Source organism: Bacillus sp. 22190 (assembly GCF_052045575.1).
Classification (GTDB): domain Bacteria; phylum Bacillota; class Bacilli; order Bacillales; family Bacillaceae; genus Bacillus; species Bacillus altitudinis.
Genome location: NZ_JBQEPF010000018.1, coordinates 1 through 56,094, shown reverse-complemented (window position 1 = coordinate 56,094; position 56,094 = coordinate 1). Strand labels below are relative to the sequence as shown.

The window sequence follows — 56,094 nt, the reverse complement described above, 5'->3', positions numbered from 1 at the left end:
TAAGTCGAGCAAGTCAATCAAATAATCAGTACAAGCATTCGAACTAAATTGCATCATTCCTTTGGCAACATCTAATAAAGTTGCATGCTCAGAAAAATCGTTGACCTCCAGCCAGTATGTGTGAGCACCGCCATCGGTTCTATCAATATAAAACCGCTCTATATCAGACAATGCCACTTTTTCATCTAGCTTGATGTCACCGCTGGATACAGCTTTAACAAAATGAAACAAAACCATTAATTTCATCGTACTTGCAAGTGGTGTTTTTTGATCACCATTCCAATCTAATACCACATCTTCATTTTCAATAATTGTTACTGATACGTCCTTTTTGTTTTTCGTGACAAATGTCAAAAGATCCTCTTTTGTTTTCTTCAAATGTTTCTCCTTTCCCAACCACTTTAGATTCTCATCTTCAATATAACAAATATTTGAAATAAAGACACAAAAAAGAAGGGATTTGTGAATCCCCTCCGTTTGATGATTTTATTCATGAGGCAGTTGCAGCTTCATCCCATCATGCGTAGCTTCAAATCCTAACTTTTCGTAAAAGCGGCGTGCTTCTGGCCTCTGTTTGTCTGTTGTCAGCTGAATCATATGACAGCCGCGGTCACTTGCGCGTTGAATAGCCCGTTTGATCAACAATGTGCCAATTCCTCTTCCTCTATGAGTCGAGGCTGTACGAACTCCTTCTATTGAAGCTCGCCATCCTCCTTCATACGTTAGAAATGGAGTCATTGTTAATTGGAGAACACCGACTACCTCTTCCCGATCACAAGCGACGATTAATTCAATATTGGGATCCGCTTCGATCGAATGAAAGGCATTGAGGTAGCTTTCTAATAATGGACGAGAGTAGCGTTCTCTCTTTTGGCCTAATTTGTCATCTGAAAGCATCAAAACGATGTTGTCGAGGTCTCCTTGGACGGCTTCTCTAAATGTCAATTGATTCAGATTCAATGAACACCCCTCCTATCACGGAATGGAAGCCTTTATTCATTTGCCAAAATACCAATTGATCGCGTTCTTATATAAAATTTTATCCGCTGCTTCCTCATCAAACATCTGTTGAATCAATTCAATATCACCGTATTCAAATGGACGTTTCGCTCTTGTAGATGGAAGGTCTGTACCAAACATCAGTGCATCAGGATTCGTTTGATAAATTGATGTCAACGCATGTTCCACGTTTAAATCAACGCGTCCAAAACCTGTTGCTTTCACTCGAACCCCTTTTTCAACCAGCTTGAGCAAATGCGGCAAACCTTCTTCAGATAAGCCTAGATGATCAATGGAAACGGCCGGCAGCTGTTCAAGCGTTGATGAGATGTCAGGGAGATACTTAGCGTCTATGTAAATCTCACTATGCCACCCAGCCAGCTCATACACCCTTCTCGCAAAATAATCGAGCTTCGAAATATCCTCCGAACCGCCCCGCTTCACATTAAAACGTAAAGCCTTCACCCCATGTTGATCCAAATGAACAATTTCATCATCAGTTGCTGTAAAAGGTAATTGTGTCACACCGCAAAAAGCCGGTCCCATTTCATCTAGTGCTTTCAACAAATAGCCTTGATCAAAACCCTGAAATGAGCCTGACACAATCGCTCCACCTACAATCCCTAAATCAGCCGTCTCTCTCCTATAATCATTCACCACATAACTCGGCGGTGTATACCCTTGGTTTTCTTGAATGGGAAAATCAAAATCAATGATATGAAAATGTGCATCAAAGATCCTCATGCCCGCGCCCCTCTTCTGCTTATTTGACCTGATTATATCAATAGAGAAAGCCAAGGGATATTTGGAATGACGAATTACTTCATATCATGAAAACTTATCAAGTTTTCCATTCCTCTCGTAAGATGGCATAATAAAACTCATCCCACCACTCATTTCCTTGTGGTATACATTTTTTAAAATATCCCTCTCTTCTCATCCCCATTTTCTCCATCACTCTCCATGACGGCACATTTTCAGGCTGACAAGTGGCAATGATTCGATGTAAATTCATTGTGTGAAAACCATGATGTAGGACAGCAAATGCAGCTTCTGATGCATAGCCTTTGTTTTGATATGCAGAATTGAAGACCCAGCCAATTTCATATGTGTGCTCACCAAAGTAAGGATGAAACACGATATGCCCGATGCATGTATGATCTTCTTTTAATAGAACAGCAAAATTCTTGCCCGTCTCAAGACGATTGTTTTTGACAAATTCCTGCGCCTCTTCTTTAGAAAAAACACCTTCTGGCATATACTTCATCACCGCTAGATCAGATGTATATGCATAGACATCCTGCCAATCATCCTCAATAAACGGTCGAATGAGACATCTTTCTGTTATTAGATTCATAAATGCCATCCCCCTTTAACATCATTTTTTAAACAGAAACCTGACTATGATCCTATTTTATATGTTTCCAGACAGAAAAAAACACAAATAAAAAAGCACCAGCAAGATGCTGATGCTTTTCATATAGGGTTTGCCTGTACAAACCCTTGTAAAACGTCCATACAATATAAAATTGATTAACGTTTTGAGAACTGAGGTGCGCGACGTGCGCCTTTAAGACCGTATTTCTTACGCTCTTTCATACGAGAGTCACGAGTAAGAAGTCCAGCACGTTTAAGTGGTGTACGGTACTCAGGATCTACTTCTAGAAGAGCACGAGAGATACCGTGACGAATTGCTCCAGCTTGACCAGAGAATCCACCACCGTGAACATTTACAAGAACATCGTAGCTGTTAGCTGTTTCTGTGATGTTCAAAGGCTGTTTCACGTCTTCGATTAAAGCAGCGAATGGAATGTATTCAGTAATTTCACGATTATTAACGACGATACGGCCTTCACCTGGAACTAAGCGAACGCGCGCTACAGAACTTTTACGACGACCTGTACCGTAATATTGAACCTGTGCCAAATTGTTAACCTCCCTTATAATTAACCGCGAAGTTCGTAAACTTCAGGTTGTTGTGCTTGATGTGGATGCTCAGAACCACGGTACACATTTAATTTTTTGAACATTTGACGACCTAGTGGACCCTTTGGAAGCATACCTTTGATAGCAAGCTCCAACATTTTTTCAGGGTAGTTTGTACGCATCTCAAGAGCAGTTCTTTGTTTCAAACCACCTGGGTGCATCGTATGACGGTAGTAAATTTTGTCCGTCAATTTCTTACCAGTTAATTCGATTTTCTCAGCATTGATGATGATCACGTGATCACCTGTGTCAACGTGTGGTGTATAAGTTGGTTTGTGCTTACCGCGCAAAAGTGATGCTACTTCAGTAGAAAGACGACCTAGAGTCTTGCCTGCCGCATCAACCACTAGCCATTTGCGCTCAATTGTGCTTGCGTTCGCCATTGGTGTTGTACGCATGAGTTTCCCTCCTAAATAAATCAATGAATTTTCCTGAATCAAATGCTACGTTCTATTTCAAAACACAGATAAGTCTTCCGGGGCTTATTTGTGGGGTTGAAATACATACCATATGATATCTTATAACTTTCTGCTTCCTGTGTCAAGAACATGTTACACCTGGTTTAGTTGTCATAGAAAACTTCCCATAAATACAGTCCGTGACTGGGCGCAGTCTTGCCTGCCGCTTCGCGATTTCGGGCGGCAAGCATGGCTTTTATCTCCTCAGGGTGAAATTTACCAGAACCAATTTCAAGTAACGTGCCGGCTATAATTCGCACCATGTTGTATAAAAAGCCATTCCCTCTCACACGCATTTCAAGCCCGTCTGAGACGTTTTTCCACTCAAGGGCATAAATCTCCCTCACCTTGTCCTGAACCTCTGTATTGGACGCACAAAAGCTTGTGAAATCGTGTGTGCCAATCAGGTGCCCAGCAGCTTCTCTCATTTTGTCTGCATCAAGCCGGTAAGGATAATGACAGGCATACTGTCTCGTGAACACATTTTGGTGCGTTTCCGTTGAGACCTTATAACGGTACTCCTTCGAAACGACACTAAAACGTGCATGAAACGATTCATCCACTTCTTCAGCCTTTAGAACACGAATGTCATCTGGCAGCAAGCTGTTGAGGGCAAAAGGCCATCTTTCCATCGGGATGGCAAGCGGGGTGTCAAAATGGATGACCTGCCCCTTTGCGTGAACGCCACTGTCTGTCCGGCCGGAAGCCACAATCGGAATCAGTTCGTCTTGTTTATGCATTCTAGCAAGGGCAGATTCAATCTCCGTTTGTACAGTACGCTGTCCTGGTTGCACTTGATACCCTTTAAAATGTGTCCCATCGTATGATACGGTACATTTTACTTTCATCTAGGCATCACCTAATTTCTAAGCAGCACAAGGAGTGCTGTTAACAGGCTGAATAGAAGCAGCGTGAACGTGTCTTTCATGCCCCAGACAAGCTGACGGTATTTCGTGCGCCCTTCTCCCCCGCGGTAGCCTCTCGCTTCCATAGCGGTCGCCAATTCCTCCGCACGCTTAAACGCACTGACGAAAAGCGGGACAAGCAATGGAACAATCGCTTTCAAACGATCTTTCACGGGTCCGCTTGTAAAATCAACACCTCTTGCCATTTGGGCTTTCATGATTTTGTCTGTTTCTTCGAGTAAAGTCGGAATAAATCGAAGAGAGATAGACATCATAAGAGCAAGTTCATGAACAGGTAGCTTGATTTTACGGAAAGGATGCAGCAGCTTCTCCATACCGTCTGTCACTTCAATAGGCGTTGTGGTCAACGTCAGAAGTGTTGTCATCATGATGAGATAGACAAAACGGAGTGAAATGAAAATCCCCTGTTTTAGACCTTCTTCATAAATATTCAGAAAACCAAAGTGAAAGAGCAAAGCGCCATCCTTTGTCATGAAGATATGCAGGATAAAGGTAAACAGAACAATCCACAGGATGGGTTTCATTCCTTTGAGAATAAAGTACAGCGGCACCTGAGACACCATCACCACAAGGATCGTAAAGACCCCTAAAAGCCCGTAAGTGATGTAGTTATTCGCAAAAAAGACAATAAAGACAAAAAAGAAAATTGATAACAGCTTTGTCCTTGGATCAAGACGATGGACAAAGGATGTACCTGGCACATATTTGCCGATAATCATACTATCCATCATGATGTCGTGTCCTCCTGATATAAAGCTGTTAAGGCTTCTGCCATTTCATCCATGGTCAGAAGCGGTCTTGGAAACGTCATCCCCAGCTTTTCTTCGACAGCCTGCTGGAATTTGATCGTTTCCGGGAGGTCCAGTCCGAAAGAAGACATGTCGGTACGATTGGCAAATAGCTCCCTCGGCGTACCTGTCGCCTTTACTGTTCCTTTGTGCATCACAATCATTTGATCCGCATAATGAGCGGCATCTTCCATACTGTGTGTCACAAGGATCGTCGTCAGGTTGGCTTTTTGATGAAGCTCATAAAACATGTCCATGATTTCTTTACGTCCGCGTGGATCTAATCCCGCAGTCGGCTCATCAAGCACAAGCACTTCTGGCTCCATTGCTAGAACACCTGCAATCGCCACACGTCTCATTTGACCACCGCTTAATTCAAAGGGTGATCGAGATAACAAGGATTCAGGAAGGCCTACAAGCTTCAGCATTTCTTTAGCCTTAGCTTCTGCCTTTTCTTTTGGAACGCCGAAATTCATCGGACCAAAGCAGATATCCTTCAGAATGGTCTCCTCAAAGAGCTGATGTTCAGGAAATTGAAACACGATACCTACTTTTTTTCGAAGAGATTTCAGTTCCTTCTGCTTTTTATTGGCTTGTAAGACCGTATCTCCAAGCGCAATGCTCCCCTTTGTTGGTTTGAGCAGTCCATTTAAATGTTGCAGCAATGTCGACTTGCCGGAACCCGTATGACCGATGACAGCAACATAGCTGCCTTCTTTGATGGAAGCATTGACATCATACAAAGCGAGACGCTCAAACGGCGTTTTCATTTGATAACGATGCTCTAATTCTTTGATCGTAATGTCCATAGCTCTTTCACCAATCCTTCTTGTGTCAAATGGGCATTTGCAAGCGGCACACCTTGCTGCTTCAATTGCTTACTCAACCGGTAGGAAAATGGCAGATCAAGTCCAATCTGAACCAGCTGTTCATCTAGTTCAAATACTTCCTCTGGTGTTCCCTCGGCAAATTTCTTCCCGCCATTCATCACAATAACGCGGTCTGCCTTCGCAGCTTCGTCTAAATCATGTGTGATGGAAATGACCGTGACCGTTCCTTGTTCCTTCAGCAGTCTGACGGTTTCTAACACTTCTTCACGGCCAATCGGATCAAGCATTGATGTTGCTTCATCCAAGATCATGATGTCAGGGCTTGCGGCAAGTACACCTGCGATTGCTACTCTCTGCTTTTGCCCGCCTGATAGATGGTGCGGCTCTTGATCAAGAAACTCCTGCATATTGACCTGTTTGACAGCCCAATCTACACGCTCTATCATCAATTCCCGCTCAACCCCGTTATTTTCTAAACCAAAAGCCACATCATCACGAACCGTCGAGCCAACAAATTGGTTGTCTGGGTTTTGAAAGACCATGCCGACCTTTTTGCGAATATCCCAAACACTTTCTTCTTTCAGCTCAATCTCACCAACCTTGACCGTTCCTGCATCCGGTAAAATGAGCCCATTCAGTACACGGGCAAGTGTGGATTTACCTGAACCGTTGTGGCCAACAATGGCAAGCCATTCATTTTGATTCACATGCAATGACACTTGGTCTAAAGCGGGCTTGTCCGCATCTTTGTGATAACGAAATACAATGTCTTTTACGTCAATTAATGTCTTCTCCATCTCTACCGGACCTCCTCTCAGCTCAACCTCTACTTTGCCTATTGCTAAAAAGCCGTAGTATCTAAAAAAGGGCATAGATCCAGTTATGAACTGTCCCGCCCTTTCTTAGATACACGATATGTGATTAAACTAATTCAATGACAGCCATTGGTGCGCCATCGCCGCGACGAGGTCCAAGCTTCATGATACGAGTGTATCCACCTTGGCGATCTTCGTAGCGAGTTGCAACGTCAGCGAATAATTTTTGAAGTGCATCTTGGTTTGTTTCAGCGTTAGCTACTTCGTTACGAATGTAAGCTGCAGCTTGACGGCGAGCATGAAGATCTCCGCGTTTGCCAAGAGTGATCATTTTTTCAACTACAGAGCGAAGTTCTTTCGCACGTGTTTCAGTTGTTTCGATGCGTTCGTTGATGATCAAATCAGTCGTTAGGTCACGAAGCATTGCTTTACGTTGTGCACTAGTGCGTCCTAGCTTTCTGTATGCCATGTGATGTCCCCTCCTTAATTAGAGATGCTGTATGAATAAAAAACACACGAAAATCCTAGTTCACAATGAAACTAGTCAATCGTCTTTACGAAGACCCAGTCCAAGTTCTTCTAGTTTCGCTTTCACTTCTTCAAGAGATTTACGTCCAAGGTTACGAACTTTCATCATATCCTCTTCTGTCTTGTTAGCAAGCTCTTGAACAGTGTTAATACCCGCACGCTTCAAACAGTTGTAAGAACGAACAGAAAGATCAAGCTCTTCAATTGTCATTTCAAGCACTTTTTCTTTTTGGTCTTCTTCTTTTTCAACCATGATTTCTGCATGCTGAGCTTCGTCAGTTAACCCAACGAAAATATTTAGGTGTTCAGTTAAAATCTTAGAACCTAGAGCGATCGCTTCTTTCGGTCCTGTGCTTCCATCAGTCCATACATCTAGTGTTAATTTATCATAGTTTGTGATTTGCCCAACACGGGTGTTCTCCACTTGATAAGTTACACGAGATACAGGTGTATAGATTGAGTCGATCGGAATCACGCCGATAGGCTGATCGTCTCTTTTGTTTGCATCAGCAGGATTATACCCGCGACCTCTTTGTGCAGTCAAACGAACACGGAAGCTCGCATTTTTGCCAAGAGTTGCGATGTGAAGATCTGGATTTAAGATTTCAATATCGCTGTCGTGTGTAATATCAGCAGCTGTTACAGTTCCTTCATCTTGTACATCAATTTCAAGCGTCTTCTCTTCTTCAGAGTAGATTTTGAGTGCAAGCTTTTTAATGTTTAAGATAATCGTTGTAACATCTTCAACCACGCCTTCGATCGTTGAGAATTCGTGTAAGACACCATCTATCTGGATCGATGTTACAGCTGCACCAGGAAGTGAGGATAAAAGGATACGACGAAGGGAGTTCCCTAAAGTGGTACCATATCCACGCTCAAGTGGCTCTACGACAAACTTGCCATACTTGGCATCGTCGCTGATTTCAACCGTTTCGATTTTTGGTTTTTCAATTTCGATCATCTAATAAAACCCTCCTTCAAAACGTCGAAACCTCGAATAGAATCATATGAGATTCCATCCGAAATTCCTCATTGTTTAGTCCCGTATGTGCTCAGGCAACGAGTCGTGTATTCGTCTCATAAATAACTGTATCATAACCCATTATTGACAGGGACACAAAATCTATACAAACAAATTACACGCGGCGACGTTTTGGTGGACGGCATCCGTTATGAGGAACTGGAGTTACGTCTCTGATTGCAGTAACTTCAAGACCTGCAGCTTGAAGCGCACGAATTGCAGCTTCACGACCAGAACCAGGACCTTTAACAGTTACTTCAAGTGTTTTAAGACCATGTTCGATAGAACCTTTAGCAGCAGTTTCAGCAGCCATTTGTGCAGCGAAAGGAGTAGATTTACGAGAACCTCTGAATCCTAATGCACCAGCACTTGACCAAGAAATTGCGTTTCCATGAACATCAGTAATCGTTACAATCGTGTTGTTGAAAGTGGAACGGATATGAGCGATTCCAGCTTCAATATTCTTTTTCACGCGACGTTTACGCGTATTTTGTTTACGAGCAGCAGCCATTCTTTAACTACCTCCTTTACTTATTTTTTCTTGTTAGCTACAGTACGACGCGGACCTTTACGAGTGCGCGCGTTGTTTTTTGTGTTTTGTCCACGAACAGGAAGTCCTCTACGATGACGGATTCCGCGGTAGCTTCCGATTTCAATTAGACGCTTAATGTTAAGTGAAACTTCACGACGAAGGTCACCTTCTACTTTAAGTTTGTCAATGATATCACGGATTTTACCTAGTTCGTCTTCAGTTAGATCGCGAACGCGAGTGTCTTCAGAAACACCTGCTTCTTTAAGGACTTGTTGAGCCGTCGTACGACCAATTCCAAAAACATATGTTAAAGAAATGACAACACGCTTATCACGTGGAATATCTACACCAGCAATACGAGCCATGATTTGGGCACCTCCTTGTTATTAGCCTTGTTTTTGTTTATGTTTTGGGTTTTCACAGATCACCATTACTTTTCCTTTTCTGCGAATCACTTTACATTTTTCACAGATAGGTTTAACAGATGGTCTCACTTTCATGTGTTTCCAACCTCCTTCTTCCGGAGTTGCTTTATTTGTAACGGTACGTAATTCTACCACGAGTTAAGTCATATGGAGATAATTCTACCGTAACTTTGTCTCCAGGTAAAATGCGAATGAAGTGCATACGGATTTTTCCTGATACATGAGCCAAAACTGTATGACCATTCTCTAGTTCAACTTTGAACATTGCATTTGGCAAAGTTTCTGCTACAGTACCTTCCACTTCAATTACATCGTCTTTCGCCATTCAAGTGTTCTCCCTTCTTCAAATCAGTAACTTGCTCTCTGATAAATGTCCAAATGAGATGTTCTCAATTGTCCATCTATCACCCGACCTGTTTTGAATATACTGTTCTGAACTTCCGGAGATACGCAATCATAAAAGGTTAAATGATTGATATTTTTTCTTAGGAGAATGAATTTACGCTTTTCTCCGTCTGCGATTAGTACATGGCAGCCATCGAACACGCCGATGACAACTGTATACTGATCTTGTTCTTTCCTTGGACTATACAGACAACCTGCCCGATTTGGGCCTGAAAGGCTTCAGTGAAGACCTAAATCTTAGTCAGTATATCAAAACCTGTATCTGTAATCGCAATCGTATGCTCAAAGTGAGCACACTTTTTCCCATCAACCGTTACAACCGTCCAGTTATCAGCCAGTGTTTTCACATATCGGCTGCCTGCGTTCACCATCGGTTCGATGGCCAACACCATTCCAGGTTTGAGCCGTGGGCCTTTGTTCGGCGGACCATAATGAGGAATTTGAGGGTCCTCATGAAGATCCTGTCCGACCCCATGTCCAACATATTCTCTAACAACTGAGAAATTCTCATCTTCAACATACGTTTGTATGGCATGGGAAATGTTTGACAGACGTTCACCTGGCTTTGCTTCCTGTAAGCCCTTATATAGAGATTCCTCTGTGACTTCCAGTAGTTTGCGGTCCTCATCACTGATTACCCCAACTGGATAAGTCCAAGCAGAGTCACCATGATAGCCATTTAACTTTGCGCCGATATCGATACTAATGATGTCTCCATCACGTAAAACCCGTTTACCAGGAATACCGTGAACGAGTTCTTCATTCACCGAAACGCAAATGCTCCCGCGAAAACCATTATACCCTTTAAAAGATGGGATTGCACCCTGCTTTGTAATAAAACGTTCGGCAATTTGATCCAATTCTTTTGTCGAAATACCTGGTTTTATGTGTTTCTTCAGCTCTTCATGAGTCAGTGCGACAATGCGTCCAGCTTCTCTCATAATCTCAAGCTCGCGAGGAGTTTTACAGATAATCATTTATTTAATCCCCCAAGCAGGTCCTTAATATCAGCGTAAACATCGTTAATGTGCTTCGCACCATCAATGTTTGCAAGATATCCTTTTTCTGAATAGAAATTCAGTAAAGGTTCAGTCTGCTTTAAGTTCACTTCAAGTCTTGTCGAAACGGTTTCTGCATTATCATCTGCACGTTGATAAAGCTCGCCTCCACACTTGTCACAAACATTTTCTTTCGCAGGTGGATTGAATACTAAATGATATGTTGCTCCGCAATCTTTGCAAATTCTTCGGCCAGTCAGACGCTCCATCAAAGCATCTTTATCGACTTTAATATTAATGACATAATCAATCGTTCTGCCAAGGTCCTTTAGAATGTCTTCTAAAGCTTCAGCCTGAGCGACAGTTCGCGGAAATCCGTCCAGAAGAAAACCTTGTTCACAATCATTCTTGCCAAGTCTTTCTCTAACAATACCGATTGTGACCTCATCAGGAACAAGCTCTCCTTTATCGATAAAGGATTTTGCTTCGAGTCCAAGTTGTGTCTCCTCTTTCATAGCAGCACGGAACATATCTCCTGTTGAGATATGAGGGATCCCATAATCATCAACAATTCGTTCTGCCTGAGTGCCTTTACCAGCACCCGGAAGCCCCATTAAGACTAAGTTCATTTCGGATTTCCCCTTCCTTACTTAGAGAGGTTGGGCAGCAGCCCAGCCCTCTGTTTTATTTCATAAATCCACGGTAGTTTCGTTTCACTAATTGGCTTTCAAGCTGTTTCATTGTTTCAAGTGCAACACCTACAACAATGAGAAGACTTGTGCCGCCAATTTGTGCAGCGGAAGGTAATCCAGCGAATTGAATGAAAAAGATAGGAAGTATTGAAATCACGGCTAAGAAAATGGCGCCCACAAACGTGAGTCGGTACAAAATGCTCGTAATTCTATCTTGAGTCATTTTCCCTGGACGAACTCCCGGGATATAGCCACCCTGCTTTTGCAGATTTTCAGCCATTTGTTCAGGGTTTACTTGGACAAAGGCATAAAAATATGTGAAAGCAACAATCAGTGCTACATAAATCGTCATACCGATTGGCTTAGTATAGTCAAAGTTGTTAGTTATCCAGGTTGTCACATTATTTGTTCCGAAGAACGATGCGATCGTCTGCGGAGTAATAATGAACGAAACGGCAAAGATGACTGGAATCACCCCTGCTGGATTCACTTTCAATGGAAGGTGCGTTGCTTGACTAGCAGACATTTGTGCACGGCCAGTTCCTTTTGAATATTGAATCGCAATCTTTCTCACTGCCATTTGAATGTAAATAACACCGATAACAATGACAAGAATAGCAATCACAATAAGGGCAATTTTCAGGATTTGCATGAACAGCTGTCCATCTCCACCTACAAATTGCTGAGCGTACACTTGCTTTAATGTTTGAGGGATACCTGCGATGATACCGGCAAAGATAATAATCGAAATACCGTTACCAACACCGTGAGCAGTAATCTGCTCTCCCAGCCACATTAAAAATGCTGTTCCCGCAGTGAGTACGACCGCAATTAAGAGATACGTTGAAACACCTGGGTTTTCAATCAGCATGCCTCCTGCCATATTGTTAAATCCATATGACATTCCTAACGCCTGGATAAATCCTAGAACAATTGTAAAATACCTTGTGAATTGTGCTAATTTTCGGCGGCCAACCTCTCCTTGCTTTGACCACTCAGTAAACTTCGGAACAACATCCATCTGCAAGAGCTGGATGATGATCGAAGCAGTGATATACGGCATAATCCCCATTGCAAGAATGGAGAATTGGAAAAGTGCCCCGCCCCCAAACGTGTTGAGGATTCCGAAAACACTCATTTGATCCTGTGCCTGGAGAACTTCGGCGTTCACATTAGGCACAGGGATGAAAGCACCTATACGAAAGACGACTAACATTAAAAGTGTAAATATAATCTTATTCCGTATATCTTTCACGCGCATAAAATTGGAGATTGTCTTAAACAAGTTAGATCACCTCGGCTGTACCGCCAGCAGCTTCAATCGCTTCTTTAGCAGAAGCAGAGAATTTATTGGCTTTTACAGTTAATTTTTTTTCTAATTTACCGTTGCCAAGAATTTTTACTCCTGCTTTTAACTTGCTTATTGCACCAGTCTCTAGAAGAAGTTCAGGAGTGACTTCCGTTCCTTCGTCAAAACTGTTTAATCTGTCTAAGTTGATTACCGCGTAATCTTTACGGTTGATGTTTGTAAAACCACGTTTTGGAAGGCGTTGGAATAAAGGCATTTGACCACCTTCGAATCCAGGGCGTACACCGCCGCCAGAACGAGCGTTTTGACCTTTATGACCTTTACCAGAAGTTTTACCGTTACCTGATCCAATACCACGACCAACACGGTTGCGTACTTTACGTGAACCTTCTGAAGGCTTCAATTCATGAAGTTTCATTTGGGCACCTCCTTATCGATTAAAAATGTTTTATTGTTCTTTAACAGAAACTAAATGAGACACCTTGTTAATCATGCCGCGGATCGCTGCATTGTCTTCATGTACGACTGTTTGGTTTGTTTTCTTTAGACCAAGAGTACGAACAGTGACACGCTGATCTTCTGGGCGACCGATTACACTGCGTTTGAGGGTAATTTCTAATTTATTTGCCATTATTGTTCCCTCCTTATCCTAACAGGTCTTCTACAGATTTTCCACGAAGCTTCGCTACATCTTCAGCACGTTTAAGTTCACTTAAACCTTGAAGTGTTGCGCGGATCATGTTGATCGGTGTATTAGAACCTAGAGATTTAGAAAGGATATCAGCTAGACCAGCAAGCTCAAGTACCGCACGAACTGGGCCTCCAGCGATAACTCCTGTACCTTCTGAAGCAGGCTTCAATAGAACGTTTCCTGCACCGAATCGACCGATGATTTCATGTGGAATTGTAGTTCCAACCATTGGTACTTCAATTAAATTCTTTTTCGCGTCTTCAACAGCTTTGCGGATCGCTTCTGGTACTTCTTGTGCTTTACCAGTACCGAATCCTACATGACCGTTTTTGTCACCGACAACAACTAAAGCTGCAAAACGGAAACGACGTCCACCTTTAACAACTTTCGCTACCCGGTTAACCGTAACTAAGCGTTCTTCTAACTCTAATTTGCTTGGGTCAATACGACTCATTCGGATGTGTCCCTCCTTCTTTTATTAAAATTTAAGTCCAGCCTCACGAGCAGCTTCAGCTAGAGCTTTTACACGTCCATGATATAAGTATCCTCCGCGGTCAAATACCACGTTAGAGATGCCTTTTTCAACAGCACGTTTTGCAACAAGTTCGCCAACTTTAGTAGCAGCTGCAGCGTCAGAACTATTCTCGATCTTTAACTCTTTATCAAGAGTAGAAGCACTTACAAGTGTTACACCGTTAACATCATCAATTACTTGAGCGTAGATGTTCTTGTTAGAACGGAAAACGTTAAGGCGAGGTCTTTCAGCAGTACCTGAAAGTTTCGCACGAACACGAGCGTGTCTTTTAAGACGAGTAGCGTTTTTGCTAGTTTTCGTAATCATCCGAGTCACTCCTTTCTTCACATTAAGCGATCTTACTTACCAGTTTTTCCTTCTTTACGGCGAACGAATTCACCTTCGTAACGAATTCCTTTACCTTTGTAAGGCTCTGGAGCACGGACAGCGCGGATGTTAGAAGCTAGAGCTCCTACACGCTCTTTATCGATACCTTTAACGATTACTTTCGTTTGAGATGGAACTTCTACTTCAACTCCAGCCTCAGGAACGATTTCAACTGGGTGAGAGTATCCAACGTTAAGAACAAGTTTGTTTCCAGATTTAGCTGCACGGTAACCGACACCGATTAGTTCTAAACCTCTTTCGAAACCTTTAGATACACCTTCAACCATGTTTGCAATTAAGCTACGTGTTGTACCATGTAATGCACGGTGTTCTTTATTTTCAGACGGACGGCTTACAGTTAAGACGTTGTCCTCAATTTTAATTTCCATATCAGGGTGAAATGCACGAGTTAGTTCACCTTTTGGTCCCTTTACTGTCACTGTGTTATCGTTGTTTGTCACAGTTACTCCTGAAGGGATCTCGATTAGCTTTTTACCTATACGAGACATACCAAGCACCTCCATTCATCTTAAACTTTTTTTACCATACGTAAGCAAGTACTTCTCCACCAGCTTGTTTAGCACGGGCTTCTTTGTCCGATAAAACACCTTGTGATGTAGAAATAATTGCGATTCCAAGTCCGTTAAGTACACGTGGTACTTCATTTGATTTCGCATATACGCGTAAACCAGGTTTACTGATTCTTTTAAGACCAGTGATAACACGTTCGTTGTTTTGGCCGTATTTAAGGAACAAACGGATAATTCCTTGTTTGCTGTCTTCGACGTACTCAACGTCACGGATAAAACCTTCACGCTTTAAGATTTCAGCAATTTCTCTTTTGATTTTTGAAGCCGGTACTTCTAGCTTCTCATGACGTACCATGTTCGCATTGCGAATACGAGTCAGCAAATCTGCAATCGGATCTGTCATAACCATTATTTAATAACCTCCTTCCCATTTATGGGGATTACCAGCTGGCTTTTTTAACGCCAGGAATTTGTCCTTTATATGCAAGTTCGCGGAAACAAATACGGCAAAGTTTAAACTTGCGAATTACTGAATGTGGACGTCCACAACGTTCGCAGCGCGTATACTCTTGAACTTTAAACTTTTGTTTGCGTTGTTGTTTCGCAATCATAGACTTTTTAGCCACGATTTCGCCTCCCTTTCATTGATTATTTCTGGAACGGCATACCTACTTGAGTTAATAACTCACGTGCTTCTTCATCCGTGTTGGCAGTCGTAACGATAACGATATCCATACCGCGGACTTTTGTTACTTTATCGTAATCAATTTCTGGGAAGATTAACTGTTCTTTAATACCAAGCGTGTAGTTTCCACGACCGTCGAAAGATTTCTTAGAAATCCCGCGGAAGTCACGTACACGTGGTAAAGATACAGAAATAAGTTTATCAAGGAAATCGTACATGCGCTCTCCGCGAAGTGTTACTTTCGCACCGATTGGCATTCCTTCACGTAGACGGAATCCAGCAATAGACTTCTTCGCACGAGTAACGACAGGTTTTTGACCAGCGATAAACGTTAATTCTTCAACAGCAGTATCGATTGCTTTAGCGTTTTGAACGGCGTCACCAACACCCATGTTGATCACGATTTTTTCGATTTTTGGCACTTGCATTACTGATTTGTATTCAAACTTAGAAACTAATGCAGGTGTAATTTCTTTTACATACTTTTCTTTAAGGCGGTTCATGAGAAAGACCTCCCTTCCTTATTTACTATTTATCTAGAACTTGCCCAGATTTTTTCGCTACACGGACTTTCTTTCCGTCCTCAACTTTATATCCAATACGTGTCACTTCACCCGTTTTAGGATCAAGCGGCATTACGTTTGATACGTGGATCGGCGCTTCTTGTTCAGAAATTCCGCCTTGAGGGTTAGCTTGGGTTGGTTTAGAGTGTTTTTTCACAAGGTTAATACCTTCTACTAAAACACGGTCCTTTTTAGGGAAAGCAGCAAGGATGACACCTTGTTTACCTTTATCTTTACCAGAGATAACCACTACTTTATCGCCCTTTTTAACATGCATTTAATCGCACCTCCTTGAGTCGCGGATTGTATTCATTAAAGTACTTCTGGTGCTAAAGAAACAATTTTCATATAGTTATTTTCACGAAGTTCACGTGCTACTGGTCCGAAGATACGAGTTCCACGTGGGCTCTTGTCGTCACGGATGATGACACATGCATTTTCATCAAAACTGATGTAAGATCCATCGTTTCTGCGAGCTCCGCTCTTAGTACGAACGATAACTGCTTTCACAACTTCACCTTTTTTGACAACGCCTCCTGGTGTTGCTTGTTTAACCGTACAAACAATGACATCACCGATGTTAGCCGTTTTACGTCCAGAGCCACCAAGAACTTTAATCGTTAGTACTTCGCGTGCGCCAGAGTTGTCAGCTACTTTTAAACGAGTCTCCTGTTGAATCATTAATGTTACCTCCCTTCGGAAAAAGAAATCCGAACTTTATTAGATAATAACAGCTTCTTCGACAACTTCAACTAGACGAAAGCGTTTAGTCGCAGATAATGGACGAGTTTCCATGACCTTTACGATGTCTCCGATTTTTGCTTGGTTGTTTTCATCATGTGCTTTGAACTTTTTAGAATATCTTACACGTTTGCCATAAAGTGAATGCTTTTTGTATGTTTCAACTACAACAGTGATGGTTTTATCCATTTTGTCAGAAACAACACGACCTTGATACACTTTACGTTGGTTACGTTCGCTCATGTTTGCGGGGCCTCCCCTCTAATTATTATTTATTAGCAGCGATTTCTCTTTGACGAATCACAGTTTTCATGCGTGCGATTGATTTACGCACTTCACGAATGCGAGCAGTGTTTTCAAGCTGCCCAGTCGCTAATTGGAAACGAAGATTGAAAAGTTCTTCTTTAAGAGACTTTACTTTTTGTTCAATTTCAGCAGTGGTAAGGTCACGAATTTCATTAGCTTTCATTTGATTCACCACCAATTTCTTCACGTTTTACGAACTTCGTTTTAATTGGCAATTTGTGAGATGCAAGACGAAGAGCTTCACGAGCAACTTCTTCAGACACACCAGAAATTTCAAATAAAACTTTGCCCGGTTTTACTACAGCTACCCAGCCTTCTGGAGCACCTTTACCGGAACCCATGCGGACCTCTAGAGGTTTAGCTGTGTATGGCTTAGAAGGGAAAATTTTGATCCAAACTTTACCGCCACGTTTCATGTAACGAGTCATAGCAATACGAGCAGCTTCGATTTGACGGTTAGTGATCCAAGAAGCTTCAAGAGCTTGGATACCGAACTCACCGAAATGTACTTCAGTGCCGCCTTTTGCACGACCACGCATTTTTCCACGATGTTCTCTGCGATACTTCACGCGTTTTGGCAATAACATATTATTTTCCTCCTTCCGCAGTATTCTTCTTAGTTGGAAGGACTTCTCCACGATAGATCCATACTTTTACGCCAAGCTTACCATAAGTAGTATCAGCTTCAGCAGTAGCATAGTCGATGTCAGCACGAAGTGTGTGCAATGGAACAGTACCTTCACTGTAATATTCAGAACGAGCAATATCTGCACCGCCAAGACGACCAGAAACCATTGTTTTGATTCCTTGTGCTCCAGCACGCATTGTGCGTTGGATTGTTTGTTTTTGTGCACGACGGAATGAAATACGATTTTCAAGTTGACGAGCGATGTTTTCAGCAACTAGCTGAGCATCAAGATCTGCTCTCTTGATTTCAAGAATGTTGATGTGTACACGTTTGCCAGTTAGGCTGTTAAGAGCTTTACGAAGTGCTTCAACTTCAGATCCGCCTTTACCAATTACCATACCTGGTTTAGCCGTGTGGATTGTGATATTTACGCGGTTTGCAGCACGTTCGATTTCTACTTTAGAAACAGACGCGTCAGACAAACGCTTGCTGATGAATTCACGGATTTTCAAGTCTTCATGTAAGAAGTCAGCGTAATCTTTTCCTGCGAACCATTTAGATTCCCAATCACGAATGACGCCAATACGAAGACCTACTGGATTTACCTTTTGACCCACGGATTATCCCTCCTTCTTTTCTGATACAACGATTGTAATGTGGCTAGTACGTTTGTTAATTGCGCTCGCACGACCCATAGCACGTGGACGGAATCTCTTAAGTGTTGGACCTTCGTCAACGAATGCTTGAGTAATCACTAGGCTGTTAGCGTCCAACTCGTAGTTGTGCTCAGCATTTGCGATAGCAGATTTTAATACTTTTTCAATAATTGGTGAAGCAGCCTTAGGTGTAAGGTTTAAGATAGAAACTGCTTCTCCTACTTGCTTACCTCGGATCAGGTCCATTACTAGACGTGCTTTACGAGGAGCAATACGGACTGTTCTTGCGACAGCTTTAGCTTGCATTTAAAAGCCTCCTCTCATTAGCGTCTTGTTTTTTTATCGTCACTAGCATGACCTTTGTAAGTACGGCTTGGTGCGAATTCGCCCAATTTGTGACCTACCATATCTTCAGAAATGAAAACAGGTACATGTTTGCGTCCGTCATAGACAGCGATTGTGTGACCGATGAATTGTGGGAAAATTGTAGAACGACGAGACCAAGTTTTTACGACTTGCTTTTTGTCAGTTTCATTCAATTTCTCGACTTTAGCCATCAAATGATCATCAACAAATGGTCCTTTTTTTAAGCTGCGAGCCATTGTGGAACCTCCCTTCGTGATTGAACTACGGTCCTAAATGAACCGTAGACAACCCCGTTACTTGTTTTTACGACGACGTACAATGAATTTATCAGACTTGTTGGTTTTCTTACGAGTCTTGAATCCAAGAGTCGGTTTACCCCATGGAGACATTGGTGATTTACGTCCGATTGGAGCGCGTCCTTCACCACCGCCGTGTGGGTGATCGTTAGGGTTCATTACAGAACCACGAACTGTTGGGCGTACGCCTTTCCAGCGAGAACGTCCAGCTTTACCGATGTTGATTAGTTCGTGTTGTTCGTTTCCAACTTGACCGATAGTCGCACGGCAAGCAGAAAGGATCATGCGTACTTCACCAGAGTTCAAACGTACAAGAACGTATTTACCTTCTTTACCTAGAACTTGAGCAGAAGTACCAGCAGAACGAACTAATTGTCCACCTTTACCTGGTTTTAATTCAATGTTATGCACAACTGTACCAACTGGGATGTTGATAAGTGGAAGAGCATTACCTGGTTTGATGTCAGCTTCTGGTCCAGAAGTAACTTCAGTACCAACTTGGATTCCTTTCGGAGCAAGAATGTAACGTTTCTCACCATCTGCATAGTTTACAAGAGCGATGTTCGCTGAACGGTTTGGATCATACTCGATTGTAGCAACGCGTCCAGGTATACCGTCTTTATCACGCTTAAAGTCGATGATACGGTATTGACGTTTGTGACCGCCACCTTGATGACGAACAGTCAATCTACCTTGGTTGTTACGTCCGCCTTTTCTGTGAAGCGGTGCAAGCAACGATTTTTCTGGTTTGTCAGTCGTGATTTCAGCAAAATCTGAAGTAGTCATGCCACGACGACCATTACTGGTTGGTTTATACTTTTTAATCGCCATTTTGAATTTCCCTCCTTCTTTTTAAGATTTACGCTTCAAAAATTTCGATTTCTTTGCTGTCAGCAGTTAATTTCACGATCGCTTTTCTGCGACGGCTAGTCATACCAGTGTAGCGTCCAACGCGTTTTGATTTACCTTTGTAGTTTTGAACGTTGACTTTCTCAACTTTCACTCCAAAGATCTCTTCAACAGCGTCTTTCACTTCTGTCTTGTTAGCTCTGACATCAACTTCGAACGTGTACTTCTTCTCTGTCATTAGATCAGCAGAACGTTCAGTAATGATAGGGCGCTTTAGAACATCACGAGGATCTTTCATTATGCGAGTCCCTCCTCTACTTTTTCAACCGCTGCTTTAGTGATCAGAAGTTTGTCGTGGTTGACAACGTCAAGAACGTTGATACCGTTAGCTTCAACAACTGTTACTCCAGGGATGTTACGAGCAGATAAAGCAACTGTTTCGTTTGCATCCGCAGTGACGATCAACGCTTTCTTCTCAACAGATAACCCTTTAAGGATGCCTGCGAATTCTTTCGTTTTCACTGCATCAAGAGTAAGATCTTCAAGAACGATGATGTTGTTGTCGATTACTTTAGAAGACAATACTGACTTGATAGCCAAGCGGCGAACTTTTTTAGGTAATTTATAAGAATAGCTGCGTGGTGTTGGACCGAATACGATACCGCCTCCGCGCCATTGTGGTGAACGGATAGAACCTTGACGAGCACGACCTGTACCCTTCTGTCTCCAAGGTTTACGACCTCCGCCACGTACTTCAGAACGAGTTTTTACTTTGTGAGTTCCTTGACGTAAGGAAGCTCTTTGCATAAGAATAGCATCGAATACTACGCTTTCGTTTGGCTCAATTCCAAACACAGAAGCGTTTAATTCGATTTCACCGTTAGTAGAACCGTTTTGGTTAAATAATGCTACTTTTGGCATGACTTGTTTCCTCCTTTCCTAAGAGAGTTATTTAGTTTTAACTGCACTCTTTACAGTTACTAGAGATTTTTTAGCTCCTGGTACGTTACCTTTGATCAAAAGAAGATTGCGTTCTGCATCAACTTTAACGATCTCAAGATTTTGGACAGTGATTTGCTCTCCGCCCATACGTCCTGGAAGAAGTTTACCTTTGAATACTCGGTTTGGATCAACAGGTCCCATTGAACCAGGACGACGGTGGTAACGTGAACCGTGAGTCATTGGTCCGCGTGATTGTCCGTGGCGTTTGATAGCCCCTTGGAATCCTTTACCTTTTGATGTTCCTGTTACATCTACGATATCTCCATTTGCGAAAATATCAACTTTGACTTCCTGACCAACTTCATACGCATCTAACTCCACACCGCGTAATTCTTTTACGAAGCGCTTAGGAGCAGTTTCCGCTTTAGCAACGTGGCCTTTCTCTGGTTTGTTAGAAAGCTTCTCACGTTTGTCGTCAAAACCGATTTGGATTGCTTCATAGCCATCCGTGTCAGTAGTCTTCTTCTGAAGAACAACGTTAGCAGCAGCCTCAACAACAGTTACAGGGATAAGATCACCGTTTTCTGCGAATACTTGCGTCATACCAATTTTTCTACCTAAGATTCCTTTGGTCATTCGTCACACCTCCTATAATATGTGTTTTCTATTTGAATTAAAGTTTGATTTCGATATCTACACCGGATGGTAAATCTAAACGCATAAGTGCATCAACTGTTTGCGGAGTTGGATTCACGATGTCGATTAGACGTTTGTGAGTACGCATCTCGAATTGCTCACGAGAATCTTTGTACTTATGCACCGCACGAAGGATTGTGTAAACTGATTTTTCAGTTGGAAGCGGGATTGGACCAGATACACTAGCACCAGAACGCTTAGCCGTTTCAACAATCTTCTCAGCAGATTGATCAAGAATTCTATGATCATATGCTTTTAAACGAATACGAATTTTTTGTTTTGCCATTATTTTCCCTCCTTTTCGCCTACTTACGTTAGACAGTTCTCCGTGAGAAAAACCTGATCACCTTGCCATGGCAAAGCGGCCGGGTGTGTCAGCAACCTCTCACTTCATCGCAGTCAAAGACCAACATGCACTATTGTACCAAATTGGCCTGCGTGTTGCAATAATAAATCGGATAAATTTATGATTTGCACACTTTTCATATTATACAGGGGTTCAGCCTATAAATCAAGCTTTCCCTGAAGATGATGTGTAGCTGTCTTCCTGACGATACGAATAAATTCTTCTGGCTCTTCAATATGCGGAGAATGCGCAGATTCTTTAAAAGTAAACCACTCTTTTATTGGTGCTGTAAGTTGATCAACATATGGTTTTGATACAGCAGCTGGAGTAATCATGTCATGTTCCCCGATGATAAAGTAGCAGGGTATTAATATAGAAGAAACTCGGTATTGAATGCTTTCGTTCATCAGCTCGTCCCACAGCATATCCTGGCTATACTTCTGTCCCATAAGGAATTTCCACTTATCTTTTAGCTGATAATGCTTACTAACGAGAAATGCATACAGCATTTGAAAAAGTGGCTTCCACCTATGCGTGAGCCCTACTTTTGCGAACTCTTTGTATACAGAGAACAAAGCATGAGCAAAGGTGCGTTTCCAAGGGGGTGGTGTCAGCAATTTTAGACATCTAGTAATGAAATGCTTTCCTTGATATTTTTTTAGAAGAAGTTCGTACGATACAATATCCTCTTTTAATACATCAACCACCTGACTAATTCCATAATAGGCATGATACAAATCTGGTCGTTTATGTACAGCTTGTATCGCTATTAATGATCCCCATGAATAACCTGCAATGTATATTTTCGTTTGATCATTATAAGAAAGCAGTTTTTCTGTAAGCTCAATCGTATCCTCTACGAATTGCCCAATGGTCATAGAAGACTCAGGAATGTTTTTTTGATAAGACAATCCTGCACCGCGCTGGTCCCAATGAACAACAGTGAAGTCTTGATCAAGTTCCTTATGAAAGGAATCGATATAACTCATTTGAGCTGACCCTGGGCCACCGTGTAAAAATAATAAAACGGGTTTTGTTTTTTCTGCTTGATCTTCTTTTATCATAATCCATTGATCAAGCCCGCCAATCGGCCACTTTTTCAACATTGTCTTCGTCATTCCAGTGATCCTCTCGGTTCCATTTAGATTCTATAGCTTATAGTAGCCGTTATGCACTGGAAAAGCAAAAAAAGAGACCCTTTTGCAAGGAGTCTCTTTTAGCTGTTATTACTTAATGATAGTAGAAACGACGCCAGAACCTACAGTACGTCCACCCTCACGGATAGAGAAACGAGTTCCTTCTTCGATAGCGATAGTAGAGATAAGTTCAACTTCCATCTCAGTGTTATCGCCAGGCATTACCATTTCAGTACCTTCTGGAAGATGTACGATACCAGTTACGTCAGTTGTACGGAAGTAGAACTGCGGACGGTAGTTAGTGAAGAATGGAGTATGACGTCCACCCTCTTCTTTAGAAAGTACATAAACTTCAGCTTTGAAACGGCTATGTGGAGTGATTGTACCTGGTTTAGCAAGTACTTGACCACGTTGGATATCTTCACGAGATACACCACGAAGTAGTGCACCGATGTTGTCACCAGCTTCAGCATAGTCAAGAAGTTTACGGAACATTTCAACACCTGTAACAGTTGTTTTACCGTTTTCTTCTTGAAGACCGATGATTTCAACTTCGTCACCGACTTTAACTTGTCCACGCTCAACACGACCAGTAGCAACTGTTCCACGACCAGTGATTGAGAATACGTCCTCAACTGGCATCATGAATGGCTTCTCAGTGTCACGCTCTGGAGTTGGGATGTACTCATCAACCGCATCCATAAGTTCGAAGATTTTTGCTTCGTAATCAGCATCACCTTCAAGAGCTTTAAGAGCAGAACCTTTGATAACTGGTACATCGTCACCAGGGAAGTCATAGTCAGAAAGAAGGTCACGAACTTCCATTTCAACAAGTTCAAGTAACTCTTCATCGTCAACCATGTCACATTTGTTAAGGAATACTACGATGTAAGGAACACCTACGTTACGAGAAAGTAGGATGTGCTCACGTGTTTGTGGCATTGGACCATCAGCAGCAGATACTACTAAGATCGCGCCGTCCATTTGAGCAGCACCAGTGATCATGTTTTTAACATAGTCAGCGTGTCCTGGGCAGTCTACGTGTGCATAGTGACGAGTTTCAGTTTCATACTCAACGTGTGCAGTTGAGATTGTGATTCCACGCTCGCGCTCTTCTGGAGCACCATCGATTTGGTCATAAGCCATAGCTGTACCTTTACCAGATTTCTTATGAAGAACTGTTGAGATAGCAGCAGTTAGAGTTGTTTTACCATGGTCAACGTGTCCAATTGTACCAATGTTAGCATGCGATTTGGAACGGTCGAATTTTTCTTTAGCCATTCTAAAAATCCTCCTTAAAGGTTCATTGTATTTGGTATGAGTGATAGAAAGTGAAGAGTTACCTCTCACTTTCTGATCTTCAATAGTAGTTATACTTTAGTTTAAAGGCAAAATCAATTATTCACCTTTATTTTTTTTGATGATTTCTTCACTGATGCTCTTAGGCACTTCTTCGTAGTGATCCATGTGCATAGTGAATGTACCGCGTCCTTGTGTGTTAGAACGGAGTGCAGTTGCATATCCGAACATTTCAGAAAGTGGAACCATAGCGCGAACAACTTGAGCGTTACCGCGAGCTTCCATACCTTCTACACGTCCACGACGAGATGTGATATCACCCATGATGTCTCCCATGTATTCTTCTGGGATAACGACTTCTACTTTCATCATTGGCTCAAGTAGAACTGGGTTACATTTGCTGACAGCATTTTTCAATGCCATAGATGCAGCAATTTTAAACGCCATTTCGTTAGAGTCAACATCGTGGTAAGATCCATCGAATAATTTTGCTTTGATGTCGATTAATGGGAATCCAGCCAATACACCATTTTCTAGTGAATCTTCAAGACCTGCTTGAATTGCTGGAATGTATTCACGTGGAACAACCCCACCGACGATTGCATTTGTGAATTCGAAGCCTGCGCCTTCTTCGTTTGGTTCGAATTCGATCCAAACGTGTCCGAACTGACCGCGTCCACCAGACTGACGTACGAATTTACCTTCAACTTTTGCACTAGAACGGAATGTTTCACGGTACGCAACTTGAGGAGCTCCTACGTTAGCTTCAACCTTGAACTCACGCTTCATACGGTCAACAATGATATCAAGGTGAAGCTCACCCATACCAGAGATAATCGTTTGACCAGTTTCAGTGTTTGTTTGTGTACGGAATGTTGGATCCTCTTCAGCTAGTTTAGCTAAAGCGATACCCATTTTATCTTGGTCAGCCTTAGATTTAGGCTCGATTGCTACATCGATAACTGGCTCTGGGAATTCCATAGACTCAAGGATAACAAGATTTTTCTCGTCACAAAGAGTATCACCAGTAGATGTATCTTTAAGACCAACAGCTGCTGCGATATCCCCTGCATATACAGTAGAGATTTCTTCACGGCTGTTTGCGTGCATTTGAAGGATACGTCCAACACGCTCACGCTTGTTCTTAGAAGAGTTCTTCACGTAAGAACCAGAATCAAGTGTTCCAGAGTATACGCGGAAGAAAGTTAGTTTCCCAACATAAGGGTCAGTCATAACTTTAAATGCAAGAGCTGCGAATGGTGCGTCATCAGTAGACTCACGTACAACCTCTTCATTTGTATCTGGCAATGTACCTTTAATTGCAGCAACATCAGTTGGTGCAGGAAGGTAGTCAAGCACAGCGTCAAGTACAAGCTGAACACCTTTGTTTTTGAAAGCAGATCCAACAAGAACTGGGTAGAATTCAACATTCAAAGTTCCTTTACGGATTGCAGCTTTCAATTCAGGAATTGTGATTTCTTCACCCTCAAGGTATTTTTCCATAAGCTCTTCATCAAGCTCAGCGACAGCTTCAATCAAGCTGCTGCGAAGCTCTTCAGCTTTGTCTTTATACTCAGCAGGGATTTCTTGTGCATCAGAGCGAGTTCCAAGGTCATCTTCGTAGAAGTATGCTACGTTTTCTACAAGGTCGATGATTCCTTCGAATTGATCTTCAGCGCCGATCGGCAATTGAATTGCATGAGCGTTCGCTTGAAGACGATCTCTTAATGTGCTTACAGAGTAAAGGAAGTCCGCACCGGTTTTATCCATTTTGTTAACGAATACGATACGAGGTACTCCGTAAGTTGTTGCTTGGCGCCAAACTGTTTCAGTTTGAGGCTCTACACCTGATTGTGCATCAAGAACAGCAACCGCACCATCAAGTACACGCAAAGAACGTTCAACTTCAACAGTGAAGTCTACGTGTCCTGGTGTATCAATGATGTTTACACGGTAACCTTTCCATTGTGCTGTAGTAGCAGCAGAAGTGATTGTAATACCACGTTCTTGCTCCTGCTCCATCCAGTCCATTTGTGAAGCTCCTTCGTGAGTTTCACCAATTTTATGGATACGACCAGTGTAGTACAAGATACGCTCAGTCGTTGTCGTTTTACCGGCATCGATGTGAGCCATGATACCAATATTACGAGTTTTGTCTAAGGAGAACTCTCTTGCCATTGGGTAATTTCTCCTTCCTTATTAGGGAATAGTTTTTTTAGTTTGGTATAAATCCTACCAGCGGTAGTGAGCGAATGCTTTGTTCGCTTCTGCCATTTTGTGTGTATCTTCACGTTTCTTAACAGCAGCACCAGTGTTGTTAGCTGCGTCAAGGATTTCGTTAGCAAGACGCTCTTCCATCGTTTTTTCTCCACGAAGACGAGCGTAGTTTACTAACCAGCGAAGACCTAAAGTCGTACGACGATCTGGGCGAACTTCTACAGGAACTTGGTAGTTAGCTCCACCTACACGACGTGCTTTAACTTCAAGAACTGGCATGATGTTTTTCAAGGCTTGTTCGAAAACCTCCATCGCTTCATTACCAGTACGTTCTTTGATGATATCAAATGACTTGTAGAGAATAGTTTGTGACTTTCCTCTTTTACCGTCGATCATCATTTTGTTGATCAAACGAGATACAAGTTTAGAATTGTAAATTGGATCTGGCAAAACGTCTCTTTTTGCTACAGGACCTTTACGTGGCATCTGAATAGCCTCCCTTCTCTTTTAAAAGGATTTCTATCTGTCTTTCATCTCAATTTCATTGTCAGCTGCCTGACTCCACTGATCTGAACTCAACTTCTAAAAACCCTTATGTTTGTTTATATTATTTGCTTTGTTTAGGGCGTTTTGTTCCGTATTTAGAACGTCCTTGCATACGACCGTCAACTCCGGCAGTATCAAGCGCACCACGAACGATGTGGTAACGTACACCCGGTAAGTCTTTTACACGTCCGCCACGGATAAGTACTACACTGTGCTCTTGTAGGTTATGTCCGATACCAGGAATGTAAGCTGTTACCTCAATCAGGTTAGACAAACGTACACGAGCATATTTACGTAGTGCTGAGTTTGGTTTTTTCGGTGTCATTGTACCGACACGAGTACAAACCCCGCGCTTCTGTGGAGATGTTACGTTAGTGTGCTCTTTTTTGAAACTGTTGTATCCTTTGTTAAGTGCAGGAGACTTTGAGTTTTCAACTTTACTCACGCGTCCTTTGCGTATTAGCTGATTAATTGTAGGCATGTTGTTATTCCTCCCTTCATTACTTTTTTTATAACCCACATACCCAGGTGGTTCATCAAAAGGCAAAAAACAATGTTTTTGCATTTTAAGCATGCAAAAACAAAACAAGTACGCTATAACATAATGGCAACAGCTGCTGCCCCAACTTCAATTCCGCAGGCCTTGCCGAGCTTTTTCATGGAATCTACCACTAAAATGTCTACACCCTTCTCTTGCGCTAGTTTCATTACACTAGCGGTTAAAGCAGGATCAGCATCTTTCGCTACGACGATTTCCTTCACTGAATCTCGTTTCAGAGCTTTTACTGTTTGCTTCGTACCAATAATAATGGATTGAGCCTGTGATACTTTATCATAAGACATCGAATATCCTCCAAAGTAACAGGTTTTATTTTGAGCACCTTGGTTATATTATCATCATGGCAGAAGGATGTCAATATCGTTTGACAGATTATCTTGACATCCTTCACCATTTTCTGATGATTTTTATAGAAATCTTAAGAGAAAGATTACTCTACAGGAACCATATCGTCAGACGGCTGCACTTGTGAAACCGGCTTAACTTTACGGTAGTTTGGCATTCCAGTTCCAGCAGGAACAAGTTTACCGATGATGACATTCTCTTTCAAGCCAAGCAATTCATCACGTTTTCCTTTGATCGCCGCATCTGTTAGGACACGAGTCGTTTCTTGGAAGGATGCTGCAGACAAGAATGAGTCTGTTTCAAGCGATGCTTTTGTAATACCAAGAAGAACTGGACGGCCTGTTGCAGGACGTTTGCCTTCGAATAGTACTTTTTTGTTCGCTTCTGTGAATTGGTGTACATCAAGAAGTGTGCCTGGTAATACATCTGTATCCCCTGCATCAGCGACACGCACTTTACGAAGCATTTGGCGAACCATTACTTCTACGTGCTTATCTCCGATTTCTACCCCTTGCATACGGTATACTTTTTGTACTTCATGAAGCAGATATTCTTGAACAGCTGTCATGTCAGTCACTTTAAGAAGTTCTTTCGGATCGATTGAACCTTCTGTCAGTACTTGACCACGAGTGACTTTGTCACCTTCAACAACTTTCAGACGTGCATTGTAAGGAGCTGTGTAAGAGCGAGTTTCAACTTCGCCTTGAACCACAATTTCCTGCTGCTTGTCACGAACATCGTTAATTTCAGCAACGACACCATCAATTTCAGAAATGGTTGCCTGCCCTTTCGGATTACGCGCTTCAAATAACTCTTGGATACGAGGTAAACCTTGAGTGATATCGTCTCCTGCTACCCCACCGGTGTGGAACGTACGCATTGTAAGCTGTGTTCCTGGCTCACCGATCGATTGTGCAGCGATGATTCCAACTGCTTCACCGACTTCAACGTCAGTACCAGTTGCAAGGTTACGGCCGTAGCATCGTTTACATACACCATGAGGCGTGTTACATGTAAATGCAGAACGGATCCATACTTCCTCGATTCCTGCTTCAACCACTTCAAGTGCTTTATCTTCATCAATTAGTTCGTTTTCGCCAACAATGACTTCGCCCGTTTCAGGATGAATAATTGGTTTTCTTGCAAAACGTCCGATAAGACGTTCTTCAAGTTTCTCAATAATTTCATTTCCTTCTTTAATGGACTTCGCCAAGATTCCACGGTCTGTACCGCAATCTGTTTCACGGATAATAACATCCTGTGCAACGTCAACGAGACGACGCGTGAGGTAACCTGAGTCAGCTGTTTTAAGAGCTGTATCGGCAAGACCTTTACGCGCTCCGTGAGTGGAAATAAAGTATTCCAATACGGTTAAACCTTCACGGAAACTAGATTTAATCGGAAGTTCAATGATACGTCCAGCCGGGTTGGCCATCAGACCACGCATACCAGCCAGCTGAGTGAAGTTAGATGCGTTACCACGCGCTCCAGAGTCACTCATCATGTAGATTGGGTTGACTTCATCAAGGGACTTCATCAGTTTACCTTGGATGACATCTTTAGAAGAACTCCAGATTGAAATGACTCTCTCATAACGCTCTTCTTCTGTAATCAAACCACGTCTGAATTGCTTCATGACGTTATCTACTTTTGCTTGTGCTTCTTCAAGGATTTTTTGTTTATCGTCTAGTACCACGATATCAGATACACCAACCGTAATACCGGCTTTAGTAGAATATCTGAAACCAAGATTTTTCATGCGGTCAAGCATTTTAGATGTTTCAGTGATATGGAATCTCTTAAAGATTTCAGCAATGATTTTACCTAAAATACCTTTTTTGAACGGCGCATTGATTTCTTGTTTCTCGATCGCAGCTTTGACATCCTCACCTTTTTCAAGGAAGAAACGATCAGGCGTTTTTTCTTCAATATTGCTCTTAGTCGGTTCATTCATGTATGGGAATGATTCCGGTAAGATTTCGTTAAAGATCAATTTTCCAACTGTTGTAATCAACAATTTAGAACGCTGTTCATCAGTGAATGTAACGTTCTTCAACGAGTTAGCTGCAACAGCTACACGTGTATGAAGATGTACATACCCATTTTGATAAGCAAGAAGGGCTTCATCCGTATCTTTGAAGACCATACCTTCTCCGATAGCACCTTTACGCTCAAGTGTAAGGTAATAGTTACCAAGCACCATATCCTGAGATGGCGTAACAACAGGTTTTCCATCTTTCGGGTTCAAAATGTTTTGAGCAGCAAGCATTAAGATACGAGCTTCAGCTTGAGCTTCAGCAGATAATGGTACGTGAACCGCCATTTGGTCACCATCAAAGTCAGCGTTGTAGGCAGTACATACAAGTGGATGCAGACGAATTGCGCGTCCTTCCACAAGTGTAGGTTCAAACGCTTGAATACCAAGTCTGTGAAGAGTTGGTGCACGGTTTAGTAAAACTGGATGCTCACGAATTACTGATTCTAAAACATCCCAAACTTCCGGCTGCACGCGCTCAATCTTACGTTTCGCGCTCTTAATGTTGTGAGCTAATCCTTTTTCAACAAGCTCCTTCATCACGAATGGTTTGAATAGTTCAAGAGCCATTTCTTTCGGAAGTCCACACTGATACATTTTCAAATGTGGTCCAACGACGATAACGGAACGTCCAGAATAGTCAACACGTTTACCAAGCAAGTTTTGACGGAAACGTCCTTGTTTCCCTTTCAGCATGTGAGAAAGAGATTTCAATGGTCTATTTCCTGGTCCTGTTACTGGTCGGCCTCTACGTCCATTATCAATCAAGGCATCGACAGCTTCTTGAAGCATACGCTTCTCGTTCTGTACAATGATGCTTGGCGCGCCAAGATCTAATAAACGTTTCAGACGATTGTTACGGTTGATGACACGACGATAAAGGTCGTTCAAGTCAGAAGTAGCAAAACGTCCGCCATCAAGCTGAACCATTGGACGTAATTCTGGTGGAATAACCGGAAGTACATCAAGGATCATCCAAGACGGTTTGTTTCCTGAGTTACGGAAAGCTTCCAACACTTCAAGGCGTTTGATCGCACGTGTACGACGCTGTCCCTGAGCTGTTTTCAGCTCTTCTTTGAGTGTATCTACTTCTTTCACAAGATCGATATCTTGAAGAAGTTTGTTAATTGCTTCTGCACCCATAGCTGCTTGGAAGGTGTTACCGTATTTATCTAAATAAGCACGGAATTCTTTCTCAGAAAGAAGTTGTTTCTTCTCAAGCGGTGTGTTGCCCGGATCAGTCACGACGTAAGAAGCGAAGTAAATCACTTCTTCTAACGCACGTGGTGACATATCTAGAACAAGACCCATACGGCTTGGGATACCTTTGAAATACCAAATGTGGGAAACTGGGGCAGCCAGTTCGATATGCCCCATTCTCTCACGACGGACTTTTGCCCGTGTTACTTCTACACCACAACGGTCACATACAACACCCTTATAACGAACGCGTTTATACTTTCCACAATGACATTCCCAGTCTTTTTGCGGTCCGAAGATACGTTCACAAAAGAGACCATCTTTTTCCGGTTTCAGTGTACGATAGTTAATCGTTTCAGGCTTTTTCACTTCACCAAAAGACCAAGAACGGATTTTATCAGGTGATGCGAGACCGATGTTCATATACTCAAAATTGTTCACATCTAGCAAGGGGCCTACCTCCCTTTTAATCTTCGGGTTATACCCTAGTCACTTGCTCTAATCGTTTCTGCTATTCTTTTGTGACTGCGTCACGTTCAAGATCGACAGGTGCGAGGTCTGCAGCATCTTCGTCATTAGATAACGCTAATCCGTCTGCTTTCTTCGTTTCCTCATCGTCTTCTAAATCTCTCATTTCTATCTCTTCTTCATCGCCAGATAGAATTTTCACATCCATACCTAAACTTTGAAGTTCTTTAATTAATACTTTGAATGATTCAGGGACACCTGGTTCAGGTACGTTATCCCCTTTGACGATCGCTTCGTATGTTTTCACACGACCCACAACGTCATCCGATTTTACAGTTAAGATTTCTTGAAGTGTATATGCTGCACCGTAAGCTTCAAGTGCCCATACTTCCATCTCTCCGAAACGCTGTCCACCAAACTGTGCTTTACCGCCCAGTGGCTGCTGCGTAACAAGTGAGTATGGTCCAGTTGAACGTGCGTGAAGTTTATCGTCAACCATGTGAGCCAGTTTGATCATATACATGATTCCAACAGATACACGGTTGTCGAATGGTTCACCAGTTCGACCATCATAAAGGACTGTTTTCGCATCACGGGACATACCTGCTTCTTCAAGCGTTTCCCAAACATCTTCCTCACGAGCACCATCAAATACTGGTGACGCAATGTGGATGCCTAGGTAACGTGCAGCCATACCCATATGAAGCTCAAGTACCTGACCGATATTCATACGAGATGGTACCCCTAGAGGGTTTAACATGATATCAATCGGTGTTCCGTCTGGAAGATACGGCATATCTTCTTCTGGAAGGATTTTAGAGATAACCCCTTTGTTACCATGTCGTCCGGCCATTTTGTCACCTTCAGAAATTTTACGCTTCTGAACGATGTATACGCGAACTAACTGGTTAACACCTGGTGGTAATTCATCTCCATCTTCACGGTTAAAGACTTTGACATCGTGGATGATTCCGCCGCCGCCGTGTGGTACACGTAGAGACGTATCACGTACTTCACGAGCCTTTTCACCGAAGATTGCATGTAATAGACGTTCTTCAGCTGTTAGTTCTGTTACACCTTTAGGCGTTACTTTCCCGACAAGAAGATCTCCGTCTTTTACTTCTGCACCAATACGGATGATTCCACGCTCGTCAAGGTTGCGTAAAGCATCTTCCCCAACGTTTGGAATATCACGCGTAATTTCTTCTGGTCCAAGCTTTGTATCACGAGCTTCTGATTCATATTCTTCAATATGAATAGAAGTGTAGACGTCATCTTTTACAAGGCGCTCACTCATAATGATCGCATCCTCATAGTTGTAACCGTCCCAAGTCATGAAGCCGACCATGACGTTACGTCCTAGAGCCAATTCACCTTTTTCCATAGAAGGACCGTCTGCAAGGATTTCTCCTTTGACGACTTCATCTCCAACACTTACAATTGGGCGCTGGTTGTAGCAAGTCCCTTGGTTAGAGCGGACAAATTTCAGCAAGCTGTATTTGTCTAGGTTTCCTTTGACTTGTTGTCCGTCAACGTCTTCATAACGGCGAACCCAAATATTCTTCGCTTCAACACGTTCTACAACACCTGGGTAACGGCAGATCACAGCAGCACCAGAGTCTTTACCTGATACATACTCCATACCTGTACCAACAATCGGTGATTCCGGCTGCATCAAAGGCACAGCCTGACGTTGCATGTTCGCTCCCATTAGAGCACGGTTAGAGTCATCGTTTTCTAAGAATGGGATACATGCTGTCGCTGCAGAAACAACCTGCTTCGGCGAAACGTCCATGTAGTCAACGCGGTTTCGAGGAACAACGGTGTTTTCCCCTCTGAAACGAGCGATAATGTTATCATCGATAAACGAACCATCATCAGCTAGCTGAGCGTTCGCTTGTGCTACAACGTAGTTATCCTCTTCATCAGCGGTTAAGTAATCGATTCTCGGCGTCACTTTACCTGTTTCAGGATCAACCCGACGGTAAGGTGTTTCGATAAATCCGAAGCGGTTCACTTTCGCAAATGAAGATAGAGAGTTGATCAAACCAATGTTTGGACCCTCTGGTGTTTCAATCGGACACATACGACCATAGTGAGAATAGTGAACGTCACGAACTTCCATTCCTGCACGCTCACGTGTCAAACCACCCGGTCCAAGCGCTGATAGACGACGTTTATGAGTCAATTCAGCAAGCGGGTTTGTTTGATCCATGAACTGAGAAAGCTGAGAGCTACCAAAGAACTCTTTGATAGAAGCGATCACAGGACGGATGTTGATCAACTGCTGAGGTGTGATCGTGTTCGTGTCTTGAATCGACATTCTTTCACGAACAACACGCTCCATTCTGCTTAAACCAATACGGAATTGGTTTTGCAGAAGTTCACCTACAGAACGCAGACGACGGTTACCAAGGTGATCGATATCATCTGTGTCACCTACTCCATGAAGCAGGTTAAAGAAGTAACTGATTGAAGCAATGATGTCAGAAGGCGTGATGTTCTTCACAGCTTCCTCTACATATGCATTACCAATCACGTTGATCACTTGCTCGCCTTCTTGATCAGTTGGTGCATAAATCTTGATAGATTGAAGTTCTACTTCATCCTCTACTACGCCACCGTTTGGATAAAGCTTTCTAAATCCGATGCCGTTTTCTAAGTATGGAAGAACTTTATCAAGCACTCTTCTATCTAAAATTTGACCTTTTTCTGCTAGGATTTCACCTGTTTCAGGATCAACTAGCGTTTCAGCCAATTTTTGATTGAATAGTCTATTTTTAATATGAAGCTTCTTATTAATCTTGTAGCGTCCAACATTTGCTAAGTCATATCTCTTTGGATCAAAGAAGCGAGAGTCTAGCAAGCTTTTCGCATTTTCAACAGTTGGCGGCTCTCCCGGACGAAGACGCTCGTAGATTTCGAGAAGTGCTTTATCAGCATTCTCTGTATTGTCTTTTTCCAACGTGTTGCGTAAGTATTCATTCTCGCCAATGAGGTCAAGAATCTCTTGATCAGAGCTGAAGCCGAGAGCACGCAAAAGAACCGTAACCGGCAACTTACGTGTGCGATCGATGCGTACATAGACTACATCCTTCGCATCAGTTTCGTATTCTAACCATGCGCCACGGTTTGGAATGACAGTCGCAGTAAAACCTTTTTTACCGTTTTTGTCTACTTTACCACTGAAATATACACTTGGAGAACGTACTAACTGAGAAACGATTACACGTTCCGCACCATTAATGATAAAAGTACCTGTGTCTGTCATGATTGGGAAATCACCCATAAACACATCTTGGTCTTTTACTTCTCCAGTTTCTTTGTTAATTAAACGAACTTTTACTCTTAGTGGAGCAGAGTAAGTTACATCACGTTCTTTTGATTCTGCTACAGGATACTTAGGATCCCCTAGGCTGTAATCAATGAATTCAAGAGAAAGGTTACCAGTAAAATCCTCAATTGGGGATATATCTTGAAACATCTCTCTAAGACCCTCATCAAGAAACCACTGATAAGAAGAGGTTTGAATTTCAATGAGATTTGGTAATTCTAACACTTCGCTTATGCGTGCGTAGCTTCTGCGCTGGCGGTGTCGTCCATACTGAACTAGTTGACCTGTCAACTGATTCACCCCTCAAATCATGCGTATTATATGTGTAAAAAGTATTTCTGTCTTTCAAATGTCAGTAAAGAAATACTTTTACAAGACAAAAGAAAAAAGGGTTTCTAAAATAAGAAAACCACATCCAAAAACAAATACCGATTTTATTAGTTTTCCCAAGTATGCATAATTTATACAAAATAGTTGTTTTTTAAGCCTATCAAGCAAAATATACACATTGGCATTTTATAATGTTAACACAGCTAGGAAACTGCGTCAAACTTTTTTAGCTTTGATAATATAGTAGCCCTTTTTTTTCATAACGACCGTCACTTCTCCAAAAAGTTGCTCTAATTTCTCAATCGCAGATGGTCCACCTTGTTTTTTCTGAATAACCACCCACAACTCACCTTCCGGCAATAAATGATCAGCACTTTTTTCAAAGATCGCATGTACTACTTTCTTCCCTGCCCGTATTGGGGGATTGGTCAGTATAGAGGCAAAAGCAGCTGATGAATGAACATTCGAGAACAAATCACTTTGATAGATGCGGACATTATCAATGCGATTATGCTTAGCGTTTTCCTTTGAAAGTTCGACTGCTCTTTCGTTCACATCAATCATATGAATGGTGCGGCCTGTCATTTCGTTTGCTAACGATAAGCCGATCGGTCCATAACCGCAACCGACATCTAAGACGTCGCCATCCAAGTCAGGTTCTTCAAAAGCTTCAATTAAAAGCCTCGAACCATAGTCGACTTCTTTCTTAGAAAACACTCCACTGTCACTTGTAAAAGTAAAGCTACGGTTTCTCAAGGTGAAGTCCCATGTCTGTTTATTGCTTTTCACTGATGGCTTTTCCGTATAATAGTGGTCACTCATGGTGAATGGACCTCCTCTGGATTCAATCGTTTCAGGAGATAAGAAAAGAAAAAGCCCGCCAGTAAAAGCGAGCTTTCCCAAAAGATTAGGCGAAGATTACTTAACTTCTACAGAAGCGCCAACTTCTTCAAGCTTAGCTTTAAGTTCTTCAGCTTCTTCTTTAGCAATACCTTCTTTAAGTGGTTTTGGAGTGTTGTCAACAAGTTCTTTAGCTTCTTTCAAGCCAAGACCAGTGATTTCACGAACCACTTTGATAACTTTGATTTTTTGGTCTCCAGCACCAGCAAGTACTAGATCAAAATCAGTTTTTTCTTCAGCAGCAGCACCGCCACCAGCAGCTACAGCTACAGGAGCAGCAGCAGTTACGCCAAATTCTTCTTCGATTGCTTTTACTAAGTCGTTTAACTCAAGTACAGTTGCTTCTTTAACTGAAGCAATGATTTCTTCGATATTTAAAGCCATTTGTAATTCCTCCATTTTTAAGTTTTTTACGTCAAGTACGCATTAAGCGCCTTGTTCTTCTTTTTGATCTGCAACTGCTTTAGTAGCAAGAGCAAGGTTACGAACTGGAGCTTGAAGAACGCTAAGCAACATAGATAGTAAGCCTTCGCGAGACGGAAGTTCCGCAAGAGCCTTCACTTCTTCTACAGTCGCTACGTTTCCTTCGATAACACCAGCTTTGATTTCTAAAGCTTCGTGGCTTTTCGCAAATTCGTTGATGATTTTCGCAGGTGCGATAACATCTTCGTTACTGAATGCGATAGCGTTTGGACCTGTTAAGAAATCGTTTAAACCCGTTAGTTCAACTTGTTCAACTGCACGGCGAGTCAAAGTATTTTTGTAAACTTTGAATTCTACGCCAGCATCACGAAGCTGTTTACGAAGTTCAGTCACTTCAGAAACTGAAAGACCGCGGTAATCTACGATTACAGTAGACATACTGTCTTTAAACTTAGAAGTAATTTCATCAACGACAACTTTTTTAGTATCGATTGCATTGCTCATGGTTACACCTCCTGTACATTCTTTGTGTAACACTTATACCGATCAGGCCATCACGTTCCTAACGAACGGTTCTCCATATAAAAAGCCTCCATTAAGACATGGAGGCTGTATATACAAGCATACGTTAACGTAAGACTGTGACATATACACCTCGGCGGGTTAATTAAGCCATAAGGCCCCTGCTGTCTACGGTATAAATGATTATTCTATTTTACAACATTTTGATATTATCAAAACGATTGTGATAAGTCAAGAATTATTTTGCAGAGAAAGAAGATGGATCCACTTTCACGCCAGGGCCCATAGTAGATGTAACAGAAACGTTTTTCACGTATACACCTTTAGCCGCTGCAGGTTTTGCTTTAAGGATTGTGTCATAGATTGTTGCAAAGTTCTCAACAAGCTTTTCGTCCTCGAAAGAAACCTTTCCGATTGGCGCGTGGATGTTACCAGCTTTATCAACGCGGTATTCTACTTTACCAGCTTTGATTTCATTGATTGCTTTTTCTACTTCGAAAGTTACAGTTCCTGTTTTAGGGTTTGGCATAAGACCTTTTGGTCCAAGTACACGACCGATCTTACCAACTTCACCCATCATGTCAGGTGTCGCAACGATTACATCGAATTCGAACCAGCCTTGTTGGATTTTAGTGATGTAATCAGAATCTCCAACGTAGTCTGCTCCAGCAGCTTCTGCTTCTTTTGCTTTTTCGCCTTTAGCGAACACAAGAACGCGTTGAGTTTTACCAGTTCCGTTAGGAAGTACAACTGCACCGCGGATTTGTTGATCGTTTTTACGAGGGTCTACGCCCAAACGAAAAGCAACTTCTACAGTCGCATCAAATTTCGCTGTATTTGCTTTTTTTGTAAGAGAAACAGCTTCAGCAACATCATACGCTTTTGTACGATCGATCAGCTTAGCAGCTTCTACATACTTTTTACCTTTTTTAGCCATTATAAAAATCCTCCTTATGTGGTTTTAGCGGAATAACCTCCCACGAATAAGGGTTGCGAACTTGTCAAAACCAAACTCGCAACCCAACAAGACAAAAAATTAATCTTCGATGACAATACCCATACTGCGTGCAGTACCTTCAACCATGCGCATAGCTGATTCAACGCTAGCAGCGTTTAAGTCAGGCATTTTTGTTTCCGCGATTTCGCGTACTTTATCACGCTTAACAGTTGCCACTTTATTACGGTTAGGTTCACCAGAACCAGACTCAATACCAGCTGCTTTTTTAAGTAATACTGCAGCAGGTGGAGTTTTAGTAATAAATGTAAATGAACGGTCTTCAAAAACCGAAATTTCAACAGGAATGATAAGACCAGCTTGGTCAGCTGTACGAGCGTTAAACTCCTTACAGAATCCCATGATATTAACACCGGCTTGACCTAGTGCAGGTCCAACTGGTGGAGCTGGGTTAGCTTTTCCAGCAGGAATTTGCAATTTAACAACTTTTACTACTTTTTTAGCCACGAGACACACCTCCTTAAAGTCCGTGATGTGGTAATAGGGGAATCCCCCTCCCACTCAACAACTTCATTCTTTATATGAATGACGAAATAACTAGCTAGCGATCTTGAGCGAACTCAAGACGTACCTTTGCTATATTACCACTTCTATACACTCATTTCAAGCTCTTTTAAATTACAATTTATCGATCTGTGTGAACTCAAGTTCCACAGGAGTTTCTCTACCAAACATATTAACGAATACTTTGACTTTGCTTTTATCATAATCAATCTCTTCGATAGAGCCTGTGAAGTTAGCAAATGGTCCATCGATGACCTTGACTGTTTCTTTTAGTTCAAAGTCGATTTCTGTCTTGCGCTCTTCAAGTCCCATTCTCTTCAGAATGGTTTCCGCTTCGCCAGGTAATAACGCTGTCGGCTTAGAGCCTGATCCAGCTGATCCAACGAATCCTGTCACACCTGGTGTATTACGAACAACATACCAAGAATCGTCAGTCATGACGATTTCTACTAGCACATATCCAGGGAATACTTTCTTTTTCACTACTTTTTTCTTACCATTTTTAATGTCCGTTTCTTCTTCTTCTGGTACAACAACGCGGAAAATTTTATCCTGCATGCCCATTGATTCAACACGCTTTTCCAAGTTCGCTTTCACTTTGTTCTCATAGCCAGAGTACGTATGCACAACATACCAATTCTTTTCCATTTTCGTTCAGGACTATTTAGTCCTTCCCTCCCCACATTTCGTAATGTCTATTTGACGAATCTCGAGTACCGGTAAATATTTTCAAGCAATTGAAAAAACCCGTAAAACGGGTTTTTTGGCAAGTCATATTATGATCTATTATAGCACGTTCAGCAGACCATTATTCAAGTATTAATGAATTAATTCGATTAATTGTGAGATTCCTATATCAAGAAAAGAGAAAAAGATGGCAAAAAATACGACTGTTAAAATAACAGTGATCGTGTAGCGGACCATTTCGTTTTTCTTTGGCCAGCTGACCTTTTTCATTTCTTTCCCGACACTTTTTAAGAAACTGATAATACGCATGTAAAAGACCTCCACAGATTAAAGAACGCAAATCCTACTTCGTTTCTAAATGTGTTTTATGTGAATTACAAGTCTTGCAATATTTCTTAACTTCTAATCTTTCAGCTGCTGAAGCAACACTTTTCATTGTCGTATAATTGCGGCTTCCGCAGTCTTTACAGGCTAGAGTAATCTTTTTCCTCATATTTACACCTATTTTCTCGACATCATTTCCTTAGTACCTTATCACAGTGTCGAAAAAGCTGTCAATATAGGTTTGATTAGAGACTGATCTCGCGCAGCTCTAAATATTTCTCTAATTTTCTCTTTACTCTTTGGAGTGCGTTATCAATTGATTTCACATGACGGTTTAAATCTTCAGAAATCTCCTGATAGGACCTGCCATCAAGATAAAGCACAAGTACCTTTCTTTCCAGCTCGCTTAGTAATTCACCCATTTTCATTTCAATATCATCAAATTCTTCTTTGCTAATGATTAAATCTTCTGGGTTAAGCGCTTTAGCACCGGAAATGACGTCCAATAATGTTCTGTCCGATTCTTCATCGTATATCGGCTTGTCTAATGATACATAGGAATTTAACGGGATATGTTTTTGGCGAGTAGCTGTTTTAATTGCGGTGATAATTTGGCGGGTAATACATAATTCTGCAAAAGCCTTAAATGAAGTAAGCTTGTCCTCTCTGAAATCGCGGATAGACTTATAAAGTCCGATCATCCCCTCTTGGACAATGTCTTCTCGATCCGCTCCAATCAAGAAATAAGATCTTGCTTTCGCACGTACAAAATTGCGGTATTTCGTTATTAAATAATCTAGCGCATCACTATCTCCGACATGAACCCTTTCAATGACTTGTTCATCTTCCAACTGGCAAAATTGCTCTCTGATGGACTTACCCTTGCTGTTGTTTAGATTCACTTCGATCCCCCCGACCGCACCTAGATAGAAATATTATACAATAATGGTTGAAATATCGTCAAGCTATTCCAAGTTTCCCCGCCGCCATTTTTCAAACGTTTTCAATACATCTTCTGACAATTCAATTTTGGATGCTGGTTTATCAGAAGTAATCTTTTTGACACGTGTTTCAATCTTTCGTTCAATCACTTCTATCTCTCTTAAGAGCTCTCGTGCTGACTTACGAAGTGCACCCTGTCCAAAAATCGCCCATTGTTCTGTATAATCAGAGGTCGCCACATGAATTTGCGTCCGAATGTTATTCAAGTCTTGTGCCAGTTTTTCAATCCGCTCATCAGCCGTTTCATTTTCTCTTGTAAAGATGACCTCTACTCGGTGGTTTGTCCGCTTCTTTTCGATTCCTTTGACCATATGGGCATCGAATACGACAATGACTCGATACCCTGTATATGCTTGATATTCTGCTAAATGTTGAATCAGCACGTCTCTGGCTTCTTCAAAGCTGTTTTCTTTTAAGTGTTGCAAACGAGGCCATGCACCTATCATGTTGTATCCATCGACTAAGAGGATGTCCATCTCTATTCTCCTAACGGATAACGTTTTCGATACACTTCATACATCAATAGACTAGCGGCAACTGATGCATTTAATGAAGTGACCTTCCCGGCCATTGGCAATTTAATCAAGAAATCACATTTTTCCTTAATCAATCGGCCAATTCCTTTTCCTTCACTGCCAATGACAAGAGCGAGAGGCATCGTGCCGTCAAATTGTCTGTAGTCCTGCTTCGCAGATGCATCTGTTCCTGCGACCCAGATTCCTCTTTCTTTCATTTCATCAAGAGCTCTGGAAAGATTGGTTACTTTTGCGACCGGAATATGTTCAATGGCTCCAGTAGATGCTTTCGCAACAGTTGTCGTCAAGCCTACCGCTCGTCGTTTTGGAATGACGATTCCATGTGCACCAACAGCATCGGCCGTACGCATGATCGACCCTAAATTGTGCGGATCTTCAATTTCATCTAAGATGATGAAAAATGGTTGTTCATTCCGCTTTTCAGCAATTTGATACAGATCGTCCAATTCTGCATATTCATATGCTGCTACTTGTGCAACGATTCCCTGGTGCTGACCTGTTACCATCTGATCAAGCTTTTTCCTCGGAACATACTGAATGGTGATATTTTGCTTTTTCGCGAGTTCAATGACCTGCTGGGCTTGTCCTTTTACAGTGTTTTCTGCCATCCAGAGCTTGTATAACTCCCGATCTGACTTCAGTGTTTCAATCACTGCATTTTTCCCAATCACATAATCATGTTGCTGACTCATTTGTCTTCCTCCCTGACGTTCCGATTTCAATCGCCTGACTAATCAATTCTTCTAAGCGTTCGTCCTGCTTCTCAATAAATAAATAACCCATGAGCGCTTCAAACGCTGTACTATAACGATACGTTTGAACGTCTGTGTTTTTAGGCACTGTGCCTGATTTTGCATTTCTTCCTCTTTTCAGCACCGCTTCTTCCGCTTCTGTGAAAAAGCCCTTCTGCTGAAGCTCAAATAAAATAGCGGCCTGAGATTTAGCTGAAACGATCTTACTTGCACGTTTATGAAGCTCATTTGGTTTGGTCGCCCCCGTTTGGAGGAGGTGATGCCTCACGTATACTTCAAAAATGGCATCACCCATATAAGCAAGTGCAAGTCCGTTCAACTGTTTTCCGTCTTTCAGCTTTTCAAAATTCAACATGACCTATTCTCCTCTTTTCCAGCGCGTACCTTGAGGAGTGTCCTCCAATACAATATTCATGCTCTTTAACTGGTCACGAATTTGATCAGACAATGCGAAGTCACGATTCCTTCTAGCTTCATTCCGCTTCTCAATTAATGCTTCTACCTCTTCGTCAAGCGTGTGCTTTTCTTCTAGGGAGAAGCCGAGGACGGATGTGATTTCTTGGAACAAGCCAATAAATGCCTTGATCACTTCCTCAGAAGTATGATCATTTTCCATATAGTAATTCGCTTGTTTCGCTAGTTCAAATAAAACAGAGATGGCATTTGCCGTATTGAAGTCATCATTCATTTCAGAAATAAATGTCGCTCGCTGCTCTTCAATCTTTGTCAACCATTCAGTGTTATCCTCTGTTAAATTGGTACTGCTCTCAAGGCGATGATGTAGATTTGAATAAGATGTTTTGAGTCTGTTAAATGCACTCTTTGTACTTTCCAATAAGTCAATGGAGTAATTGATTGGATGACGATAGTGAACTGACAGCATAAAGAAACGAAGCACATCTGGATCTTGTTCTTTAATAATGTCATGTACAAGCACAAAGTTCCCAAGTGATTTTGACATTTTTTCATTCTCAATATTAATATACCCGTTATGCATCCAATACTTCGCAAAAGGTTTTCCTGTCAAAGCCTCAGATTGAGCGATCTCATTCTCGTGGTGAGGGAACGTTAAATCCTGTCCGCCAGCATGAATGTCAATCGTATCGCCTAAATATTTTTTGACCATCGCAGAGCACTCGATGTGCCAGCCTGGCCGCCCTTCGCCCCACGGGCTATCCCAAGAAATCTCCTGATCCTTTGCGGCCTTCCATAATGCAAAGTCGAGTGCATCCCTTTTCTTTTCACCTACACGAATACGGGCACCTGTCTTTAATTCATCAATCGATTGGTGAGACAGTTTTCCGTAGCCTTCAAATGAGCGTGTGCTGTAATACACGTCACCATCTGCTTCATAGGCGTAGCCTTTTTCAATCAATGTGGCGATAAACGCAATGATATCATCCATATTTTCTGTCACTCGTGGGTGAAGGTCTGCTTTTTTGCAGCCTAATGCACTGACGTCCTCAAAGTATGCTTGGATAAATCGATCAGCAATCGTTGGGACATCCTCGCCTAATTCATTTGCTGCTTTGATGAGTTTATCATCCACATCAGTAAAGTTGGATACGAAATTCACATCATAGCCGCTATATTCTAAATACTTACGTACCGTGTCATATACAATGGCCGGTCTTGCATTCCCGATATGAATGTAGTTATACACGGTTGGTCCGCATACATACATTTTCACCTTTCCTGGTTCAAGCGGGACAAACTCTTCCTTCTTACGTGTCAATGTATTATAAATATTGATTGTCATGATTGTTCTTCCTTTCTGCTCAATGAAGCCAGCTCACGTTTTAGCTTTTCCATTTCTCGCTCCAATTCTTTGAAACGATCAGAAACGGGATCTGGCAAATCTTGATGATTGAGATCACGATTGATTTTCTTTCCATTTTGAACGACCACTCGCCCAGGTATACCTACAACAGTAGAATGGTCTGGTACGTCTTTTAACACAACAGACCCCGCACCAATCTTGGACCCTTTTCCTACGGTAATAGAACCGAGCACCTTAGCACCAGTCGCAATCAGCGCATCGTCCAAAATAGTTGGATGCCGCTTTCCCTTTTCTTTCCCTGTTCCCCCTAATGTCACGCCTTGGAAAACAGTGACGTTATCGCCAATTTCACATGTTTCCCCAATCACGACGCCCATGCCGTGATCAATAAAGAACCGCCGGCCGATGGTTGCTGCTGGATGAATCTCAACCCCTGTGAAAAACCGGCTGACCTGAGAAATGATCCGCGCAAGAAAATACAGTTTACGCTTGTAAAATGCATGCGCAACACGATGAGCCCAAATCGCATGAAGCCCTGAATAGGTTAGCACTACTTCAAGATAGCTTCTAGCAGCAGGATCTTGATCAAACACAGTATCAATATCTTCTTTCAGCATTTTGAAAAACACATGCTCCCCCCGTTCTTCCCCATCAATCTCTCTTAGGACTTGCTCTCTTTTTTGGACAAATAAAAAACGCCTCTGCCATATGACAGAGACGTTTTGAAAACGCGGTTCCACTCTGTTTAGAAAGCCCTCATTTCGCAGCCTTCTCAACTTCATCCCATAACGGAGGGTACCGCCCTTGCATACTAACATACGTGTTCCTCAAGGGTCTTGAGGGTGCATTTCCAACGTCTGCCCATAAGTCTCTTTCAGCCGGTGAAGACTCTTTCTGTGATGGACGATAACATTGTACTTCTCCCTCGCAACGATTTTCCTTATATTTGTTTAATGCGGTTTAATACCGTCTCTTTACCTAGTAGTTCAATACTTTGCGGAAGCTCTGGGCCATGCGTTTGTCCAGTGACAGCCACACGAATTGGCATGAATAGTTTCTTACCTTTATGCCCTGTTTCTTTTTGTACCGCTTTAATGGCAGCTTTGATTTCATCAGGTGTGAAAGACTCAAGACGTTCAAGCTGACCTGCAAACGAAGCCATCACTTCTGGTACTTGCTCTTCTGCAAGAACTTCCTTTGCCTCTTGATTATACTCAATTTGTTCCTTAAAGAACAACTCTGTTAACTCAACAATTTCTGCTCCGTAGCTCAATTGCTCGTGGTATAGAGAAATGAGTTTGCGCACCCACGTGTTTTCTTCTTCTGTCAGCTGCTCGCTTACCTTGCCTGCCTTTTGAAGATGTGGAAGTGTAAGTGCCACAACTTGATCAAGATCAAGTGCTTTTACGTATTGGTTATTCACCCATTTTAGTTTATGCATATCGAAGAGAGCTGGTGACTTAGAAAGTCGATTGACATCGAAAATATCGATGAACTGCTCTTTTGTAAATAGTTCCTCTTCGCCAACTGGAGACCACCCAAGTAGTGCAATGAAGTTAAACAAAGCTTCTGGTAAATAGCCCAAGTTCTTATACTGTTCGATGAACTGGATAATTGATTCATCACGTTTGCTTAATTTCTTGCGGTTCTCGTTTACAATCAGCGTCATATGTCCGAACAGCGGAACATCCCAGCCAAATGCATTGAAGACCATAATTTGTTTAGGTGTATTCGAGATGTGATCCTCACCACGAAGAATGTGAGTCATTTTCATCAAATGATCATCCACCGCTACAGCGAAGTTATACGTTGGTGTACCATCTTTCTTCACAATAACAAAGTCACCGATGCCGTCTGTTTCAAATGAAATCTCGCCTTTGACCATATCGTCAAATTTGATGATTTCTCCTTTAGGCACTCGGAAGCGGATGCTTGGCTCTCTTCCTTCAGCAATCAGCTTGTCCTCTTCTTCTTTTGATAAATGACTGCATTTACCAGAGTATCGAGGCATTTCACTGCGGGCAATTTGTGCTTCACGCTCTTCTTCTAGTTCTTCAGCCGTACAATAGCACTTATACGCCAAGTCTTTCTCTAGCAGCTCGTCATAATATTTTTTGTAAATATCATTACGCTCTGATTGTCTGTAAGGACCGTAGCCCCCATCTTTATCAATGCTCTCGTCCCAATCAATCCCGAGCCACTGCAAATGGCGAAGCTGGCTTTCTTCTCCGCCTTCTACATTACGCTTTTGATCCGTATCCTCGATTCGAATAATAAATTTGCCGCCTTGGCTGCGTGCGAACAAATAGTTGAAAAGAGCCGTTCTAGCATTCCCAATATGTAAATGACCAGTTGGACTCGGTGCATAACGAACACGCACTTCATTTCCCATGAGTTTAACTTCCTTTCATCTGCATCATGTTGTCTGACACCAATTTTTTATAAACGTATTTTATCATCAAAACCCATTCTCATCAAAACGGATTTTACTTTTTCTGAAGAAGTACGGTTGCTTGAGAGGCAATTCCTTCGCCTCTTCCTGTAAATCCAAGTTTCTCTGTCGTTGTTGCTTTGACATTCACCTGTGTGACATCTGCCTCAAGGGCTTCTGCGATTTTCTCACACATTGGCTGAATGTATGGTGCCATCTTTGGTTTTTGCGCCATGATCGTGCAATCGATATTCACCAGTGTATAGCCTTTTTCTTTTACAAGCGCCCACACGTGCTGAAGTAATTTAAAAGAGTCTGCATCTTTAAACTCCGGATCCGTGTCTGGGAAATGTCTGCCGATATCTCCTTCTGCAATCGCACCTAGGCAGGCATCCGCCACAGTATGAAGCAGTACATCCGCATCTGAATGCCCAAGTAGACCCTTTTCATAAGGGATCGTCACACCGCCAATAATAAGAGGTCTTCCCTCTGTTAATTGATGTACATCAAAACCTTGTCCTATTCTAAACATGTTCTAGTACCCTCTTTCCGCATCCATAATTGCCTTGGCAACCAATAAATCATCCGGTGTTGTCAGTTTAATATTGGTATAGTCTCCTTGGACAATATACACACTCTCACCGTGTAATTGTTCCACAAGACTGGCGTCATCTGTTCCAAGAAAGCCTGTCCGCTCCGCATGTTCATGCGCTTCTTTTAAAATAGAATGACGAAAAGCTTGTGGGGTCTGGACTGCCCACAAGCTCTGACGTTCAATGGTTTGTTCCACTTTGCCTTCTTGAACGCGTTTGATTGTGTCTTTCACTGGTACCGCTACGACTGCGGAGCCTTTTTCAATCGCTGCTTTAACGAGCAAGTCAATCTGTGTATGCTTAATAAAAGGCCTTGCGCCATCATGAACAAGCACGATGTCCGCATCTTGCACAGCCTTCAATCCTTCGTATACACTTTGCTGCCGTTCTTCACCGCCAGTGACAAGTGAAACAGGCGTTTGAAAAGCGTGTACCTTCAGTAGCCTTTCAAAGTCACGACGCTCTTCTTCATTGATCGCTAAGATCATGCGTCTGCATTGTGAATGAGCGTCAAACACCTTCAGTGTGTGGATGATGACCGGCATTCTTTTCAATTCAATAAAAAGTTTATTGCGGCCGGCCTTCATTCGCTTCCCCTGCCCCGCAGCCGGAATAACTACTTCATAATACATGTTCGTTCTCCCTTTAGAGCGCCTTCTCCAGAAGTTTTGGCTTCGCAAAAATCATTCTTCCAGCAGCAGTTTGCAGCACACTCGTGACGAGCACATCAATGTCTTTTCCAATATAATTGCGTCCTTCTTCGACCACAATCATCGTACCGTCATCTAAGTAAGCAACACCTTGGTTATGCTCTTTCCCATCTTTGATGACCTGTACCTTCATTTCTTCCCCAGGCAGTACAACCGGTTTGACTGCATTGGCTAGATCATTGATGTTTAACACTGCTACTTTTTGAAGTTCGCATACTTTATTTAAATTAAAATCATTTGTCACAACAACACCTGAAGTTAACTTAGCGAGTTTCACAAGCTTGCTGTCAACCTCTTGAATATCTTCAAAGTCACCTTCGTAAATTTCAACTTTAATATCCAGTTCTTTTTGGATACGATTTAAAATATCAAGACCTCTTCGGCCTCTATTTCTCTTTAATACATCAGAAGAGTCTGCAATATGTTGTAATTCCTCGAGTACAAATTGAGGAATGACCATCACACCTTCTAGGAATCCAGTTTGACAAATATCTGCGATTCTTCCATCAATGATAACACTTGTGTCTAAAATTTTCAGCTTTTTATCTTCTATTTCAGGTTCATCATCAGCTGCTCCTTTTTTCTTTGTGACCTTTGCAGATCGGGAGAACAGCCCCATCATTTCATCCTTCTTCTTAAACCCTACCTGAAATCCAAGGTATCCTAAAAAGAAAGCCAGGAAAATCGGAATAATGGTACCAAAAATATGATATGGGATATTGTTTAGCGGGATCACGTTTACAATAAGATATGCTAGAATAAGTCCAAATACTAAACCGAAACTTCCAGATATAAGATCAGGAAGAGGCGCCTTCAATAGAGAATCCTCGATCCATTTCACCCAATTAACCACATAGCCTGTGCACCATTTACCAATGATAAAGAACACAGCGGCTCCTATTAGTGCTGAAGAGTAAGCATTTGTTATGAAAGGTATGTCCTTCACATTTAACAGCAGAAATAACTCTGGAATGATAAAAATCCCTACAACTGCACCGAAAATGATAAAAAACGCCTGAACGATTCTTTTTAACATACCTTCACCTCCTTTATTTTTCATCTGTCAATCCACCTTCATCTGACATTGATATATGCTTAAGTTTCCTATCATCATGAACAGAAAACAAAACCATCATTAATATACCCATATTCATCCATTTTTAACCGTATTTAAGAAAAATTTCTCTTTTTATAGCTGACGGTCGATATAATGTTTTTCTTGCAGTCTTTTTAATCCTTTTTTTATCTTTTTCGCTCTTACTTCTCCAATTCCTTCTACTTCATCCAAATCTTGTACATCTGCTTCCATAATTCGATCTAGCACACCAAATGCTTCGACCACGTTTTCAACGATTGGCATAGGCAGTCTAGGGATTTTATGAAGTAATCTGTATCCTCTAGTGTACACATATTCGTCAATATTTGTAGATGCTGGATAGCCGAGTAACTTGTACAAAATAGAGTCATCTAAAAGTTCAAAGCTCGACATATCTTGGAGCTGTTTCAGCAGCACATATGGATCTTTGATCTTTTCTTTCACGTAATCTTTAATAAATAAAGCCGCTTCCTGCTCCATATCTGTAATCAGCTCATTGACTTGCAGACGGATCAAGTGTCCTTCTGTCCCAAGCTCTTTGATATACATATTGATTTCATTTTTGATTCTAAGTACCATTTCATAACGATGCAGCACGGATAATACATCACCAAAGGTCACAAGCTCTTCAAATTCTAAGGCGCTTAACGCAGAAATGGCGTGATCTAAAATGGTTTTATATTTCTCAAGTGTTTGTATCGCTTGGTTAGCCTTCGTCAAAATAAAACCAATATCTTTCAGCGTATATCGTCGATTCCCTTGGTATAAGGTAATGACATTCCGACGTTCAGAAATGGCAATGATTAAGCAGCCTGTCTGCTTTGCTACACGTTCAGCCGTTCGGTGTCTCATGCCTGTTTCTGATGAATGAATGGTTGCATCCGGCATGAGCTGTGTATTCGCATACAAGATTTTTTGACCAGAGTCACTTAAAATAATCGCCCCATCCATCTTCGCCAATTCATATAAATGTGCTGGGGAGAAAGCAGAATTAATATGAAATCCTCCATCTACCACACTTTTCACTTTATCGTTATAACCAACAACAATGAGCCCTCCAGTATTGGCTCTTAGGACGTTTTCAATCCCTGCCCGCAGGGGTGTCCCCGGTGCCACAAACTGGACAATATCTAAGAGATCGACTTCTCTCGCTCCTTTTTTCTCTTTTTCCATTTCTATGATCCCCCTAGTGAAATACGAAGTGCCTCTGCTACATTTTCTACACCGACTAATTCAATCCCTCTCGGTTTTTTCCATCCATCTATATTCGCCTGAGGAATAAACATTCGTTTAAATCCTAGTTTAGCAGCTTCCTGCACACGCTGTTCAATTCTTGATACTCTTCTGACTTCTCCCGTCAGACCCACTTCTCCTATAAAGCAATCTGCTTGATGCGGCGCTGCATCTTTAAAGCTTGATGCAATGCTGACGGCAATAGCCAAATCAATCGCTGGTTCGTCAAGTTTCACACCACCTGCGACCTTTAAATAGGCATCTTGGTTTTGCAGCAGCAGCCCTACCCGTTTTTCTAAAACGGCCATAAGCAATGACACTCGGTTATGATCAAGGCCAGTAGCCATTCTCCGTGGATTCCCAAAGCTCGTCGGTGAAATAAGTGCTTGTATCTCCACTAGAACAGGTCTTGTTCCTTCCATTGAGGCAACAACACACGATCCAGATACACCTGCTGACCGCTCTTCTAAGAAGATTTCTGATGGGTTTAATACCTCTGTGAGCCCTTCCTCCCTCATTTCAAAAATCCCTAATTCATTCGTTGAACCAAAACGGTTTTTCACTGCCCGTAAAATACGAAACGTATGATGGCGCTCCCCTTCAAAATAAAGAACTGTATCCACCATATGCTCTAAAAGGCGCGGCCCAGCAATCGAGCCTTCCTTCGTCACATGACCAACAATAAAAATAGGAATACCATTCGTCTTGGCAATTTTCATCAGCTGCGCAGTGCATTCCCTCACCTGAGAAACAGATCCAGGAGCTGACGTGATATCGCTTTGATAAACGGTTTGAATTGAATCGACCACAACAAAAGCGGGTTTCATCTCTTGTATAGCAGACGTTATATACTCCATATCGGTTTCAGCCAAAACATGTAAAGAGGCACTTTCAATACCGAGACGGTCCGCCCTAAGCTTCGTTTGTTTGATTGATTCCTCACCAGATATGTATAACACATTCTGATTTTGATCTGATAGCTGTGCTGAAACTTGTAATAATAGTGTTGACTTCCCAATCCCAGGATCACCGCCAATAAGAACGAGTGAACCTTTGACAATTCCACTTCCTAATACTCGGTTAAATTCTTCTAAATTCGTTTTAATTCGGGGTTCTTCGGATGTTTCAATTGCAGATATAGGTGAAGGTTTTTGAATGGTTTGAACAGAATGATTAAACGCACTTCGACGATTTGCCGGCTCTTTACGAACGACCTCTTCTGTCATACTGTTCCAAGTGCCGCAGCCGGGACATTTCCCCATCCATTTGGCTGACTCATAACCGCACGATTGGCATATAAATTTTGATTTTGACTTAGCCATAGATTGAAGAATACAACTCCTTATACTGGTCAGAAAATAAGTAAAGGGAGGCATCCAACTTACTGGTATGCCTCACACTTTTTTCTTACTATATTAGTTCGTAGCAGCCGTTGCTTTTACGACAATTTCTCCATCTTCTACATCTAATACGATATGTTGGCCCTTTTCAATATTGCCTTTCAGCAATTCCTCAGAAAGTCGATCCTCGACGTGCTTTTGAATCGCTCTTCTTAACGGACGAGCACCATACTCAAGATCTACGCCTTCGTCGGCAATCTTGGCTTTTGCTGCTTCCGTCAATTCAATTGAAAGGTCCTGCTCTTTTAGTCGTTTTGTCAATTGATCAGACATGAGAGACACAATCTCTTTTAGATGTTTCTTTTCGAGTGAGTGGAAGACAATGATTTCATCAATACGGTTGATGAACTCCGGTCTAAACGCACGTTTCAGCTCACCCATTACTTTGCCTTTCATATCTTTGTAATTTTGACTTTCATCCTGCACGTTAAAGCCAACATATTTATTGCGCTTCAGCTCACTAGCTCCAACGTTTGAAGTCATAATCAAAATCGTATTTCTAAAGTCAACAGTACGACCTTTAGAATCAGTGAGACGACCATCTTCTAACACTTGAAGTAAGATGTTAAACACATCAGGGTGCGCCTTTTCAATCTCATCTAGAAGCACGACAGAATACGGCTTTCTTCTCACCTTTTCAGTCAGCTGACCGCCCTCATCATAACCCACATAGCCTGGAGGTGATCCAACAAGTCTTGAAGTCGAGTGTTTTTCCATGTACTCAGACATATCAATACGAATCATCGCTTCTTCATCACCGAAGATAGACTCGGCGAGTGCTCTTGCAAGCTCAGTCTTACCAACACCTGTTGGCCCTAAGAAAATAAAGGAGCCAATCGGACGTTTCGGATCTTTTAGTCCAGCACGGGCACGTCTTACAGCTTTTGCAACAGCAACAACTGCTTCATCCTGTCCAATGACGCGAGAGTGGAGCAATTGTTCCATGTTCAGGAGCTTATCTGTTTCTGTTTGAGCAATTTTTGAAACAGGTACTCCCGTCCAGCTAGAAACAACCATTGCGATATCATCAACAGAAACCTCTGAATTCTCTTGTCCCTGCTTTTCTTTCCAAGATTTCTTCGTCACTTCTACCTTTTCACGCAAACGTTGCTCCGTATCACGAAGAGAAGCGGCTTTTTCAAATTCTTGACTTTGAACAGCTGCATCCTTTTCCTTGCGTACTTCATCCAGCTTTTGCTCAAGTTCCTTTAGATTAGGCGGTGTTGTGAAAGAACGTAAGCGAACTTTTGAACCCGCCTCATCAATTAAGTCGATCGCCTTATCTGGAAGGAAACGATCGGAGATATAACGATCAGAAAGTTTTACGGCCGCCTCAATGGCTTCATCTGTAATAGACACACGGTGATGTGCTTCATAACGGTCTCTAAGCCCTCTTAAAATTTGAATACTTTCATCAACAGATGGCTGGTCCACTTGAATTGGCTGGAATCGACGTTCAAGTGCAGCATCTTTTTCAATATATTTACGGTACTCATCTAACGTTGTTGCCCCGATACATTGAAGCTCACCACGTGCTAAAGATGGTTTTAGAATATTAGAGGCATCAATCGCACCCTCTGCTCCTCCTGCACCAATCAGTGTATGAAGCTCATCAATGAAGAGAATGATATTTCCAGCCTGACGGATTTCGTCCATGACTTTTTTCAAACGATCCTCGAATTCACCACGATATTTCGTTCCCGCTACAACGGTTCCCATATCAAGTGTCATGACTCGTTTATCACGCAGAATTTCAGGCACTTCGTTGTGAATAATTTGCTGTGCGAGGCCTTCTGCGATCGCTGTTTTACCAACACCAGGCTCCCCAATCAGCACAGGGTTATTCTTTGTTCTTCTACTTAGGACCTCAATGACACGCTGAATTTCTTTGCTACGGCCAATCACAGGGTCCAAACTGTCCTCTTTCGCAATAGCCGTTAAGTCTCTTGCCAAGCTATCTAAAGTTGGTGTATTGGCATTGCTATTAGATCCTGCCGCAGATGCACCCGTTTCATTGCTGCCTAGAAGCTGCAATACTTGCTGGCGTGCTTTATTTAAGCTCACTCCGAGGTTATTTAAGACACGGGCAGCTACACCCTCTCCCTCACGAATAAGACCTAAAAGAATATGTTCTGTCCCTACATAGGAATGACCAAGCTTTCTCGCTTCATCCATAGAAAGCTCCGTAACCTTCTTCGCTCTAGGTGTGTAATGAGGAATAGCTTGAGACACCTCTTGCCCTCTTCCAATCAAGCTCTCGACTTCTTTTTGGATTTTATCTGAAACAAGGCCCAGTGCTTCTAATGCTTTTGCGGCGATGCCCTCACCTTCACGTACAAGACCAAGTAAAATATGCTCTGTTCCGATGTTCTTATGGCCTAGGCGAATGGCTTCTTCTTGTGCAAGTGCTAATACCTTTTGAGCTCTTTCAGTGAATCTTCCAAACATCATATCGTTTCATCCTCCTGTCCATTCCTATGCATTTCTAAGCGCAGCCTTTCTCTAATAATTGCTGCTCGTTTTATATCTCTTTCATTTGGTTCCAAGGCTCCTCCTGAATATTGCTGAAGGAAGCCAGGCTGTGTCAAAATCATGAGTTCATTCAGTATATTACTTGAAAGCCCCTTAATGATACCTAAATCAATTCCAAGTCGCACATCTGACAAACACTTAGCCGTTTCCTTAGATTCAATCATGCGGCAATTAGCCAAAATCCCCAAGGAACGGTACACTCTGTCTTCAAGTTCAATTTTAGACGTCTGATATAATGCCTTACGTGCAGATCGCTCTTGTTCAATGAGCTGTGCCGTCACACTATTCAAGTCATCTACAATATCTTCTTCTGATTGACCCAGTGTCATTTGATTTGAAATTTGAAAGATGTTTCCTATTGCTTCGCTACCCTCACCATAAATTCCTCTGACCACAAGACCTAATTGATTAATTGCAGGAATAATGCGATTCATTTGTCTTGTCAGGGCTAATGCTGGTAAGTGCATCATGACTGAAGCCCTAATACCTGTACCTACATTGGTCGGACAGCTCGTTAAGTATCCTCGCTTTTCAGAAAACGCATAATCCACTTGCTCTTCAATCCAGTCATCTATTTGGTTAGCTGCTTTTAGTGCATTAGCCAGCTGAAATCCTGGGAACAAGCATTGAATACGAATATGGTCTTCCTCATTCAGCATGACACTGATTTCTTCATTTTCTGAAAGCAAACAGCCACCAAATCTTGATTCTGCTAAATTGGGGCTAATCAAATGCTTTTCAACAAGTACCCTTTTAGCCAAAGGCTGCGTGTCATTCATTCGAATCAGAACAAAGTTTCCAATGTCCTTCACTTCCTGGCTCGCAAACTTTTGCTCGAATTGCTGAAGAACAGCTTCAGCCTCCTCTTGAGAAAACTGAGTTGGGAAACGAACATGCTCTAGATTGCGTGCCAGCCGAATACGACTGCTTAGAACAATGTCACTTTCTGGTCCTTTCTGTTTCATCCATTGACTTAATGCGTCTTGAATAAAATGCTGGAGCGACATGTCGTTAATCTCCCTCCCTATGCTGAGATTGCTCATGCTCTAATGCACGAATTTGATCTCGAACTTCCGCTGCTTTTTCAAACTCTTCCTGTTCAATCAGCTGCTTCAGTTCTTGCTGCATTAACTCAAGTTTCCGGCGAACATGCAGACTGCCGGCAATCCGTTTAGGGACTTTTCCATTATGGACTGTATTTCCACTATGGACTTTCCTTAAAACAGGATTTAAATACTGATCAAAGGTTCGATAACATTCTGCACAGCCAAAACGGCCTGTTTTCCTGAATTGCTGAAAAGTTAAGCCACACTTAGGACATTGATCCACTTCTCTTGTCTCTTGAAAAATAGATGATCCTTTATTTGCACTTGTGGTAAAGCTAGGATCAATATTCAATAAGCCTGATAATAAGTTGTGAATCGAGAAACCTTGGTTTCCACTCATAGCATATGAATCACTGTTTTCTTTTGCACATTGTTCACATATGTGCATTTCTTGTTTTTCTCCATTTATTACTTTCGTAAAGTGAAAAGTGGCTGGTCTCTCATTGCATTCTTGACAAATCAATCTTTTCACCCGCTTTACTTTAATTTCAAAGCATTTAACATCGCTTTCATCATCCGAGCCCGCAGTTCATCTCGTTCAGGTAAATCAATGTGTAAAACAGAACGGTCCATGACACTAATCATCATCTTTGCTTCTCTTTCAGATAAAATGTTGTTCTCAACAAGGCGCATGATGATATGATCAGATGCAGCCTGTGATAAACGATGATATATTTGGGAAATAATGTTGTTCAATAAATCGACTTCATCATTCATTTTGACTTTAATGATACGGATATAGCCACCGCCGCCACGCTTACTTTCGACGATATAACCTCTTTCGCTCGTAAAGCGTGTATTGATAACATAGTTAATTTGTGAAGGTACGCATTGAAACTTATCTGCAATTTCATTGCGTTTAATTTCTAATATTTCTCGACCATTCTGATCCAAGACTTCCTTCAAATACTGCTCGATGATATCAGAAATATTTTGTGCCACTCCGCCTCCTCCTCCATTGACTTTGACTATATTTGACTTTAATCTTACTATAAATTTTTTCGATCGATTTTTCAAGATAATCGCTCAACTAACAATATTATTTCCACATTTATCTGGTGCCAAACGTCCCAAAAACACAAAAAAGACCAGTTCCGACTGGAACTGATCCTTTGAAAAGCTTGGCGGCGTCCTACTCTCACAGGGGGAAACCCCCAACTACCATCGGCGC

72 protein-coding genes and 2 other annotated features (1 of these 74 only partly in view) are annotated in these 56,094 nt (G+C 42.0%); all 72 genes read right to left on the bottom strand.

Translation table 11 applies throughout. The features are described from left to right. On the bottom strand, positions 1-378 hold the 5' end (the start) of the coding sequence (locus ACTJKA_RS17865; protein ID WP_440607872.1) for a serine hydrolase. Its footprint begins 621 nt before the window's first position; the window shows 378 of its 999 coding nt (coding positions 1-378); the start codon lies at positions 376-378; its stop codon lies off the left edge, out of view. Positions 379-486: 108 nt separating this feature from the next. Then, complete coding sequence (locus ACTJKA_RS17860; RefSeq protein ID WP_129548037.1) at positions 487-960, bottom strand: GNAT family N-acetyltransferase; 474 nt, start codon at positions 958-960, stop codon at positions 487-489. Positions 961-996: 36 nt separating this feature from the next. Further along, entirely contained in the window at positions 997-1,743 is a 747-nt protein-coding gene (locus tag ACTJKA_RS17855) for an amidohydrolase family protein (protein WP_129548036.1), read from the bottom strand. Positions 1,744-1,840: 97 nt separating this feature from the next. Beyond that, a complete protein-coding gene (locus ACTJKA_RS17850; protein WP_129548035.1) occupies positions 1,841-2,356 on the bottom strand; it encodes a GNAT family N-acetyltransferase in 516 nt (171 codons plus the stop codon). A gap of 176 nt (positions 2,357-2,532) precedes the next feature. Further along, complete coding sequence (rpsI, locus tag ACTJKA_RS17845; RefSeq protein ID WP_007496354.1) at positions 2,533-2,925, bottom strand: 30S ribosomal protein S9; 393 nt, start codon at positions 2,923-2,925, stop codon at positions 2,533-2,535. A 20-nt stretch (positions 2,926-2,945) separates the two neighbouring features. Then, positions 2,946-3,383 (bottom strand): 50S ribosomal protein L13, encoded by a 438-nt coding sequence (gene rplM, locus ACTJKA_RS17840; RefSeq protein ID WP_003217042.1) that lies wholly within the window; start codon positions 3,381-3,383, stop codon positions 2,946-2,948. A gap of 164 nt (positions 3,384-3,547) precedes the next feature. Next, complete coding sequence (gene truA, locus ACTJKA_RS17835; RefSeq protein WP_440607871.1) at positions 3,548-4,291, bottom strand: tRNA pseudouridine(38-40) synthase TruA; 744 nt, start codon at positions 4,289-4,291, stop codon at positions 3,548-3,550. Positions 4,292-4,302: 11 nt separating this feature from the next. After that, positions 4,303-5,100 carry an energy-coupling factor transporter transmembrane component T family protein gene (locus tag ACTJKA_RS17830; RefSeq protein WP_017359167.1) on the bottom strand — a complete coding sequence of 266 codons (798 nt, stop codon included), beginning with the start codon at positions 5,098-5,100 and terminating at the stop codon, positions 4,303-4,305. Beyond that, positions 5,097-5,966 carry an energy-coupling factor ABC transporter ATP-binding protein gene (locus tag ACTJKA_RS17825; protein ID WP_007496346.1) on the bottom strand — a complete coding sequence of 290 codons (870 nt, stop codon included), beginning with the start codon at positions 5,964-5,966 and terminating at the stop codon, positions 5,097-5,099. The genes ACTJKA_RS17830 and ACTJKA_RS17825 overlap by 4 nt, the downstream gene beginning before the upstream one ends. Then, positions 5,942-6,784 (bottom strand): energy-coupling factor ABC transporter ATP-binding protein, encoded by an 843-nt coding sequence (locus ACTJKA_RS17820; protein ID WP_008345218.1) that lies wholly within the window; start codon positions 6,782-6,784, stop codon positions 5,942-5,944. The genes ACTJKA_RS17825 and ACTJKA_RS17820 overlap by 25 nt, the downstream gene beginning before the upstream one ends. Positions 6,785-6,908: 124 nt before the next feature. Continuing rightward, on the bottom strand, positions 6,909-7,271 hold the full coding sequence (gene rplQ, locus ACTJKA_RS17815; protein ID WP_003216944.1) for a 50S ribosomal protein L17: 363 nt from the start codon (positions 7,269-7,271) through the stop codon (positions 6,909-6,911). Positions 7,272-7,346: 75 nt separating this feature from the next. Further along, positions 7,347-8,291: a DNA-directed RNA polymerase subunit alpha gene (locus ACTJKA_RS17810; RefSeq protein ID WP_003217009.1), complete on the bottom strand. Its 945-nt coding sequence runs from the start codon at positions 8,289-8,291 to the stop codon at positions 7,347-7,349. Between the two features lie 175 nt (positions 8,292-8,466). Continuing rightward, positions 8,467-8,862: a 30S ribosomal protein S11 gene (gene rpsK, locus ACTJKA_RS17805; protein WP_003217231.1), complete on the bottom strand. Its 396-nt coding sequence runs from the start codon at positions 8,860-8,862 to the stop codon at positions 8,467-8,469. Between the two features lie 20 nt (positions 8,863-8,882). Beyond that, a complete protein-coding gene (rpsM, locus tag ACTJKA_RS17800) occupies positions 8,883-9,248 on the bottom strand; it encodes a 30S ribosomal protein S13 (protein ID WP_003217023.1) in 366 nt (121 codons plus the stop codon). Positions 9,249-9,269: 21 nt separating this feature from the next. After that, a complete protein-coding gene (rpmJ, locus tag ACTJKA_RS17795; protein WP_003156543.1) occupies positions 9,270-9,383 on the bottom strand; it encodes a 50S ribosomal protein L36 in 114 nt (37 codons plus the stop codon). A gap of 31 nt (positions 9,384-9,414) precedes the next feature. Beyond that, positions 9,415-9,633: a translation initiation factor IF-1 gene (gene infA, locus ACTJKA_RS17790; RefSeq protein WP_003217190.1), complete on the bottom strand. Its 219-nt coding sequence runs from the start codon at positions 9,631-9,633 to the stop codon at positions 9,415-9,417. A 310-nt stretch (positions 9,634-9,943) separates the two neighbouring features. Then, a complete protein-coding gene (gene map / locus ACTJKA_RS17785) occupies positions 9,944-10,690 on the bottom strand; it encodes a type I methionyl aminopeptidase (RefSeq protein WP_017359166.1) in 747 nt (248 codons plus the stop codon). Beyond that, positions 10,687-11,340 carry an adenylate kinase gene (locus ACTJKA_RS17780; RefSeq protein WP_007496336.1) on the bottom strand — a complete coding sequence of 218 codons (654 nt, stop codon included), beginning with the start codon at positions 11,338-11,340 and terminating at the stop codon, positions 10,687-10,689. Before ACTJKA_RS17780 ends, map begins: the two co-directional genes overlap by 4 nt. A gap of 55 nt (positions 11,341-11,395) precedes the next feature. Continuing rightward, entirely contained in the window at positions 11,396-12,688 is a 1,293-nt protein-coding gene (gene secY, locus ACTJKA_RS17775) for a preprotein translocase subunit SecY (protein WP_007496334.1), read from the bottom strand. Between the two features lies 1 nt (position 12,689). Next, positions 12,690-13,130, bottom strand: coding sequence for a 50S ribosomal protein L15 (gene rplO / locus ACTJKA_RS17770; protein ID WP_003216888.1), 441 nt, complete (start codon positions 13,128-13,130; stop codon positions 12,690-12,692). 30 nt (positions 13,131-13,160) lie between these two features. Then, the gene (gene rpmD, locus ACTJKA_RS17765) at positions 13,161-13,343 is read right to left on the bottom strand and encodes a 50S ribosomal protein L30 (protein ID WP_003217067.1); all 183 of its coding nucleotides are present in this window, start codon (positions 13,341-13,343) and stop codon (positions 13,161-13,163) included. 13 nt (positions 13,344-13,356) lie between these two features. Beyond that, on the bottom strand, positions 13,357-13,857 hold the full coding sequence (gene rpsE / locus ACTJKA_RS17760; RefSeq protein ID WP_007496332.1) for a 30S ribosomal protein S5: 501 nt from the start codon (positions 13,855-13,857) through the stop codon (positions 13,357-13,359). 24 nt (positions 13,858-13,881) lie between these two features. After that, a complete protein-coding gene (gene rplR, locus ACTJKA_RS17755) occupies positions 13,882-14,244 on the bottom strand; it encodes a 50S ribosomal protein L18 (protein WP_003216951.1) in 363 nt (120 codons plus the stop codon). A 32-nt stretch (positions 14,245-14,276) separates the two neighbouring features. Then, positions 14,277-14,813, bottom strand: coding sequence for a 50S ribosomal protein L6 (rplF, locus tag ACTJKA_RS17750; RefSeq protein ID WP_008345395.1), 537 nt, complete (start codon positions 14,811-14,813; stop codon positions 14,277-14,279). Between the two features lie 31 nt (positions 14,814-14,844). Further along, complete coding sequence (gene rpsH, locus ACTJKA_RS17745) at positions 14,845-15,243, bottom strand: 30S ribosomal protein S8 (protein WP_007496327.1); 399 nt, start codon at positions 15,241-15,243, stop codon at positions 14,845-14,847. A gap of 31 nt (positions 15,244-15,274) precedes the next feature. Further along, a complete protein-coding gene (gene rpsN / locus ACTJKA_RS17740) occupies positions 15,275-15,460 on the bottom strand; it encodes a 30S ribosomal protein S14 (RefSeq protein WP_008356542.1) in 186 nt (61 codons plus the stop codon). A gap of 22 nt (positions 15,461-15,482) precedes the next feature. Next, positions 15,483-16,022: a 50S ribosomal protein L5 gene (gene rplE, locus ACTJKA_RS17735; protein ID WP_003217159.1), complete on the bottom strand. Its 540-nt coding sequence runs from the start codon at positions 16,020-16,022 to the stop codon at positions 15,483-15,485. Positions 16,023-16,047: 25 nt separating this feature from the next. Further along, the gene (rplX, locus tag ACTJKA_RS17730) at positions 16,048-16,359 is read right to left on the bottom strand and encodes a 50S ribosomal protein L24 (protein ID WP_007496325.1); all 312 of its coding nucleotides are present in this window, start codon (positions 16,357-16,359) and stop codon (positions 16,048-16,050) included. A 35-nt stretch (positions 16,360-16,394) separates the two neighbouring features. Next, complete coding sequence (gene rplN / locus ACTJKA_RS17725; protein ID WP_003216882.1) at positions 16,395-16,763, bottom strand: 50S ribosomal protein L14; 369 nt, start codon at positions 16,761-16,763, stop codon at positions 16,395-16,397. Positions 16,764-16,802: 39 nt separating this feature from the next. Beyond that, positions 16,803-17,066: a 30S ribosomal protein S17 gene (rpsQ, locus tag ACTJKA_RS17720; RefSeq protein WP_003216906.1), complete on the bottom strand. Its 264-nt coding sequence runs from the start codon at positions 17,064-17,066 to the stop codon at positions 16,803-16,805. A gap of 25 nt (positions 17,067-17,091) precedes the next feature. After that, on the bottom strand, positions 17,092-17,292 hold the full coding sequence (rpmC, locus tag ACTJKA_RS17715) for a 50S ribosomal protein L29 (RefSeq protein WP_003217155.1): 201 nt from the start codon (positions 17,290-17,292) through the stop codon (positions 17,092-17,094). Beyond that, a complete protein-coding gene (gene rplP, locus ACTJKA_RS17710) occupies positions 17,282-17,716 on the bottom strand; it encodes a 50S ribosomal protein L16 (RefSeq protein ID WP_003225801.1) in 435 nt (144 codons plus the stop codon). Before rplP ends, rpmC begins: the two co-directional genes overlap by 11 nt. A gap of 1 nt (position 17,717) precedes the next feature. Then, positions 17,718-18,374, bottom strand: coding sequence for a 30S ribosomal protein S3 (gene rpsC / locus ACTJKA_RS17705; RefSeq protein WP_003217241.1), 657 nt, complete (start codon positions 18,372-18,374; stop codon positions 17,718-17,720). Between the two features lie 3 nt (positions 18,375-18,377). Further along, entirely contained in the window at positions 18,378-18,719 is a 342-nt protein-coding gene (gene rplV / locus ACTJKA_RS17700) for a 50S ribosomal protein L22 (protein WP_007496316.1), read from the bottom strand. A 17-nt stretch (positions 18,720-18,736) separates the two neighbouring features. After that, positions 18,737-19,015 (bottom strand): 30S ribosomal protein S19, encoded by a 279-nt coding sequence (rpsS, locus tag ACTJKA_RS17695; protein ID WP_003216920.1) that lies wholly within the window; start codon positions 19,013-19,015, stop codon positions 18,737-18,739. A 57-nt stretch (positions 19,016-19,072) separates the two neighbouring features. Then, positions 19,073-19,906 carry a 50S ribosomal protein L2 gene (gene rplB, locus ACTJKA_RS17690; RefSeq protein WP_007496314.1) on the bottom strand — a complete coding sequence of 278 codons (834 nt, stop codon included), beginning with the start codon at positions 19,904-19,906 and terminating at the stop codon, positions 19,073-19,075. Positions 19,907-19,934: 28 nt separating this feature from the next. After that, positions 19,935-20,222, bottom strand: coding sequence for a 50S ribosomal protein L23 (gene rplW / locus ACTJKA_RS17685; RefSeq protein WP_003217016.1), 288 nt, complete (start codon positions 20,220-20,222; stop codon positions 19,935-19,937). Beyond that, positions 20,222-20,845 carry a 50S ribosomal protein L4 gene (gene rplD, locus ACTJKA_RS17680; protein ID WP_007496312.1) on the bottom strand — a complete coding sequence of 208 codons (624 nt, stop codon included), beginning with the start codon at positions 20,843-20,845 and terminating at the stop codon, positions 20,222-20,224. The genes rplW and rplD overlap by 1 nt, the downstream gene beginning before the upstream one ends. Before the next feature lie 27 nt (positions 20,846-20,872). Then, positions 20,873-21,502 (bottom strand): 50S ribosomal protein L3, encoded by a 630-nt coding sequence (gene rplC, locus ACTJKA_RS17675; protein WP_007496311.1) that lies wholly within the window; start codon positions 21,500-21,502, stop codon positions 20,873-20,875. Positions 21,503-21,539: 37 nt separating this feature from the next. Further along, on the bottom strand, positions 21,540-21,848 hold the full coding sequence (gene rpsJ / locus ACTJKA_RS17670; protein ID WP_003156464.1) for a 30S ribosomal protein S10: 309 nt from the start codon (positions 21,846-21,848) through the stop codon (positions 21,540-21,542). 218 nt (positions 21,849-22,066) lie between these two features. Further along, a complete protein-coding gene (locus ACTJKA_RS17665; protein WP_129548032.1) occupies positions 22,067-23,026 on the bottom strand; it encodes an alpha/beta fold hydrolase in 960 nt (319 codons plus the stop codon). Between the two features lie 108 nt (positions 23,027-23,134). Then, positions 23,135-24,325: an elongation factor Tu gene (tuf, locus tag ACTJKA_RS17660; protein ID WP_007496302.1), complete on the bottom strand. Its 1,191-nt coding sequence runs from the start codon at positions 24,323-24,325 to the stop codon at positions 23,135-23,137. Between the two features lie 117 nt (positions 24,326-24,442). Beyond that, positions 24,443-26,521 carry an elongation factor G gene (fusA, locus tag ACTJKA_RS17655; RefSeq protein ID WP_007496301.1) on the bottom strand — a complete coding sequence of 693 codons (2,079 nt, stop codon included), beginning with the start codon at positions 26,519-26,521 and terminating at the stop codon, positions 24,443-24,445. 54 nt (positions 26,522-26,575) lie between these two features. Continuing rightward, the gene (gene rpsG, locus ACTJKA_RS17650) at positions 26,576-27,046 is read right to left on the bottom strand and encodes a 30S ribosomal protein S7 (RefSeq protein WP_003216884.1); all 471 of its coding nucleotides are present in this window, start codon (positions 27,044-27,046) and stop codon (positions 26,576-26,578) included. A gap of 121 nt (positions 27,047-27,167) precedes the next feature. After that, positions 27,168-27,587 carry a 30S ribosomal protein S12 gene (rpsL, locus tag ACTJKA_RS17645; protein WP_003216962.1) on the bottom strand — a complete coding sequence of 140 codons (420 nt, stop codon included), beginning with the start codon at positions 27,585-27,587 and terminating at the stop codon, positions 27,168-27,170. Between the two features lie 113 nt (positions 27,588-27,700). Then, positions 27,701-27,949: a 50S ribosomal protein L7ae-like protein gene (locus ACTJKA_RS17640; protein ID WP_008345416.1), complete on the bottom strand. Its 249-nt coding sequence runs from the start codon at positions 27,947-27,949 to the stop codon at positions 27,701-27,703. 146 nt (positions 27,950-28,095) lie between these two features. Next, complete coding sequence (rpoC, locus tag ACTJKA_RS17635; protein ID WP_191219267.1) at positions 28,096-31,695, bottom strand: DNA-directed RNA polymerase subunit beta'; 3,600 nt, start codon at positions 31,693-31,695, stop codon at positions 28,096-28,098. Positions 31,696-31,756: 61 nt separating this feature from the next. Beyond that, positions 31,757-35,338: a DNA-directed RNA polymerase subunit beta gene (gene rpoB / locus ACTJKA_RS17630; RefSeq protein WP_024425866.1), complete on the bottom strand. Its 3,582-nt coding sequence runs from the start codon at positions 35,336-35,338 to the stop codon at positions 31,757-31,759. Between the two features lie 255 nt (positions 35,339-35,593). Then, positions 35,594-36,199: a class I SAM-dependent methyltransferase gene (locus tag ACTJKA_RS17625; protein WP_007496296.1), complete on the bottom strand. Its 606-nt coding sequence runs from the start codon at positions 36,197-36,199 to the stop codon at positions 35,594-35,596. A gap of 96 nt (positions 36,200-36,295) precedes the next feature. Next, a complete protein-coding gene (rplL, locus tag ACTJKA_RS17620) occupies positions 36,296-36,661 on the bottom strand; it encodes a 50S ribosomal protein L7/L12 (RefSeq protein ID WP_008345418.1) in 366 nt (121 codons plus the stop codon). Between the two features lie 42 nt (positions 36,662-36,703). Beyond that, positions 36,704-37,204 carry a 50S ribosomal protein L10 gene (gene rplJ / locus ACTJKA_RS17615; RefSeq protein WP_003217048.1) on the bottom strand — a complete coding sequence of 167 codons (501 nt, stop codon included), beginning with the start codon at positions 37,202-37,204 and terminating at the stop codon, positions 36,704-36,706. A 69-nt stretch (positions 37,205-37,273) separates the two neighbouring features. After that, positions 37,274-37,414 (bottom strand) — a sequence feature (ribosomal protein L10 leader region). Positions 37,415-37,460: 46 nt separating this feature from the next. Beyond that, positions 37,461-38,159 (bottom strand): 50S ribosomal protein L1, encoded by a 699-nt coding sequence (gene rplA, locus ACTJKA_RS17610; protein ID WP_017359164.1) that lies wholly within the window; start codon positions 38,157-38,159, stop codon positions 37,461-37,463. A 99-nt stretch (positions 38,160-38,258) separates the two neighbouring features. Then, positions 38,259-38,684 (bottom strand): 50S ribosomal protein L11, encoded by a 426-nt coding sequence (rplK, locus tag ACTJKA_RS17605; RefSeq protein WP_003216956.1) that lies wholly within the window; start codon positions 38,682-38,684, stop codon positions 38,259-38,261. 171 nt (positions 38,685-38,855) lie between these two features. Next, complete coding sequence (gene nusG, locus ACTJKA_RS17600; protein ID WP_003217197.1) at positions 38,856-39,389, bottom strand: transcription termination/antitermination protein NusG; 534 nt, start codon at positions 39,387-39,389, stop codon at positions 38,856-38,858. A 171-nt stretch (positions 39,390-39,560) separates the two neighbouring features. Beyond that, positions 39,561-39,737 carry a preprotein translocase subunit SecE gene (gene secE / locus ACTJKA_RS17595; protein ID WP_008345422.1) on the bottom strand — a complete coding sequence of 59 codons (177 nt, stop codon included), beginning with the start codon at positions 39,735-39,737 and terminating at the stop codon, positions 39,561-39,563. Positions 39,738-39,771: 34 nt separating this feature from the next. Then, positions 39,772-39,921 carry a 50S ribosomal protein L33 gene (gene rpmG / locus ACTJKA_RS17590; RefSeq protein ID WP_008356502.1) on the bottom strand — a complete coding sequence of 50 codons (150 nt, stop codon included), beginning with the start codon at positions 39,919-39,921 and terminating at the stop codon, positions 39,772-39,774. A 76-nt stretch (positions 39,922-39,997) separates the two neighbouring features. After that, positions 39,998-40,654: an RNA polymerase sporulation sigma factor SigH gene (gene sigH, locus ACTJKA_RS17585; protein WP_008345424.1), complete on the bottom strand. Its 657-nt coding sequence runs from the start codon at positions 40,652-40,654 to the stop codon at positions 39,998-40,000. A 63-nt stretch (positions 40,655-40,717) separates the two neighbouring features. Then, positions 40,718-41,230, bottom strand: coding sequence for a ribosome-dependent mRNA decay endonuclease Rae1/YacP (gene rae1, locus ACTJKA_RS17580; RefSeq protein WP_007496285.1), 513 nt, complete (start codon positions 41,228-41,230; stop codon positions 40,718-40,720). 2 nt (positions 41,231-41,232) lie between these two features. After that, complete coding sequence (gene rlmB, locus ACTJKA_RS17575; protein ID WP_017359163.1) at positions 41,233-41,982, bottom strand: 23S rRNA (guanosine(2251)-2'-O)-methyltransferase RlmB; 750 nt, start codon at positions 41,980-41,982, stop codon at positions 41,233-41,235. Then, a complete protein-coding gene (locus tag ACTJKA_RS17570; RefSeq protein WP_008345428.1) occupies positions 41,966-42,397 on the bottom strand; it encodes a Mini-ribonuclease 3 in 432 nt (143 codons plus the stop codon). The genes rlmB and ACTJKA_RS17570 overlap by 17 nt, the downstream gene beginning before the upstream one ends. Positions 42,398-42,400: 3 nt before the next feature. Next, entirely contained in the window at positions 42,401-43,801 is a 1,401-nt protein-coding gene (gene cysS, locus ACTJKA_RS17565) for a cysteine--tRNA ligase (protein ID WP_008345429.1), read from the bottom strand. Beyond that, a complete protein-coding gene (gene cysE / locus ACTJKA_RS17560) occupies positions 43,798-44,451 on the bottom strand; it encodes a serine O-acetyltransferase (protein ID WP_017366453.1) in 654 nt (217 codons plus the stop codon). Before cysE ends, cysS begins: the two co-directional genes overlap by 4 nt. Before the next feature lie 81 nt (positions 44,452-44,532). Then, positions 44,533-44,762: a binding site (T-box leader), on the bottom strand. Beyond that, entirely contained in the window at positions 44,763-46,214 is a 1,452-nt protein-coding gene (gltX, locus tag ACTJKA_RS17555; protein ID WP_007496275.1) for a glutamate--tRNA ligase, read from the bottom strand. It lies immediately after the preceding feature. Positions 46,215-46,308: 94 nt separating this feature from the next. After that, a complete protein-coding gene (gene ispF / locus ACTJKA_RS17550; RefSeq protein WP_007496273.1) occupies positions 46,309-46,785 on the bottom strand; it encodes a 2-C-methyl-D-erythritol 2,4-cyclodiphosphate synthase in 477 nt (158 codons plus the stop codon). Between the two features lie 3 nt (positions 46,786-46,788). After that, complete coding sequence (gene ispD, locus ACTJKA_RS17545; RefSeq protein WP_008345432.1) at positions 46,789-47,478, bottom strand: 2-C-methyl-D-erythritol 4-phosphate cytidylyltransferase; 690 nt, start codon at positions 47,476-47,478, stop codon at positions 46,789-46,791. Positions 47,479-47,491: 13 nt separating this feature from the next. Further along, a complete protein-coding gene (locus tag ACTJKA_RS17540; protein ID WP_003217214.1) occupies positions 47,492-48,592 on the bottom strand; it encodes a PIN/TRAM domain-containing protein in 1,101 nt (366 codons plus the stop codon). A 153-nt stretch (positions 48,593-48,745) separates the two neighbouring features. Further along, complete coding sequence (disA, locus tag ACTJKA_RS17535; protein WP_007496267.1) at positions 48,746-49,825, bottom strand: DNA integrity scanning diadenylate cyclase DisA; 1,080 nt, start codon at positions 49,823-49,825, stop codon at positions 48,746-48,748. A 2-nt stretch (positions 49,826-49,827) separates the two neighbouring features. Next, positions 49,828-51,207, bottom strand: coding sequence for a DNA repair protein RadA (gene radA / locus ACTJKA_RS17530; RefSeq protein WP_017359160.1), 1,380 nt, complete (start codon positions 51,205-51,207; stop codon positions 49,828-49,830). Between the two features lie 93 nt (positions 51,208-51,300). Further along, positions 51,301-53,736 carry an ATP-dependent protease ATP-binding subunit ClpC gene (clpC, locus tag ACTJKA_RS17525; RefSeq protein WP_007496263.1) on the bottom strand — a complete coding sequence of 812 codons (2,436 nt, stop codon included), beginning with the start codon at positions 53,734-53,736 and terminating at the stop codon, positions 51,301-51,303. Beyond that, on the bottom strand, positions 53,733-54,824 hold the full coding sequence (locus tag ACTJKA_RS17520; RefSeq protein ID WP_008345444.1) for a protein arginine kinase: 1,092 nt from the start codon (positions 54,822-54,824) through the stop codon (positions 53,733-53,735). Before ACTJKA_RS17520 ends, clpC begins: the two co-directional genes overlap by 4 nt. Before the next feature lie 4 nt (positions 54,825-54,828). Then, the gene (locus ACTJKA_RS17515; protein WP_243824784.1) at positions 54,829-55,386 is read right to left on the bottom strand and encodes a UvrB/UvrC motif-containing protein; all 558 of its coding nucleotides are present in this window, start codon (positions 55,384-55,386) and stop codon (positions 54,829-54,831) included. Between the two features lie 14 nt (positions 55,387-55,400). Next, on the bottom strand, positions 55,401-55,865 hold the full coding sequence (locus ACTJKA_RS17510; protein WP_003217184.1) for a CtsR family transcriptional regulator: 465 nt from the start codon (positions 55,863-55,865) through the stop codon (positions 55,401-55,403). Between the last annotated feature and the right edge of the window lie 229 nt (positions 55,866-56,094).

Bases quoted from the DNA above. Each gene is read 5' to 3' on its own strand.
- rplP (WP_003225801.1), bottom strand. From the start codon at position 17,716: ATGTTATTGCCAAAACGCGTGAAGTATCGCAGAGAACATCGTGGAAAA.
- rpsG (WP_003216884.1), bottom strand. From the start codon at position 27,046: ATGCCACGTAAAGGTCCTGTAGCAAAAAGAGACGTTTTGCCAGATCCA.
- ACTJKA_RS17830 (WP_017359167.1), bottom strand. From the start codon at position 5,100: ATGATGGATAGTATGATTATCGGCAAATATGTGCCAGGTACATCCTTT.
- rpsM (WP_003217023.1), bottom strand. From the start codon at position 9,248: ATGGCTCGTATTGCTGGTGTAGATATTCCACGTGATAAGCGTGTTGTC.
- secE (WP_008345422.1), bottom strand. From the start codon at position 39,737: ATGCGTATTATCAGTTTCTTAAAAAGTGTCGGGAAAGAAATGAAAAAG.
- tuf (WP_007496302.1), bottom strand. From the start codon at position 24,325: ATGGCTAAAGAAAAATTCGACCGTTCCAAATCGCATGCTAACATTGGT.
- ACTJKA_RS17850 (WP_129548035.1), bottom strand. From the start codon at position 2,356: ATGAATCTAATAACAGAAAGATGTCTCATTCGACCGTTTATTGAGGAT.
- rplF (WP_008345395.1), bottom strand. From the start codon at position 14,813: ATGTCTCGTATAGGTAAAAAGCTAATCGAGATCCCTTCAGGAGTAACT.
- rplA (WP_017359164.1), bottom strand. From the start codon at position 38,159: ATGGCTAAAAAAGGTAAAAAGTATGTAGAAGCTGCTAAGCTGATCGAT.
- rplX (WP_007496325.1), bottom strand. From the start codon at position 16,359: ATGCATGTTAAAAAGGGCGATAAAGTAGTGGTTATCTCTGGTAAAGAT.
- rpmG (WP_008356502.1), bottom strand. From the start codon at position 39,921: ATGAGGAAAAAGATTACTCTAGCCTGTAAAGACTGCGGAAGCCGCAAT.
- rplC (WP_007496311.1), bottom strand. From the start codon at position 21,502: ATGACCAAAGGAATCTTAGGTAGAAAAATTGGTATGACGCAAGTATTC.
- ACTJKA_RS17540 (WP_003217214.1), bottom strand. From the start codon at position 48,592: ATGTTAAAAAGAATCGTTCAGGCGTTTTTTATCATTTTCGGTGCAGTT.
- infA (WP_003217190.1), bottom strand. From the start codon at position 9,633: ATGGCGAAAGACGATGTAATTGAAGTGGAAGGTACTGTAGCAGAAACT.
- rpmJ (WP_003156543.1), bottom strand. From the start codon at position 9,383: ATGAAAGTGAGACCATCTGTTAAACCTATCTGTGAAAAATGTAAAGTG.
- rplV (WP_007496316.1), bottom strand. From the start codon at position 18,719: ATGCAAGCTAAAGCTGTCGCAAGAACAGTCCGTATTGCTCCTCGTAAA.
- ACTJKA_RS17825 (WP_007496346.1), bottom strand. From the start codon at position 5,966: ATGGACATTACGATCAAAGAATTAGAGCATCGTTATCAAATGAAAACG.
- ACTJKA_RS17640 (WP_008345416.1), bottom strand. From the start codon at position 27,949: ATGTCTTATGATAAAGTATCACAGGCTCAATCCATTATTATTGGTACG.
- rplW (WP_003217016.1), bottom strand. From the start codon at position 20,222: ATGAAAGATCCTCGTGATGTTCTAAAGCGCCCTATCATTACTGAACGT.
- rpmD (WP_003217067.1), bottom strand. From the start codon at position 13,343: ATGGCAAATAAATTAGAAATTACCCTCAAACGCAGTGTAATCGGTCGC.
- rpsS (WP_003216920.1), bottom strand. From the start codon at position 19,015: ATGGCTCGCAGCTTAAAAAAAGGACCATTTGTTGATGATCATTTGATG.
- ACTJKA_RS17570 (WP_008345428.1), bottom strand. From the start codon at position 42,397: ATGTTGAATTTTGAAAAGCTGAAAGACGGAAAACAGTTGAACGGACTT.
- nusG (WP_003217197.1), bottom strand. From the start codon at position 39,389: ATGGAAAAGAATTGGTATGTTGTGCATACGTACTCTGGCTATGAGAAC.
- map (WP_017359166.1), bottom strand. From the start codon at position 10,690: ATGATTATCTGTAAAACTCCTCGCGAGCTTGAGATTATGAGAGAAGCT.
- rpsL (WP_003216962.1), bottom strand. From the start codon at position 27,587: ATGCCTACAATTAATCAGCTAATACGCAAAGGACGCGTGAGTAAAGTT.
- rpsH (WP_007496327.1), bottom strand. From the start codon at position 15,243: ATGGTTATGACAGATCCGATTGCAGATTTGCTGACTCGTATTCGCAAT.
- rplB (WP_007496314.1), bottom strand. From the start codon at position 19,906: ATGGCGATTAAAAAGTATAAACCAACCAGTAATGGTCGTCGTGGCATG.
- rae1 (WP_007496285.1), bottom strand. From the start codon at position 41,230: ATGGACATCCTCTTAGTCGATGGATACAACATGATAGGTGCATGGCCT.
- clpC (WP_007496263.1), bottom strand. From the start codon at position 53,736: ATGATGTTTGGAAGATTCACTGAAAGAGCTCAAAAGGTATTAGCACTT.
- rplE (WP_003217159.1), bottom strand. From the start codon at position 16,022: ATGAACCGCCTTAAAGAAAAGTATGTAAAAGAAATTACACCTGCATTA.
- rplN (WP_003216882.1), bottom strand. From the start codon at position 16,763: ATGATTCAACAGGAGACTCGTTTAAAAGTAGCTGACAACTCTGGCGCA.
- truA (WP_440607871.1), bottom strand. From the start codon at position 4,291: ATGAAAGTAAAATGTACCGTATCATACGATGGGACACATTTTAAAGGG.
- ispF (WP_007496273.1), bottom strand. From the start codon at position 46,785: ATGTTTAGAATAGGACAAGGTTTTGATGTACATCAATTAACAGAGGGA.
- disA (WP_007496267.1), bottom strand. From the start codon at position 49,825: ATGGAAAAAGAGAAAAAAGGAGCGAGAGAAGTCGATCTCTTAGATATT.
- ACTJKA_RS17810 (WP_003217009.1), bottom strand. From the start codon at position 8,291: ATGATCGAAATTGAAAAACCAAAAATCGAAACGGTTGAAATCAGCGAC.
- rplJ (WP_003217048.1), bottom strand. From the start codon at position 37,204: ATGAGCAATGCAATCGATACTAAAAAAGTTGTCGTTGATGAAATTACT.
- rplL (WP_008345418.1), bottom strand. From the start codon at position 36,661: ATGGCTTTAAATATCGAAGAAATCATTGCTTCAGTTAAAGAAGCAACT.
- ACTJKA_RS17855 (WP_129548036.1), bottom strand. From the start codon at position 1,743: ATGAGGATCTTTGATGCACATTTTCATATCATTGATTTTGATTTTCCC.
- rplR (WP_003216951.1), bottom strand. From the start codon at position 14,244: ATGATTACGAAAACTAGCAAAAACGCTACTCGTCTTAAAAGACACGCT.
- radA (WP_017359160.1), bottom strand. From the start codon at position 51,207: ATGGCTAAGTCAAAATCAAAATTTATATGCCAATCGTGCGGTTATGAG.
- rpmC (WP_003217155.1), bottom strand. From the start codon at position 17,292: ATGAAAGCTAATGAAATTCGTGACCTTACCACTGCTGAAATTGAACAA.
- rlmB (WP_017359163.1), bottom strand. From the start codon at position 41,982: ATGAGTCAGCAACATGATTATGTGATTGGGAAAAATGCAGTGATTGAA.
- ACTJKA_RS17780 (WP_007496336.1), bottom strand. From the start codon at position 11,340: ATGAACTTAGTCTTAATGGGGCTTCCGGGTGCTGGTAAAGGCACTCAG.
- rplD (WP_007496312.1), bottom strand. From the start codon at position 20,845: ATGCCAAAAGTAGCATTATTTAACCAAAACGGTTCTACTAACGGTGAA.
- ACTJKA_RS17520 (WP_008345444.1), bottom strand. From the start codon at position 54,824: ATGTCGCTCCAGCATTTTATTCAAGACGCATTAAGTCAATGGATGAAA.
- rplM (WP_003217042.1), bottom strand. From the start codon at position 3,383: ATGCGTACAACACCAATGGCGAACGCAAGCACAATTGAGCGCAAATGG.
- rpsE (WP_007496332.1), bottom strand. From the start codon at position 13,857: ATGAGTCGTATTGACCCAAGCAAATTAGAGTTAGAAGAACGCTTAGTT.
- gltX (WP_007496275.1), bottom strand. From the start codon at position 46,214: ATGGGAAATGAAGTGCGTGTTCGTTATGCACCGAGTCCAACTGGTCAT.
- ACTJKA_RS17820 (WP_008345218.1), bottom strand. From the start codon at position 6,784: ATGGAGAAGACATTAATTGACGTAAAAGACATTGTATTTCGTTATCAC.
- ACTJKA_RS17625 (WP_007496296.1), bottom strand. From the start codon at position 36,199: ATGAGTGACCACTATTATACGGAAAAGCCATCAGTGAAAAGCAATAAA.
- rpsJ (WP_003156464.1), bottom strand. From the start codon at position 21,848: ATGGCAAAACAAAAAATTCGTATTCGTTTAAAAGCATATGATCATAGA.
- rplO (WP_003216888.1), bottom strand. From the start codon at position 13,130: ATGAAACTTCATGAATTGAAGCCTTCAGAAGGTTCACGTAAAGTACGC.
- rplQ (WP_003216944.1), bottom strand. From the start codon at position 7,271: ATGGCATACAGAAAGCTAGGACGCACTAGTGCACAACGTAAAGCAATG.
- rpsQ (WP_003216906.1), bottom strand. From the start codon at position 17,066: ATGAGCGAACGTAACCAACGTAAAGTGTATCAAGGTCGTGTTGTTTCT.
- ACTJKA_RS17665 (WP_129548032.1), bottom strand. From the start codon at position 23,026: ATGACGAAGACAATGTTGAAAAAGTGGCCGATTGGCGGGCTTGATCAA.
- fusA (WP_007496301.1), bottom strand. From the start codon at position 26,521: ATGGCAAGAGAGTTCTCCTTAGACAAAACTCGTAATATTGGTATCATG.
- ispD (WP_008345432.1), bottom strand. From the start codon at position 47,478: ATGTATTATGAAGTAGTTATTCCGGCTGCGGGGCAGGGGAAGCGAATG.
- cysS (WP_008345429.1), bottom strand. From the start codon at position 43,801: ATGACAATCAATATTTATAATACATTGACACGTAAGAAGGAAGAGTTT.
- rpsK (WP_003217231.1), bottom strand. From the start codon at position 8,862: ATGGCTGCTGCTCGTAAACAAAATACGCGTAAACGTCGCGTGAAAAAG.